Raw genomic sequence first — 54,191 nt, forward strand, 5'->3', positions numbered from 1 at the left:
CACGTCATGAAATTATCCACAAAAGACTGTATCGAGCAAAACGCCATGATCCTGTACCCCGCCATCGACCTGAAAGACGGCAAGGCCGTGCGCCTGCTTCGTGGCGACATGGACAAAGCCACCGTGTTCAACGACGACCCCGCCGCGCAGGCGCTGGAATTCGTCGCCGCCGGCTGTGAATGGCTGCATCTGGTGGATCTCAACGGCGCCTTCGCCGGCGAGCCGGTGAACGCGGCGGCGGTCGAAGCGATCCTGAAGACCACCAACACCCCCGCCCAGCTCGGCGGCGGCATCCGCGACATGGCCACCATCGAGCGCTGGCTGGAGAAGGGCCTCGCGCGGGTCATCCTCGGCACCGTGGCGGTGGAGAACCCGGCGCTGGTGCGCGAAGCGGCCGCCGCCTTCCCCGGCAAGATCGCCGTGGGCATCGACGCCAAGGACGGGCGCGTTGCCACCAAGGGCTGGGCCGAGGTCACCGATGTGGACGCGGTGGAGCTCGCCAAGAGCTTCGAGGACGCCGGCGTCGCGGCGATCATCTACACCGACATCAACCGCGACGGCGCCATGCAGGGCCCGAATACCGAGGCCACGGCGGCGCTCGCACGCGCGGTGACGATCCCGGTCATCGCCTCGGGCGGGGTCTCGTCGCTGAAGGATCTGCGCGCCTTGCGCGATTGCGGCGCCTCGCTGAACGGCGCGATCTCGGGCCGCGCACTCTATGACGGCGCCATCGACCTCAAGGAAGCGCTGGCGCTGCTGCGCGACTGAGCGCCCTCCCGTGCGGTGGGTTGGAAATCCACCCTACGGTTAAGCGTTGTCCCGGCGTGGAACGAGGCCGCAGGTGACCGCAGGGTAGACAATCCTGCCCACCGCCCCGCCTCTCAGATGTCGATATCCAGCGTCACCGGGAAATGGTCCGACGCGGTCAGCAGTGCCTGGCGCAGCTCCGGCGTTTCCCAGCAGACCGGGTCGTCGAACGGGTGCCAGATATGCCATTTCGGCCCCCGCGCCACAAGATCGGGCGAGACCATGATGTAATCCAGCATCGCCTGCAAATAGCGCTGCTCGCCCGAAATATAAAACCGCGCCGTCGTGGGCTGCGCCCCCAGCTTCGCATTCAGCGCCTGGATCGCATGCGGATCGAAGAGGCGCGGCCCGCCATCGCCCAGCACGATCTCGACCGAGCTGCGCCCGAAGAGATGCTCGTATTCGTCGAGCCCCGGCCCGTCGTTCAGATCGCCCATCACGATCACGCTGTCGCCCGCCTCCAGATGCGCCGCCACCCGCCGCCGCAGCCAGATCGCCTGGGCGAGCTGTTTGCGCCGGTTGGCGATGCCCAGCCGCATGATCTGGTCGCGGGTCTGCGCCCCATGCGGCGCCTTGGATTTCAGATGCGCCCCGATCAGCCGCAACACATTGCCCTTCGCGGTCACCGCCTCCACCTCCAGCGGCGGTTTCGAGAACACCACCTTGTCCTCGGTGGCGTCGATATCGAGGTCGATGCGGAACACCCCGTCGAAACGCGGCGCACCGCCATCGCCCTGCGCCGGGCCACGCTCGCCCGCCGGATCGTGGCGCGCGCTCAGCACCGCGGGATCGTAGAGCAGCGCGATCTCCTGCTGGGTGTCGTTGACGAAACCGGTCAGCACCTCGCGGGTGCGCAGGTCGAAGACCGCAGCAAAGCTCTTCAGAGAGCGCGTGGTGTCGCGGCGGGAATTGCCGTCCGGCGCTTCGATGATCATCACCGCATCGGCATCCATCGCGGTAAAGACGATACCCAGCGCCTCGATCTGCTGCGCCCGGGTGATGTCGTGCCGCGCCGACCAGCCATCATCGACAAGCAGCGCGCCGCTCTCGTCGAAAAGCGAATCGAACCACTCGACATTGTAGGTGGCGAGCCGCATCCGCGCTCAGGCCTCCTGACGCTCTTCGCGGGCCGAAATCTCGCTCCAGGCGCGGTTGATGTCGATGAGCCGCTTTTCCGAGAGCTTCACCGCCTCCTCGGGCACGCCGCGCGCCTGCATCACGTCGGGGTGGCTGTCGCGCACGAGCTGGCGCCAGTGGCGGCGAATCTCGGGCATGGGCGTATCGGGCGTCACCCCCAGCACCGCATAGGGGTCGGGCGCCGCATCGGGCACGAAGCGGGCACGCAGGGCGCGGAAATCGGGCTGCGGCACGCCGAAGATCTCGGCCACGCGTTCAAGGAACTGATCCTCGCCGGGGTGGTAATGCCCGTCGGCCACGGCGATGTGAAAGAGCCCCTCCATCAGGTCGCAGACCGGCCCCGTGGAGCTGCCGAACATGCGGCGGATGCGGCGGGCATATTCCTCGAACCCGGCCACGTCCTGCCGGGCGAGGTTGAAAACCCGCGCCGCCGCCTTCTCGTCCTCGGGCGCGATATAGAACACCTCGCGGAAGGCGGCGACCTCGTTGCGGGTCACCTGCCCGTCGGCCTTGGCCATCTTGGCCGACAGCGCGATCACCGCGATGGTAAAGGCCACACTGCGTTCGGGAGGCTGGCGCAGACGGTCAAAGACCGCGCCCAGCCCCTCGCCCTTGGCCAGCGCGGAAAGCGCCTCGGAAATGCGGGTCCAGATCGACATGGGAGGATATTACGCTGTCCGCGCGGAACTGTCAGGGCGGCTCAGAGAAATTTCTGCATCAGCACAAGGTCCATCCAGCGACCGAACTTGTAGCCGACCTGCGGCAGCCGTGCCGTCTCGCGGAAACCGATGGCGGTATGAAAGGCCACGCCCTCGGGGTTTTCCGCCGAAACGCCGGCAAAGAGCGAATGCACCCCCTGCCCCCGCGCCACCTCTTCGAGCGTGCTCATCAGCGCGCGGCCCGCACCGCGCCCGCGCGCGGCGGGCGACAGGATGATCGTGTGCTCCTTGGTGCGCGCATAGCCGGGGCCGGCGCGGAAGGGAAAGAAGGTGGCAAGGCCCAGCAGCGCGCCCTCCGCCTCCGCCACCTGAAAGGCCGGGCCGCGCGTGGCGATATCGGCGGCGAGGCCGGTTTCGGTCTTGAGTTCGGTGCTGAAGGTGATGGCGGTGTTTTCGATCCACGGGTTCCAGAGCGCCACCAGCGCCGCTGCATCCTCCGCCCGCGCCGGGCGGACGATCATTGCAGGATCCTCACCTGACCCTGCGCATTGCGCAGCTCGGCCCGCAGCCCCGGCGCGTCGCCCGTCGCGAAGCGCACCAGCGGTGCGTCGAGATACGGCACCAGCAGCGCCTCCAGCGCTTCGGCCTCGGGATGGGTGACGACCAGCCGGGCCAGCGTGGTGCCGGAGGCCGAGAGCATAGCGCCGGCGGGCACCGGGCTGCGCCACTCGATCAGCGCCGGGAACATCCCGTCAAAGGGCAGCATGCCGTCCTCGGGCACCGACATGACCCAGCGCAACCGCCCGCGCGACAGCTCGACCGGGCGCCCGGCCATGGGCAGCGCCGCGAGCGCGGCGTCCATATCCGTCACCCGGCAGATCCACTTGTCCAGACGCGCCGGCCCCTCGAACCGGTCGAGCCCGAACCAGCGCGGCTCCTCCGGCGGGGGGGCCGCAGGGTCGATGGACATGGCTTCGAGATAGAGCCCGTGCCCCAGCCCCAGAAGCTGGTTATGGGTGCCGTAGCGCGGGTGTTCCCCGCCCGGCAAAAGCGGCATGCCAACCGCCGCCTCGGAATGCGCGACCGCCTCTTCCAGGCTCTCGCCCAGCACCGCGATGTGATCCAGCTGAAGCTTCATCCGCCATCCGCTCGTCCTGACCCGTTCGACCCAAGATAGGGCGCGGAAATCATTAAGGAAATGGCAAAAATGCACAAGCGACCCAAACGCATGCGCCGGACCGTGTGGATTTTGTGTCTCTCCGGAGGTCGGACGGGCCGGTTTCGGCCCGTCCGGGAGAGGTTTACGTAACGCCTTTACGCGGCGATCAGCCCCGCGCCTCGCGGATCAGCTTGAGGATATCCTGCGCCGCGTCGGGGATATTGGTGCCCGGGCCGAAGATCGCCTTCACCCCGGCATCGTAGAGGAACTGGTAATCCTGATGCGGGATCACCCCACCGCAGATCACGATGATATCCTCGGCCCCCTGCGCCTTCAGCGCGGCGATGAGCTGCGGTGCCAGCGTCTTGTGGCCGGCTGCCTGCGACGAGATCCCGACGATATGCACGTCGTTGTCGATGGCGTCCTGCGCCGCCTCTTCGGGGGTCTGGAAGAGCGGGCCCACATCGACGTCAAAGCCGATATCGGCAAAGGCCGTGGCGATCACCTTGGCGCCCCGGTCATGGCCGTCCTGCCCCATCTTGACCACCAGCATACGCGGGCGGCGGCCTTCTTCCTCGGCGAAATCGTCCACCGCCTTCTGGATCGCGGCAAAGCCCTCGTCGCCCTCGTAGGCGGCGCCATAGACGCCCGCGAGCGTCTTTACCTCGGCCCGGTGACGGCCGAACACCTTTTCCATCGCCATGCTGATTTCCCCAACGGAGGCCCGGGCACGGGCCGCTTCCACCGCGGCTTCCAGCAGGTTGCCGCCCTCTTTCGCGCGCCGTTCCAGCTCGGCCAGCGCGGCGTCGCAGGCGGGCTGGTCCCTCTCGCTGCGGATACGCTCCAGCGCCTTCACCTGACCGTCACGCACCTTGGCGTTGTCGATATCGAGAATGTCGAGATCGTCTTCTTTCTCGAGCCGGTACTTGTTGACGCCGACGATCACGTCGTCGCCCCGGTCGATATCGGCCTGACGCCGCGCCGCCGTCTCCTCGATGCGCAGCTTGGGCATGCCGGAGGCCACCGCCTTGGTCATGCCGCCCATCTCGTCGACCTCCTCGATCAGCTTCCACGCCGCCTCGGCCAAATCGGCGGTGAGCTTTTCGACATAGTAGGAGCCCGCCATCGGATCGACGACCTTGGTCACGCCGGTCTCTTCCTGGAGGATGAGCTGGGTGTTGCGCGCGATCCGCGCCGAGAATTCGGTCGGCAGCGCGATCGCCTCGTCGAGCGCGTTGGTGTGCAGCGACTGGGTGCCGCCCAGAACCGCGCTCATCGCCTCATAGGCGGTGCGGATGACGTTGTTATACGGGTCCTGCTCGGCCAGCGACACGCCAGAGGTCTGGCAGTGGGTACGCAGCATCTTGGAGCGGGCGGATTGCGCCCCCAGCTCGGTCATGATGCGCGCCCAGAGCATGCGCGCGGCGCGCAGCTTGGCGATCTCCATGAAGAAGTTCTTACCGATGGCAAAGAAGAACGACAGCCGCCCGGCGAACTTGTCGATATCCATGCCGGCATCCATTGCCGTCTTCACGTATTCCTTGCCGTCCGCCAGCGTATAGGCCAGCTCCTGCACCAGGTTCGCGCCGGCCTCCTGCATGTGATAGCCGGAGATCGAGATCGAGTTGAATTTCGGCATCTCGTTCGAGGTATATTCGATGATGTCCGAGATGATCCGCATCGAGGGTTCGGGCGGATAGATATAGGTGTTCCGCACCATGAACTCTTTGAGGATGTCGTTCTGGATCGTGCCCGAGAGCAGCGCGCGGTCGTGGCCCTGCTCCTCGCCGGTGACGATGAAGTTGGCCAGCACCGGGATCACCGCGCCGTTCATGGTCATCGAGACCGAGACCTTGTCGAGCGGGATGCCGTCGAAGAGGATCTTCATGTCCTCGACGCTGTCGATGGCGACGCCCGCCTTGCCGACATCGCCCACCACGCGCGGGTGGTCGCTGTCATAGCCCCGGTGGGTGGCAAGGTCGAAGGCCACGGACACGCCCTGCTGCCCGGCGGCCAGCGCCTTGCGGTAGAAGGCGTTTGATTCCTCCGCCGTCGAAAAGCCGGCATATTGCCGGATCGTCCAGGGGCGCCCGGCATACATCGTCGCCTTGACGCCGCGGGTGAAGGGCTCGAACCCCGGCAGCTCGCCGATCTGCGGCAGCCCTTCCACGTCCTCGGCGGTATAGAGCGGCTTGACCTCGATGCCTTCCAGCGTGTCCCAGGTCAGATCCTCCAGCGGGCGGCCCCGCAGCTCCTTTTCAGCGAGATTGCGCCAATCGTCCGTCTTGGCTGTCATCGTCTTGTCCTCTCTCTCTGGGAGCCGGCGGCCAGTTGATCCTGTCCTGTCCGGGCTCCGGGTCTTCCGTCAGTCGGGCCAGACCATCCGCCCCGGCGCGCAGCCAGAACAGATCGTCCGCATAGGTTTCGCGCAGGCGGGCGGCCTGCCCGGGCGAGAACGGCATCCAGCGCCCCTCGCCCTCGGGCAACGCAGCGGCGGCCGCGCCGCGTTCGGCCAGCAGCACCCGCAGCCGTGCCAGATCGGGCCCGCGATGTTCCCAGATCCCGCCGGACGGCAGCGGCGGCGCAAAGCGCAGCCCCGCCGCATGCATCAGCAGCCGGTCGGGGCGCGACGCAAAGCGTTCGAAGGGCGTGACCAGCAGCTCCGTTCCCGGCAGTGCCGCGGCGATATCGGCGATCACCGGGCGCCAGCTCTGCTCGCGCGCCGCCAGCGCGTCGATCTGCGCCACATCCGGCGGCGGCAGGCCGCGCCCGACGAGAAAGGCCAGCGCCGAGGCCCACCACATCTCGGGCGAGCGGATCTGCAACACCGTGCGGCGCACCGGGCCAAACGCCTCCGCCACCCGCGCCAGCCGCTGGCCGGCCTGCGGATAGGGTCGCCGCGCGCGCAGGCAGGCGCGCGGACTGCCCAGCATATCCTCGTCCGTGACCAGCAGCAGCGGCAGCTCGCGCCGCGCCGAGGCCGCGACCGCAAGCCGGACCCTCCCCGTGGCGCGCCGCGCCGAGGCCGCGACCGCAAGCCGGACCCTCCCCGTGGCGCGCCGCGCCGCCACCGGATCGGCAGACGGCGCCATCAGCCCGTGAAACAGCCCGTTGCGGGTGCGCCACGGCCCCCAGAAGCCGACGCCCTGCCCCGCCAGAGGCGCGTCGGCGCCGCGCAGATAGGTCTGAAACGTGGTCGAGCCCGCGCGATGGGCCCCGAGATGCAGGACGATGTCCATTCCGGTCCGTCTCCATATGGGAAATCCGCGCCATCATGCGCCCCTCCCCATGAGAAACCGGTTAAGTCCGGAAAAATTCGCGCGCGCCGCTGCGAAACGCTGTGCAGAGCCGGCGCGCGCGCCTATATCTGAGGGTATGAAGCGCTGCATCACCCTTGTGTCGATTGGATTTTTCACCCTCACCGCCGGGCTCGGCGCGGCGCAGGGCGCCGAACCGACCGAGGCCGAGACGATCCGCCCCGCCGATGAGGCCACGCTGGAGGAGTTCCTCTGGATCAAGCGCCCGCTGGTGGTCTTTGCCGACAACCCCGCCGATCCGCGATATGTGCAGCAGATGCAGCTCATCACCGAGCGGCTCGATGCGCTGGAAGAGCGCGATGTGATCGTGATCACCGACACCGATCCCTCGGCGCGCTCGCCGATCCGGCGCAAGCTGCGCCCGCGCGGCTTCATGTTCACGCTGATCGCCAAGGACGGCACGGTCATCATCCGCAAGCCCGCGCCCTGGGACGTGCGCGAGATCTCGCGCTCCATCGACAAGCAGCCGCTGCGCCAGCAGGAGGTGCGCGACCAGCACGGGACATTGCAACAATAACTCCGCCCGCGCCGACCGCCGCGCCAGGACACCAGCCCGCCCTCCGCCGCCGTGATGGCGACGGGCAGACCGGCATCGTGTCTCAGCGCGGCGTGCATGGGATCACTCGAACTCCATGATCACATCGTCGACGGCGAGGCTGTCGCCCGGACCGGCGTTGATCTTCTTCACGGTGCCCTTGCGTTCGGCGCGCAGGATGTTCTCCATCTTCATCGCCTCGACGGTGCAGAGCGCCTGGCCCTCCTGCACCTCGTCGCCCTCGGCCACGTTCATCTTCACGATGAGGCCGGGCATCGGGCAGAGCAGCATCTTGGAGGTATCCGGCGGCAGCTTTTCGGGCATCAGCCGGGCGAGCTCGGCCTGGCGCGGGCTGCGCACATGCACCTTGAGATCGGCGCCGCGCGAGCGGATGCGGAACCCGCCCGAGATCTTGCCGACCTTGAGCACCAGCGGCGCGCCGTTCACCGTCATATGCGCCAGCGACTGACCCGGGGTCCAGTCGCCGTCGACGCGGATCTCAGCCCCGTCGGCGAAGCGCACGGTCGCGCCCTGCTTGTCCGCCGCGATGGAAACCGCGAATTCCTGGCCCTGCAACGCGATGTTCCACTCGTCGCCGACCTTGCGCTCGTGATTGTCGAGCGTGCCCGAGATGCGCGCGCGGCGGATCTCGGCGACGCGGTTCATCGCCGCCGCCGCCGCCGCGATGTCGCGCAGCTTGTCCTCGGAAAGCGTGACGCCCTCGAAGCCCTCGGGATATTCCTCGGCGATGAAGGCGGTGGAAATATTGCCGGTGATGAAACGCTCGTGATCCATCACCGCCGCGACGAAGGGCAGATTGTGACCGATGCCCTCGACCTCGAAACTGTCGAGCGCGTTGCGCATGGTCTCGATCGCCTCGGCGCGGGTGTGGCCCCAGGTGCAGAGCTTGGCGATCATCGGGTCGTAATACATCGAGATCTCGCCGCCCTCGTAGACGCCGGTATCGTTGCGCACGAGCCCCTCGCCCAGCTTGCCCTCTGCCGGCGGACGGTAGCGGGTCAGACGGCCGATGGAGGGCAGGAAGTTGCGATACGGGTCTTCGGCATACAGCCGGTTCTCGATGGCCCAGCCGTTGATCTTGACGTCGTCCTGGGTGATGCTCAGCGCTTCGCCATTGGCGACGCGGATCATCTGCTCCACCAGGTCGATGCCGGTGATCAGCTCGGTCACCGGGTGTTCCACCTGAAGGCGGGTGTTCATTTCCAGGAAGTAGAAATTCTTGTCGCCGTCGACGATGAATTCCACCGTACCGGCGCTGGTGTAATCCACCGCGTTGGCCAGTGCCACCGCCTGCTCGCCCATCGCCTTGCGGGTCTCGGGGTCGAGGAACGGGCTCGGCGCCTCTTCGACCACCTTCTGGTTGCGGCGCTGGATCGAGCATTCGCGCTCGTTCAGCCACAGCCCGTTGCCATGCGCGTCGCAGAGCACCTGAATCTCGATATGGCGCGGCTGGGTGACGAATTTCTCGATGAAGATCCGGTCATCGCCAAAGGAGCTCGCCGCCTCGTTCTTGGACGACTGGAAGCCCTCGCGCGCCTCCTCGTCGTTCCAGGCGATGCGCATGCCCTTGCCGCCACCGCCGGCGGAGGCCTTGATCATCACCGGATAGCCAATCTCCTGGCTGATCTTCACCGCCTCGTCGGCATCCTCGATGAGCCCCATATAGCCCGGCACGGTGCTGACGCCGGCTTCCTGGGCCAGCTTCTTGGAGGTGATCTTGTCGCCCATCGCCTCGATGGCGCCCTTGGGCGGTCCGATGAAGGCGACGCCGGCGGCTTCGAGCGCATCGGCGAATTTCGGGTTCTCGGACAGGAAGCCATAGCCCGGATGCACCGCCTGCGCGCCGGTCTGCTTGATGGCGTCCATGATCTTGTCGATGATGATGTAGGACTGGTTCGCCGGCGGCGGGCCGATATGCACCGCCTCGTCGGCCATCTCCACATGCAGCGCATGCTTGTCGGCATCGGAATAGACGGCCACCGTCTTGATGCCCATCTTCTGCGCCGACTTGATGACCCGGCAGGCGATCTCGCCGCGGTTGGCGATCAGGATCTTCTCGAACATATCTGTCCCTTTCCTACATATTCTTCAGGCCGCGCGGTGCACCCGCGTCTCCGGCCACGAAAAAGCCACCGGTGCCGGTGGCACCGATGGCTTGCATAAACTCTACCGTTTCAGCGCCGAAACCGGCGCCGGTCTGGTGATCAGTTACAGTATTGCGGCGTGACGTCGTCACAGACGGTGCCTGCTGCGGCACCCACTGCCGCGCCGACCATCCCGTCGCCACCGAGCGCGCGGTCTGCCAGATAGCCGCCGCCGGCGCCAAGGCCCGCGCGACCGATATCCGAGGTCTCGCAGGCTGCGACGGTGAAGAGGCCGAGAACGGCGACGATGCGAAGAGCGGTTTTGGCCATGAGACAAACTCCCTGTGATGGTTGCGATCTGCGTATCTCACGCTCACAACGACACGTTCCGTCGGGAGGTTCCAAGAAATTCGTGCAGTGCGGTGGAAACCGGCGGCGCGGCGCCTGCTGCCGGCGGAAAACCGCACGCGAGATGCAGGGAAAAGAAAGGCGGACGGACGGCCAGGGGATGCGCCGTGCCGCCCGCCAGGGGAAGGGTAACGGTGAATGAGCTGCGTCCTACGGAGACGCGGAACCACTCGCAACACCCCCAGCGTGCACGACTCGCCGCGCACCGCATAGCGGTATCTGCCGCACAACTTAAACTCGGCGCCCTTCCGCGCATACTCTCCCATGGGTGGCAAAATCACGCTCATTCCGTCCCCTCCTCGAAGGCTTCGGGAAAGGCCGCGCGCGCCGCCTGCTCGTCGATGACCAGCATCGCCTCGTAGCTTTCAGGATCGAACGGGTCGTCATAGGGCAGCACTTCGCGCCCGAAGAGCCACGAGAGCCGCCCGGCGTCGAGATTGCCGCGTTCGAAAGGCTCGGTGCCAAAATGCGCCCAGAGCGATGCCATGAAGGCCAGATCGGCGCGCTTGTCGGGGCTGCGCCGGTCGCGGTAGCGCTCGCGCCGCACGATCGGTGTCACACCCTTGGGGTTGGCACGCCGGATTGTGAACTGGAAATCTGTGCCGGGCAGACGGCCCGGAAAGCCGCGGTGTTTCAGCATCGCCCGCCCTCCTGACCGAAGGGCACCGCGCGGGGCGAAAGGGGGACGGGCCCGCAGGCCCGCCCCGGAATCTTACTTGTACTTGCCGGTGTAGACGGGCTCGGTGCTGATCGGCTCGGGGTCGACCACAACGAACTCTTCTTCCTGCTGGCCACCGCAAGCGGCAAGGCCGAACAGACCCAGCATGGCGAGAACTTTGATGCTCTTGGACATCTCTTACTCCTGTCAGGTTCAACGAAACCGACAGGACCTGTTGGCCCTGCCTGTCCTCGTTCCGAGGTAACGATTGCTTGGGTGCAATCCGAGTCGACCATATCCGAATTCCAAACCGAAAGATATCGGGGCCGCGCGCATGCGGCCACCTGTGGCGGCAAAGCCGCAGTCCCCTGCCCACATGAGAATTGCCCCGCAAGATATTGTGGACGCATCAGAAAGCCTCCCAGATGCAGCGACCGTCCCGCAGGCTGTAGGCCTCGAAATACTGCCGTATTCCCGGCGAAGGATCGCCGAATTCCACCGGCTCCGCCATGAGCGAGATCACGATGCGCGCCGGCACCGGTTCGGCGCCGGAAAGCTCCCCCGCCGCCACGTCCTGGCAGAGGAAATCCATGTCGCCGGAGACCTCCTCATAGGGGCGCGGACTGTCGCCGCCGATCTCGGGCGCGACGAATCGGAAGCGATAGATCGCCCCCTCGCCCGGCGCATCCATGCGCATGTCGTGAAACGCCACCGGCATGCCCGAGGGCACTGCCACCGGCGCGTCCTCCGCCAGCGCCAACGCAGGACCGGCGAGGCACAGTGCCAGAAGCAGCCCCCGTCCCGGCCCCCGCGCCGGGACCTCCCGGCCGGCCATGAGGCCCCGGATCGGGTCCGGGGCGCGTCGCAGCCCGTGAATGCCTTTCATGACGACCACCTCACCCAGCGCGCGCGATTGCCCGCATCCTCCAGAACCCCCGCGATACAGGCCTCGGCCTGCGCCCTTGGCGCCCGGCCCTCGACACGGCCACCGGCGCGCAGAACCGTGCCCTCCGGCCCGTCGCTGACCCAGACGCAGGGCGAAAAGCCGCGCAGATGCTGGAGCGCGCGCCAGAGATCCTGGCGCACCTGATGCGCCAGCCGCGCCCTGCGCGCGACCGGCGGCAGCCGCGTCTCGACGCTCAGATCGAAACGCGCCGGCCAGCGGCGGGCGAGGATCAGCGCCCCGTCCTGCTGCTGCATGTACCAGCCCCTGCGGCCCATGACTCCTCCCAGAACCGGCTCAGAGCGGGATATTGTCGTGCTTCTTCCACGGATTGCTGAGCTTCTTGTTGCGCAGCATGGCAAAGGCACGGCTGACCCGGCGGCGGGTGGAGCGGGGCTGGATCACCTCGTCGATAAAGCCGCGTTCCGCTGCCACGAAGGGATTGGCGAAGCGGTCTTCGTAATCGGCGGTGTGCTTGGCGATCTTCTCCGCATCGCCGAGATCGGCGCGGTGGATGATCTCGGTCGCGCCCTTGGCACCCATCACCGCGATCTCGGCGGTGGGCCAGGCATAGTTGACGTCGCCGCGCAGATGCTTGGAGCTCATCACGTCATAGGCGCCGCCATAGGCCTTGCGGGTGATGACGGTCACCTTCGGCACCGTCGCCTCGCCATAGGCAAAGAGCAGCTTCGCGCCGTGCTTGATGACGCCGCCATATTCCTGACCGGTGCCCGGCAGGAAGCCCGGCACGTCGACGAAGGTCAGCAGCGGGATCTCGAAACAGTCGCAGAAGCGCACGAAACGCGCGGCCTTCTTCGAGCTGTCGATGTCGAGACAGCCGGCCAGCACCATCGGCTGGTTGGCCACCACGCCCACGGTCTGGCCTTCGAGACGGATGAAGCCGGTGACGATGTTCTTGGCGTGCTCTTCCTGGATCTCGTAGAAATCGCCCTCATCCGCGACCTTCAGGATCAGTTCCTTCATGTCATAGGGCTGGTTGGCGTTTTCCGGAATGATCGTGTCGAGCGAGCTTTCCACCCGGTCGACATCGTCGAAGAACGGCCGCACCGGCGGTTTCTCGCGGTTGTTGAGCGGCAGGAAGTCGACCAGCCGCCGCACCTCGGCCAGCGCCTCGACATCGTTCTCGAAGGCGCCGTCGGCGACGGAGGATTTCTTGGTATGGGTGGAGGCCCCGCCCAGCTCCTCGGCGGTCACCACCTCGTTGGTCACGGTCTTCACCACATCGGGGCCGGTGACGAACATGTAGGAGGTGTCTTTCACCATGAAGATGAAATCGGTCATGGCGGGGGAATAGACCGCGCCGCCGGCGCAGGGCCCCATGATGACCGAGATCTGCGGGATCACGCCCGAGGCCTCGATATTGCGCTGGAAGATCTCGGCATAGCCGGCCAGCGAATCGACGCCTTCCTGAATCCGCGCGCCGCCCGAATCGTTGAGCCCGATCACCGGCGCGCCGTTCTGCATCGCCATATCCATGATCTTGCAGATCTTCATCGCATGGGTGGCCGAGACGGAGCCGCCCAGAACGGTGAAGTCCTGACTGAAGACATAGACCATGCGGCCGTTGATCGTCCCCCAGCCGGTGACCACGCCGTCACCGTAGGGGCGGTTCTTTTCCATGCCGAAATCGGTGCAGCGATGGGCGACGAACATGTCGTATTCTTCGAAACTGCCCTCGTCGAGCAGGACCTCGATCCGTTCGCGCGCGGTCAGCTTGCCCTTGGCGTGCTGCGCATCAATCCGCTTCTGGCCCCCTCCGAGCCGCGCCCCGCTGCGGCGCTCTTCCAGTTCATGCAGAATGTCTTTCATGGCCGTCCCTTTCGTTTGTCAGGACCATACAGAGGCGGCTTATCCACTCAAGTCAAATTCGGCAAATTTGCAAAGACGGAAAATACTTCTGATCGCAAAATGCAAATCCGCAAATAGCGCGCAATTCTCGTATCGCGCGTCAAGCCGAATGGACATTCCCGCGTTTCGGTCCTACCCCTTGCTCATGCAAACCGCGCCGAAGGTCCGTTTTCTGGACCGCACGACTCCGCCTCATATTGTCACACTTATCCTGCTCGCGGGCGTGTCGGCGCTTGCGATGAACGTGTTTTTGCCCTCGTTGCCCAACATGGCGGCGCATTTCAACACCGAATACCGGCTCATGCAGCTCTCGGTGGCGATCTACCTGGGGGTGAACGCGGTGCTGCAAATCCTTGTCGGGCCGATTTCCGACAAGGTCGGGCGGCGACCGGTGATTCTCTGGGGCATGGGGCTGTTTCTCGTGGCCACGCTTGGCTGCATCTTCGCGCCCAATATCGCTGTCTTCCTCATCTTCCGGATGTGCCAGGCCGTGGTGGTCGTTTCCATGGTGCTGAGCCGCGCCGTGGTGCGCGACATGGTCCCGCAGGATCAGGCCGCCTCGATGATCGGCTACGTGACCATGGGGGTCGCCGTGGTGCCGATGGTCGGGCCGGTCTTTGGCGGCATGCTGGATCAGGCCTTTGGCTGGCAGGCCTCTTTCTGGCTGCTCTTTCTCGTCGGGCTGGCCATCCTGTGGCTGAGCTGGCGCGATCTGGGCGAGACCTCCGTCTCCAGCGGCCTGTCGCTGGCGCAGCAGTTCAGCGAATACCCCGAGCTGTTCCGCAGCCCGCGCTTCTGGGGCTATGCGCTGACCTGCGCGCTGTCCTCGGGGGCGTTCTTTGCCTATCTCGGCGGCGCGCCCTTCGTTGGATCACAGGTCTTCGGTCTCGACCCGGCGACGCTGGGCTTCTTCTTCGGCGCCCCGGCGGTGGGGTACTTCTTTGGCAACGGACTCTCGGGCCGCTATTCCGCCCGCTTCGGGATCAATCAGATGATCCTCTGGGGCTGCGCCATCGTCACGGCTGGCCTGGCGATGGCGCTGCTGCTGTTCTGGGCCGGCTTCCAGTCGCCGCTGACCTTCTTCGGCTTCATGACCTTTGTCGGTTTCGGCAATGGCATGACCATCCCCAACGCCACCGCCGGCGCGCTGTCGGTACGCCCGCATCTGGCGGGCACCGCCTCGGGCCTCAGCGGCGCGATCATGATCGGCGGCGGCGCGGCGCTCTCGGCGCTGGCCGGGGCGCTGCTGCAACCGGGCACCGGCGCCTGGCCGCTGCTCTGGCTGATGTTCGTCACCTGCGCCGCCTCCATCGTCTCGATCCTGCTGGTGATGCGCCGCGAAAAACGGCTGGCCGGGCTGCTCTGAGCCCCTCCCCGACCATCGCGGGGCTGGACCTGCCGCGCGAGATTTGCAAACTAGCGAACCATCCCGCGCAAATCCGCAAACGGGCGAGGAGGGGACGATGGCCACACGCAAGCTCTATGCGGGCGCCAAGCTGCGCGATCTGCGCGGACGGCTCGGGCTGACGCAAAAGGATTTCGCCGCCAAGCTCGGCATCTCGCTGCCCTATCTGAACCAGATGGAGAACAACAACCGCCCCGTCAGCACCACCGTGGTGCTGGCCCTGGCGCAGGAATTCGGCTTTGACGTCACCGAGCTCGGCCAGGGCGACAGCGAGCGGCTGGTCACCGACATGCGCGAGGCACTGGCCGATCCGGTCTTTGGCGAGACGCCGCCGCTGGCCGATCTGCGGCTCACCGCGTCGAACGCCCCCGCCCTCGCCCGCGCCTTTCTGGAACTGCACCGCGCCTATCGCCAGACCCATGAGCGGCTGGCCAGTCTCGACGAGGCGCTGGGGCGCGAGGGTGCGCAACTCCAGCCCTCCCCCTGGGAGGAGGTGCGCGATTTCTTCCATTATTGCGACAATTATATCGACGCGGTGGATCGCGCGGCGGAGCATTTCGCAAACGGGCTGAACGGCGAGATGCGCGGCGCGGTGATCGCGCGGCTGCGCGAACGCGGCATCGCGGTCGAGATGGCCCACAGCGTGACTCTGCGTGCCTACGACCCGGCGCGCAAGCAGCTCACCCTGTCGAGCCTGGTGCCGCCGGAGACGCAGAATTTCCAGCTGCTGGTGCAGGTGGCGCTGCTGCGGCAGAACGATCTGCTGGAGGCGACGCTGGATCTGGGCCGTTTCCAGTCCGACGCCGCCCGCGCCATCGCCAAGCTGGGGCTCGCGAATTACTTCGCCGGCGCCGCGCTGATGCCCTATGGCCGCTTCCTCGCCGCGGCGCAGGAGACGCGCCACGATCTGGAACTGCTCGCCGCCCGCTTCGGCGCCTCGATCGAACAGGTGGCGCATAGGCTCTCGACGCTGCAACGGCCCGGCGCAAAGGGCATCCCGTTCTTCTTCGCCCGGGTCGATCAGGCCGGCACCATCACCAAGCGGCACTCGGCCACGCGGCTGCAATTCGCCCGTTTCGGCGGCGCCTGCCCGCTTTGGAATGTGCACCGCGCCTTCGAGACCCCGGGCCGCTTCCTGCGCCAGCTTGCCGAGACGCCGGACGGGGTGCGCTATGTGCTGCTCGCCCGCGACGTCACCAAGCGCGGCGGCCATTTCGGCGCGCCGGTGCGGCGCTATGCCATGGCGCTGGGATGCGAGGTCAAACATGCCGGCGCGCTGGTCTATGCGGACGGGCTCGATCTGGGACGCGACGGCGCGTTCGAGCCCATCGGCATCTCCTGCCGGATCTGCGAGCGCACCGATTGCCACCAGCGCTCGGTGCCACCGCTGGAAAAGCGGCTCTCGATCCACCCCGAGCGTCGCGAAGTGCTGCCCTATTCGCTGGAATGAGCCCGGCCCGCGGTGCGGTGGGCAAATTGCCCACCCTACCCCGCCCGGCATGACAGACCCCGTGCATGCGAACGCCTTCGGCGGGCGTATTTGCAAAGAGAAGAAACGCAAGAGAGCGCCCCTGCCCTCTTCTTCTCTTCTACAAATACGCACAACCTGCCCTGGACGCCTGCTCGGCCTCGCCGGCTCTGCACCCGTAGGGTGGGCAATTCTGCCCACCACCCACTCAAGCCGCCGCTGCCCAAACCCGACCGCTTGCGACCGCAGACGCGGCGGAGTAAAGCGGGCAGGACAAATTCAGGACAACGGAGATCCCCGATGTCGATCGACACCGATACCGCCGCGCGTGTGGCGAAGCTCGCCCGGATCCGGGTGGAAGACGACCAGCTCCCCGCGCTGGCGCAGGAATTCTCCAATATCCTCGATTTCATCGAACAGCTGAACGAGGTGGATGTGGAGGGCGTCGAGCCCATGGTCTCGGTCACGCCGATGCGGCTCAAGCGCCGTCAGGACGGCGTCACCGATGGCGGCATGCAGGACAAGATCCTCTCCAACGCCCCCGATGCCCGCGAGGGCTTTTTTGCCGTGCCGAAGGTGGTCGAATGAGCGATCTGACAAAGATGAAACTGGCCGAGGCGCGCGACGCGCTGCGCGCCGGCGATGTGACGAGCGTGGAACTGACCGAGGCCTGCCTCTCGGCCATCGAGGGCGCGGGCGCGCTCAATGCCTTTGTGCACAAGACCCCGGAGCTCGCCCGCGAACAGGCGCAGGCCGCCGATGCCCGCATCAAAACCGGCGACGCGCCGGCGATGTGCGGCATCCCGATGGGGATCAAGGATCTCTTCTGCACGCGCGGCGTGGCCAGCCAGGCCGCCAGCCGCATTCTCGAAGGCTTCAAGCCGGAATACGAATCCACCGTCACCACGCAGCTTTTCGACGCCGGCGCGGTGATGCTGGGCAAGCTCAACATGGACGAGTTCGCCATGGGGAGCAGCAACGAGACCTCGTGCTACGGCAACACGGTGAACCCGTGGCGGCGCGGCAATGACGATACCGCCCTCACCCCCGGCGGCTCCTCCGGCGGCTCGGCGGCAGCCGTGGCGGCGGATCTCTGCCTTGCGGCCACCGGCACCGATACCGGCGGCTCGATCCGCCAGCCCGCGGCCTTCACCGGCATCACCGGCATCAAGCCCACCTACGGGCGCTGCTCGCGCTGGGGCATCGTGGCCTTTGCCAGCTCGCTCGATCAGGCCGGCCCGATGACCAAGGATGTGCGCGACAGCGCCATCCTGCTCAACGCCATGTGCGGCCACGACCCCAAGGACAGCACCTCCGCCGATCTGCCGGTGCCGGATTTCGAGGCGATGCTCACCGGCGACATCAAGGGCAAGACCATCGGCATCCCGCGCGAATACCGCATGGAGGGCATGCCCGAGGAGATCGAGGCGCTCTGGACCAGGGGCCGCGAGATGCTGGCCGATGCCGGCGCGAAGATCGTCGATATCTCGCTGCCGCATACGAAATACGCCCTGCCGGCCTATTACGTGATCGCCCCCGCCGAGGCCTCGTCGAACCTCGCGCGTTATGACGGGGTGCGCTACGGCCACCGCGCCACGCTCTCGCAGGGCGAAGGCATCAACGACATGTACGAGAAAACCCGCGCCGAGGGCTTCGGCCACGAGGTCCAGCGCCGCGTGATGGTCGGCACCTATGTGCTCTCGGCGGGCTTCTACGACGCCTATTACAACCGCGCTCGCAAGGTCCGCACGCTGATCAAGAAAGACTTCGAGGATGTCTTTGCCCAGGGCGTCGACGCGATCCTGACCCCGGCCACCCCCTCCGCCGCCTTCGGGCTCGGCGAGATGAAGGAGGCCGACCCGGTGCAGATGTATCTCAACGACGTTTTCACGGTGACGGTGAACCTTGCCGGGCTTCCGGGCGTTAGCGTCCCGGCGGGCATGGACAAGCAGGGCCTGCCGCTGGGGCTGCAACTGATCGGGCGGCCCTGGGAGGAAGGCGATCTGCTGAATACCGCCTACGCGCTGGAGCGCGCGGCCGGGTTTGTGGAAAAACCCGCCAAATGGTGGTACGAACGCGCAAAACAGGGGTGACGGGCAGTCAGATGAGAACGGTTTTCCTTTGCGGTGTGGCAGCGCTGGCGCTGTCGGCTTGTGCCACGACAACGGTTCCCGACAGCGGCGCCGGCGTGGGCTTCGGCGATTACCAGACCTATGCGCAGCGCCAAATGGCCGAGCAGGCGCAGGGCGGCGGCCAGAGCACCGTGCAGCCACCCACCGCCGTGGAAAGCCAGACGCTCGACAGCGCCGACGCGCAGGCGGCGGCAGAGGCCGCAGCCCAGAATTCCGGCGTCGCCCCTCTCGATGCGTCGCCCTCCAATCCGCCGCCGCAGGTCGTGACCAACGCCGCCGGCATCTCCAACGAGAACAATTTCGAGGCCGTCTCGGCCGAACGTGATATCGAGGCCGACGCCGCGCTGATCGCGCAGAATCGCGCGCAGTATCAGCTCGTCACGCCCACCGACCTGCCGCCGCGCCCGGACAGCGACGCGCCCAATATCGTGGAATACGCCCTGCGCACCACCAACCCGGTGGGCGCGCAACTCTACGAACGCCGCGGGCGCTATGATGGCAACCGCATCGCGCGCGCCTGCGGATCGTACAACTCCTCCGATCTCGCGCAGGAGGCCTTCCTCGCCGCCGGCGGCCCCGAGCGCGACCGCCGCGGGCTCGATCCGGATGGCGACGGTTTTGCCTGCGCATGGGACCCCGCGCCGTTCCGCGCGGCGCGCGGCGGCTGACACCGCTCTGGCACCCGAGCGACAATTTCGGCCCGCGCCGGCTTGGCGTGCGGGCCGATATGGTGGTGCTGCACTACACCGCGATGGAGGGCGCCGAGGCCGCGCGCGACTGGCTCTGCGCCGCTGAATCGAGTGTCTCCGCCCATTACGTGATCGGCCGCCACGGCACCTGCTGGCAGCTTGTGCGCGAGGACATGCGCGCCTGGCACGCCGGGCTCGGCGCCTGGGGCAGCGTCGCGGAGGTCAATTCGCGCTCCATCGGCATCGAGATCGCCAATACCGGCGCCGAGCCCTTTCCCGAACCGCAGATGGCCACGCTGGAATCCCTGCTCGCCGGCATCCTCGCCCGCTGGAATATCCCGCCGGAGCGGGTGATCGGTCATTCCGACCTGGCGCTGGGGCGCAAGATCGACCCCGGCCCGCGCTTCGACTGGGCGCGGCTGGCGCGGCGCGGGCTGGCGATCCATCCCTCGCCCGCGACACCCGGCGATTTCCACGCCGAGGCCCGCCGCGCCGGTTATGTCTTCGACGACACCCAGCACGCGACCCTGCTCGCCGCCTTCCGCGACCGCTTCCGCCCCGGCGCCAGGGGCCCGCTCTGCGATGCCGACCGCGCGCTCATGGCCGGTCTCGCGGCGCGCTGGCCCGCAGACTGAGCCCTCCGCCTGAGCCCTCCGCCCGGGCGCAGCCCCGCCCTTTCATCTTTCTAAAAATACTCCCCTTTACCCCCTCTCCGAACACGCTACCGTCGGGCCAATCGCAATACCGGAGGATTCCCCCATGAAGATCATCTGGCTCGGCCATGGCTCTTTCCGCATCGAGATCGAGGATCAGGTGCTGCTGATCGACCCCTGGCTCAGCGGCAACCCCCTGCTGCCCGACGAGCGTGCCGACGAGGCCACTGCCGGGGCGACGCAGATCCTCATCACCCATGGCCATTTCGACCACACCCAGGATATCGTCGCGGTCTCGCAAAAGACCGGCCTGCCGGTCTCGGGCATCTTCGAGCTGGTCGGCCTGCTGGAATCTCAGGGCGCCACCGCTGGCCACGCCTTCAACAAGGGCGGCACGGTGCAGTTCGGCAATGTCTCGGTGAGCATGGTGCCCGCCTCGCATTCCTCCTCGATGCAGATCGACGACAAGCCGGTCTATACCGGCATGGAAACCGGCTTTGTCATCAAGGGCGAGGGCCGCACGATCTATTTCTCGGGCGATACCACGATCATGTCCGACATGGCGTGGATCGGCGAGTATTACAAACCCGATATCGGCATGCTCAGCGCCGGCGGCTATTACACCATGGACATGGAAATGGCGGCCTGGGCCGCGTCGAAATATTTCGACTTCAAGACCGTGATCCCGATGCATTACCGCACCTTCCCGGCGCTGGCGCAATCCGCCGAGAAACTGGCCGCCGGCCTGCCCGGCGTGCGGGTGATCGAGCCGGAGGTGCTGGAGCCGATCACCCCCGATCCGGTCTGATCCGCGCTTTCGGATGCGCGCCCGGCCCCTATAGTGCCCCGAAAACAAGCGGGGCACGGGCATGACGGGGCATACAGAGGCGCAGCCGTTCAATGTGATGATCGTCGGCCAGGGCGGGCGGCTGCAATACGAGGCCATCCTCTTTGCCCTCTCTCTGGCCGCCACGACACGCAGTGACGGCATTCGGCTCTATGTGGCCGAACCGCAGCCCGGCCCGCTCTGGCCCGAGGATCCGCGCATCACCGATCCCGAGGCGCGCGCCCTGCTCGACGCGCATGGCGCGCGCCTCCTGCCCTTCGAGAGCCGGCATTTCGGCGCCCGATACCCCTATGGCAACAAGATCGAGGCGCTGCTCGCCCTGCCCGAGGGTGAGCCCTTCGTGTTCTTCGACACCGACACGCTGGTGCTCGATGATCTGGCGAAGGTGCCCTTCGATTTCTCCCGCCCCACCGCCTCGATGAAGCGCGAAGGCACCTGGCCGCAGATCGAGCTTTACGGGCCGGGCTATACCGAGACCTGGAAGGCGCTCTATGACCGGTTCGGGCTGGATTTCGAAAGCTCTCTGGATCTGCGCTGGCCCGACGAATACTGGCAACGCTATCTCTATTTCAACGCCGGGTTCTTTTTCTACGACTGCCCGCGCCGCTTCGGGCAGCGCTTTCTCGACTACGCGCTGTCGATCCGCGACGACCCGCCGCCCGAGCTGATCTGCCAGAGCCTCGATCCCTGGCTCGACCAGATCGCCCTGCCGCTGGTGATCCACAGTTTCGGCGGCGGGCGCGACACCCTGCCCGCGGGGCTGCTCGACGGCGCGGTCACCTGCCACTACCGCACCCTGCCGCTGCTCTACGCCCGCGAGCCCGACGCGGTGGTGGGGTTCCTCGAAGAGATCACGGCACCCAACAAGATCAAGAAGGTGCTCAAGCAATACGAGCCGATCAAACGCATGGTCTATCAGGGCCGCGGCCAGAAGGCGCGGGCGCTTTTCGACCGCGACGACCTGCCCCGGCGCGAACAGGCGATCCGCAACAAGCTGAAACGCGAAGGCTTCTGGATGCGCTAGGCGCGCGCGCCGCCCTCGCAATATCCGGCGCGCCCATGTTGTGAGCCACCGCGCAATCGCTTATCCCTGAAGGCAATCGCAGGAACAGGGAGGTTTCCATGACACACGGCTTCGACACGCTGCAAATCCACGCAGGCGCCCGGCCCGATCCGGCCACCGGCGCCCGGCAGACGCCGATCTACCAGACCACGGCCTATGTGTTTCGCGACGCCGATCACGCCGCCGCGCTCTTCAACCTTCAGGAAGTGGGCTATATCTACTCCCGCCTGACCAACCCCACCGTCGCCGCGCTGCAAGAGCGCGTCGCGACGCTGGAGGGCGGCGCGGGCGCGATCTGCTGCTCCTCGGGGCACGCGGCACAGATCCTCGCGCTCTTTCCGCTGATGGCGCCGGGGCGCAATATCGTCGCCTCGACACGGCTTTACGGCGGCACGATCACCCAGTTCAGCCAGACCATCAAACGCTTTGGCTGGTCCTGCACCTTTGTCGATTTCGACGATCTCGACGCGGTCGAGGCGGCGATTGACGACGACACCCGCGCGGTGTTCTGCGAGAGCATCGCCAACCCGGGCGGCTATGTCACCGATCTCGACGCCATCGCGGCGATTTCCGACAAGGCCGGCATTCCGCTCATCGTCGACAACACCTCGGCCACGCCTTACCTCTGCAAACCCATCGAGCACGGCGCCACCCTGGTGGTGCATTCGCTGACCAAATACATGACCGGCAACGGCACGGTCACCGGCGGCTGCGTGGTGGATTCGGGCAAGTTCGACTGGTCGGCCTCCGACAAGTTCCCCTCGCTCTCGGCGCCGGAGCCGGCCTATCACGGGCTGAAATTCCACGAGACCTTTGGCTCGCTGGCCTTCACCTTCCACGGCATCGCCATCGGCCTGCGCGATCTCGGCATGACGATGAACCCGCAGGGCGCGCATTACACGCTGATGGGCATCGAGACGCTGAGCCTGCGCATGCAGAAACATGTGGAGAACGCCACCCGCGTCGCCTCCTGGCTGGAAAACCACCCGGCGGTGGAGCAGGTCACCTATGCCGGCCTGCCCTCCTCGCCCTATAACGACCGGGTGGCCAAGATCTGCCCCAACGGCGCGGGCGGGCTGTTCACCGTGGCGCTCAAGGGCGGCTACGAGAGCTGCGTGAAATTCGTCGGCGCGCTGGAGATCTTCAGCCATGTGGCCAATCTCGGCGATGCGCGCAGCCTGGTGATCCATTCCGCCTCGACCACCCACCGCCAGCTCTCCGAAGAGCAGCAGATCGCGGCGGGCGCGGCGCCCAACGTGGTGCGGATCTCCATCGGGATCGAAGACCCCGAGGATCTCATCGCGGATCTGGATCAGGCGCTGACCAAGGCCGGCTGAGCCTTTGTCGGGAACCGGGCAGCCGCCGCGTCAGGTGGCTGCCCTTTTTGCATGCGCGAGCGGCTCAGACCCGCTCCAGCGGCAGATGCGGCGCCTCGGGCAGATGCACGGTGATCGCGTCGCCCGGGCGCACAAGCCCGCCCCGCGTCACCACCGCCATGATCCCCGCCCGGCGGATCAGCCTGCCATCCGCCCCGCGCATCAGCACCTCCGACAGCAGCCCGGGGCGAAAGCCCGAGATCTGCGCGCAGGGGTTGCGCAGACCGGTCACCTCGATTGCCGCCTCGCCGATCTCCAGCACCGTGCCGCGCGGCAGGCCCAGAAGGTCGAGCCCGCGCGTCGCGATATTCTCGCCCAGATCACCGGGCTGCAGATCGTAACCCTTTGCCGCCAGCTCCTCGAAGAGCTCGACCGCCAGCAGATGCACCTGGCGCAGATTGGGCTGGCTCGGATCCTGCGTCACGCGCGAGCGGTGCTGCACCGTCACGCCGCGATGGGCATCGCCCTCCACCCCCTCGCCCGCGATCAGCCGGATCGCGGCGCAGACGGGCTTGCTGAAGCGATGCGCCGCATCCTTCGCGACGGCGGCAACCTCGGCCACCGGACTCACTCGCCCAGAGCGAAGACCACGCTCACCCGGGCGTTCAGCACCGACTCGCCCGCCGCCACCGGCGCGGCAGAGACCCGCGCCATCTCCATCATCGGCGCCGGCGCATAGCCGCCGCCCGCCTCCGAGATCGACAGCACCGGCCCAAGCGTCACCCCGGCGGCCTCGGCCAGCACCTGAGCGCGCGACATCGCATCCGCCACCGCGTCGCGGCGCGCCTCGTTCATCACCGGATCCGGCTCCTGCAAACCGAAGGTCAGCCCCGACAGGCGGTTGGCCCCGTCCTCGGTCACCGCGCCCAGCACCTCGCCGAGCTGGTCCAGATCGCGCACCCGCACGGTCAGCCGGTTGCTCGCCTGATACCCCTCGATCTCGCGCCCGCGCCCCTGGCCGTAATCGTTCCAGACCGGTTGCAGGCCGATATCCGAGGTCTGCCGGTCGCGCGGCGCGATCCCCAGCGTGTCGAGCCGGGCGAGAATCGCCGCCGCGACCTGGTTGGCCTCCTCCATCGCGGCGCCGGGCTCTTCGTTCTGCGCGGTCACGCCAAGCGTCACGGTGGCCATGTCGGGCACGGCGGCGGCCTGACCTTCGCCGGTCACGGTCATCCGGGGGCTGTCGTCCTGGGCCAGCGCCACGGCGGGCGGCATCATCAGAACGCAGAGCGCGGCAAGGGCAAAGCGGCGCATGGAATCCTCCTTTGGTCATGCGGATCTTTGCCTAACATCCTTCGCCCGCCCTCCGCCCGCAAGGGTCTGCGGCGAAAGCTTTCTTTCACTAAGCGGAGAGCTGCTGTAGACTGAGGCCCCACGCCTTGGGACTCCCCACGGCACACGAGCAGTGATAGAGACCGTGCATGGCACCGAATTTCGCGCTTTCCCTCTCTTTCGAAGGCATCGCCCTGCTGCGCCGTGCCGGCACCGGCTGGATCCGTCTGAGCGAGGTTGCGCTGGATCGCGACGATCTCGACGCGGCCCTGCGCGCGCTGCACGAAGAGGCCGAGACCGCCGCCCCGGACGGGGCAAAGGTCATCCTCGTGCTGCCCAACGAGCAGATCCGCTATCTCGACCTGCCCGATCCCGGCGGCGATGACGCGACGCGCGGTGCGACTGTGCGCGCGGCGCTCGACGGGGCCACGCCCTACGCGGTGGACGAGCTGGTGATCGACTGGTCGCGGCGCGGCGACACGCTGCTCGCCGCCGCCGTCGCGCGCGAGACGCTGGAGGAGGCCGACGGGTTCATCCGCGCCCACGGGTTCGATCCGGTGAGCTTCACCGCAATGCCCGAGGCCGGCAGCTTCGAGGGTCCGGCGTTTTTCGGCGCCGCGCCGGGCTGGAGCGGCACGCCGCCCGAGCGGTTGTCGCAACCGATCCGGATCGTCGCCGCGCCCGAACCGGAGCCCGCCCCTAAGCCAGAGCCCGTCCCTGAACCCCAACCGGAGGCCCCCGCCGAACAGACGGCGCCGGATATCCCCGCGGCGGCGCTGGCACCGCTGCCGGAGCCGGCCCCCACAAAGGCCGAGGAGCCTCCCGCGCCGGCGGAGCCCGAGATCGCCAGGAGCGAAACGACATCTCCGACGCCCCCCAAGACGGAGGCAGCAAAGGAGGCGGAAAAGGCCGCGCCCGCCGAAACGCCGCCGTCAGCGGACGACGTTCCCAAAGCAGAGCCAAAGGACGAGACAGAGACCCCCGGCCCCGCCAGCTTCGGACAAGGGGTCTTCGGCCCCGGCGGCAATGCCCGCGCCGACACGATCCCCGCGCCGGAGAACGAGGCGCCCCGGCTGCGCGCCGCGCCCGCGCCCGGCAAGACCCCGCCGCTGCCCGGCGCCGGCGCTGCGGCCTCCGGCCCCGCGCCGAGCTTTACCAGCATCCGCGCCACCCGCGATCTGCCGCCCGCCGCCCCCGCGCCCTCGGTACAGCCGGCAGCGGAGCCCGGCACGGGCGCGGCGAAAGGCAAGGCCAAGCTCCGCGCCCGTGAGGCGGATGGTGCGGCGCCCGTGCCGCCCGCGCCTGTGCCGCCAGCGGCAACGCCTGCAAAGGAAAAGGACGGGCTCGGCAAGCGCGCGCGCGCCGCGCTGAGCGGCCCGGCACGCGGCAAGGCCAAACCCGCCGAAACGAAACAGCCGCAAGCCCCGAAGAAACCCCGCAAAGCCGCCAAAGCCGCGCCCGCACCTGCGGCGCCCCCCGCCCCCGCACCTGCCGCTAAGAGCGCCCCGCCGGGGCCGCGCCCGGACGCGGTGCAAACCGCCGCGCTGCGCCGCAGCCGCAACGACGATCCCGGCCCTGCGACCGCGATGACCGCCGCCGCGACCTTCGATCTGGAAGAAGAGCGCCGCCGCATGACGGTGTTCGGCGCCCGCAATGGCGAGCCGATTGGCGGCAAGCCGCGCTATCTCGGGCTCATGCTGACCGCCGTGCTGCTGCTCTTCCTCGCCGGGGTAGCCGCCTGGGCGTCGGTCTTCCTCGACGAGGGGCTGTCGCGCTTCTTCGGCGGGTCGGATGTCACCGAAACCGCCGCCGTCGCGCCCCAGCCCGACGCCACACCGGCGCCGGTCGCGGCACCGGCCCCGGAGGCCGAAGACGAAACGGCCTTGACCGCGATCGAGCCTGCGCCCGTGGCACCACCACCACCGCCGCCCGCCCCGACCCCGATCCCGCCCGAGGGCGCGCAGGCCCCCACGCCCGAAGAGGCCGAGGCGCGCTATGCCGCCACCGGGATCTGGCAGCGCGCGCCCACCGCGCCGCTGGAGCCGGCGCCGGATCAGCTCGAAGATCTCTATGTCGCCTCGGTCGATCCCAAGGTCGGCCAGTTCGACGCGGTGGCCCTTCCCGAAGCGCCCGCCGCCGGCGACGATCTGCCGCTCGATCCGCAGCGGCTGCCGCCCGGCCCGGATGTCCGCTTCGATCTCGACGATCAGGGGCTGGTGCGCGCCACGCCCGAGGGCGCGATCTCGCCCGACGGGGTGCGGGTCTTTGCCGGGCAACCGCCGCAGGTGCCGCCAGCGCGCAGCATAGCCGAGACGCCCGACCCACCGGCATCAGACGCGGAGGCCGCGCCGCAGGAGGCCTCGGATCCGGCGCTTCAGCAGTTGCAGGAGCGCCGCCCGCAGGCCCGCCCCGGCGATCTCGTGGAGCAGACCGAGCGCGCCAATCTCGGCGGCATCTCGATTGCCGAGCTTTCCCGCAAGCGCCCGGCCCTGCGCCCGCTCAGCGCGCAGGAACAGGCGAGCGCGCAGGCGGAGGCCCAGCAGGCCGAGGATACCGCCGATCAGGCCGAGGACAGCGCCGAGCCCGACACGCCGCCCGCCACAGAGCTCGCCATCGCGAATTCGCTGGCGCCGCAGCCCCGCCCCGGCGACATGGCCGGCATCGTCCGCCGCGCCGAGCGCGAGACGGTGCAGACCGCCTCCACCGCCCCGGTGCGCATGCAGCCCGGCCCGCGCGTGCCGCAGAACACCAATGTGGCCAAGGAAGCGACGGTGCGGAACCAGATCAACCTGCGCCAGATGAATCTGATCGGGGTGTTCGGCAAGGCGTCGAGCCGCCGCGCGCTGGTGCGGCTGTCGAACGGGCGGCTGCAAAACGTCAAGGTGGGCGACCGGCTGGACGGCGGGCGCGTCGCCGCCATCGGGGAGTCCGAGCTGCAACTCACCAAGAGCGGGCGCAACATCGTGTTGCGGATGCCCAGCGGCTAAACCGGGCGCGCCGCAAATTCCTTCAAAGGAATTTGCAACTCTTTTCGAAAAGAGTTGCCGTCGCTCAGAACGGCACGTCGTCCTCCGCATGCACGAAGCGCGCGACCACCTTCTTCACCCCGGATTTCTCGAAGGCGATCTCCAGCTTGTCGCCCTCGATCCCGGTGATCTCGCCATAACCGAATTTCTGGTGAAACACCCGCTGGCCCATCTCGAAGGCCGAGACCGCCTGAAGGTCGATCACCGTATTGCGGCTTTCGCGCGGCTGGCTCACCGGGCGCTGCGACGAGCGTTCCTGCAAGCGCTTCCAGCCCGGGGAATTGTAGACATTGGCCTCCGCCGCCCGCGTTTCCAGCCCCGATCCGCCGCCATAGGCCGCCGCTGCGCCGTAGCCGCCGCCATAGAGCCCCGGCGGCGTCAGCACCTCCACATGCGCCTCGGGCAGCTCGTCGATGAAACGCGACGGCAGCGCCGATTGCCACTGGCCGAACACCCGGCGGTTGCCGGCGAAGGAGATCGTGCAGAGCTCCTCGGCCCGGGTGATCCCGACATAGGCCAGCCGCCGCTCCTCCTCGAGCCCCTTCAGCCCGCTCTCGTCCATGCTGCGCTGCGACGGGAACAGCCCGTCCTCCCAGCCCGGCAGGAAGACGCAGGGGAATTCCAGCCCCTTGGCCGCGTGCAGCGTCATGATCGAGACCTTGGCGCCGGCCTCCTCGCTCTCATTGTCCATGATCAGCGCGACGTGTTCGAGGAACCCCTGAAGGTTCTCGAACTGCTCCAGCGCCTTGACCAGCTCCTTGAGGTTCTCCAGCCGGCCCGGCGCCTCGGGCGTCTTGTCGTTCTGCCACATCGCCGTGTAGCCGGATTCGTCGAGAATGACCTCGGCCAGCTCCATATGGCTGAGCTCCGGCGTGCCGCGCCGGGTCTCGCCCACCAAAAAGGCGGGCTCGTCGTCGATCACATCGGCGCTGTCTTCGGCCTCGCCCGGGCGCAGCACCGGCCCCAGCATGGTCTCGCGCCAGCGCGCCAGATTTTCGCAGAGCATCCGCAGCTGGCCGGCGCCCTTGCCCCGGAGCCGCTCCTCCTCCACCGCGATGCGGGCGCCCTCGATCAGCGACACGCCGAATTCCCGCGCCGTCGCCTGAATGGTCTGCTGCGCCTTGTCGCCAAGGCCGCGCTTGGGGGTGTTGACGATGCGCTCGAAGGCGAGATCGTCATCGGGCGAGACCACCAGCCGGAAATAGGCCATGGCGTCGCGGATCTCCATCCGCTCGTAAAAGCGCGGGCCGCCGATGACGCGATAGGGCAGACCGATGGTGAGGAACCGGTCCTCGAAGGCGCGCATCTGATGCGAGGCACGCACCAGAATGGCGATGTCGTCGAGCGAATATTGCCGCAGCCCGCGCGTACCCTTTTGCAGCGACTCGATCTCCTCGCCGATCCAGCGCGCCTCTTCCTCGCCGTCCCAGTGGCCGATGAGGCGGACCTTCTCGCCCTCCTCGGCCTGGGTCCAGAGCTCCTTGCCCAGCCGACCCTCATTGCCGCGGATCACGCCGGACGCGGCAGCGAGGATATGCGGGGTCGAGCGGTAATTCTGTTCCAGCCGCACCACATGGGCGCCGGGGAAATCCTTTTCAAAGCGCAGGATGTTGCCGACCTCGGCACCGCGCCAGCCATAGATCGACTGGTCGTCATCGCCGACGCAGCAGATGTTCTTGTGTCCCCCGGCCAGCAGCCGCAGCCAGAGATACTGCGCAACGTTGGTATCCTGATACTCGTCCACGAGGATGTAGCGGAACCAGCGCTGATACTGCGCCAGCACATCCGGATGCGCCTGAAAGATCGTCACCACATGCAGCAGCAGGTCGCCGAAATCGCAGGCATTGAGTTCGCGCAGACGGGCTTGGTACTGCTCGTAAAGCTCGGTGCCGCGATGGTTGAAGGCGCCAGCCTCGGAGGCGGGCACCTTGGAGGGCGTCCAGGCGCGGTTCTTCCAGTGGTCGATGAGCGAGGCAAGCTGCCGCGCCGGCCAGCGCTTTTCGTCGATATTGTTGAGCGAGAGCAGCTGTTTCAGCAGGCGGATCTGATCGTCGGTATCGAGAATGGTGAAATTGCTCTTGAGCCCGGCCAGCTCCGCATGGCGGCGCAGCAGCTTGACGCAGATCGCATGGAAGGTGCCGAGCCAGGGCATGCCCTCGATCTGCTGGCCGAGCATCCGCCCCACCCGCTCCTTCATCTCGCGCGCGGCCTTGTTGGTGAAGGTCACCGCGAGGATCTCGTTCGCGCGCGCATTGCCGCTCATCAGAAGATGCACGATCCGCGCGGTCAGCGCCTTGGTCTTGCCGGTGCCCGCGCCGGCCAGCATCAGCACCGGCCCGTCCATCTGCAACACCGCCTCGCGCTGCGCCGGATTCAGGTCGTCGAGATAGGGCGCGGGCCGTGCCGCCATGGCGCGGGCCGACAGCGACGCGCCTTCGAAGGCGTCCATGTCATCGAAACTGCTCATGGGGCGAAAATAGCGCGACGGCCCGGCGGTGGGAAGGGCCGTTCTGCATTTGTTCATAACTTCGCGCAGGCGGCAAAAACACGGGCGCACAGCAAAAACGAATCGTTTCATAGCGCCAATTGCAATAGTGCGGACAAATCACAACCTAAAGGGAATCGAATAAATTCAGATTCAATTTTAAGGGAATCGGCCGCTTAGTATTTGGAAGAAAACTATCACCCAAAAAAATTATCAGAACAAAATACGGCAAAACTGAGGCCAACGGTTAAATTACTGAGATATTAATGCGACAGAATTGAATCACCCGCGGTGCATTTGCCGCATTTTCTTTAGTGGGGGTAGATATGGAACTTACTGATACTGGTGATACTTTCAACGGCGACCAAACCGGCGAAGTCATTGATGGCCTGAACGGTGCAGATTCGATCGCAGGCAATGCCGGCAACGACACCATCAGCGGCGGCGGTGGCCGCGATCTGCTGCTTGGCGGACAAGGGCAGGACACCGTGCTTGGCGGTGGCGGTAGCGATACCATCTATGGCGGCGCAGATGACGATTTCATCTATGGGAACGCAGGCGCTGACTTTCTTTCCGGCGACCTGGGTGCCGACACACTGAAAGGCGGCGGCGGAAACGACACCTTCATGTTCAAGGCGGCGACCGCAGACGCGACAGACACCATCGTCGATTACAACGCCGGTGAAACCCTTCTCTTTGAGGGCTTCGCGGTCGACTCTGTCGACTTCAACACAGTAAATGGTGACGACCTGCTGATCACAATCGACGGTGTCGACGTGGTCATCATCGAGGATTTCGACATTCTCGATATTGGCAGCCTCAATTTTGAGTTTGCCTGATACTTGAATATAAGAGCCGGGCGCGCCTTTTTCGGGCGCCCGGCTTTCTCGCCGGAAAAAACGCCGGAAACCAGGCCGCCCGCCCGGGCGGCCTGCCTTTGCAAACCCCCTGCTGAATTCGGCTAACTTTGCAAAACCGCCCTTGCGCTGCAACGCGGCATGACGTTCACTCTGCGCCACGGTTACTGGGATGGCCGAAAACGGAGGAATAACATGCCCGAGTTCCAGAAGATTCTCATCGCCAACCGCGGTGAGATCGCCATTCGCATCATGCGAGCGGCGAACGAGATGGGGAAGAAGACCGTCGCCGTCTTCGCGGAGGAAGACAAGCTTGGGCTCCACCGTTTCAAGGCCGACGAAGCCTATCGCATCGGCGAGGGGCTGGGGCCGGTCGCCGCCTACCTGTCGATCCCCGAGATCATCCGCGTGGCCAAGGAATCGGGCGCCGACGCGATCCATCCGGGCTATGGGCTGCTCTCAGAAAACCCCGATTTCGTCGATGCCTGTGTGGAGGCGGGCATCACCTTTATCGGGCCCAAGGCGGAAACCATGCGCGCGCTCGGCGACAAGGCCAGCGCCCGCAAGGTCGCCATCGAAGCGGGCGTTCCGGTCATCCCCGCCACCGAAGTGCTGGGCGACGATTTCAAAGCCATCGCCAAGGAGGCCGACGAGATCGGCTATCCGCTGATGCTCAAGGCCTCCTGGGGTGGCGGCGGGCGCGGCATGCGCCCCATCGAAGGCCCCAAGGAGCTGAAGGAAAAGGTGCTGGAGGGCCGCCGCGAGGCCGAAGCCGCCTTTGGCAATGGCGAGGGGTATCTGGAAAAGATGATCACCCGCGCCCGCCATGTCGAGGTGCAGATCCTCGGCGACAAGCAGGGCAATATCTACCACCTCTATGAGCGCGACTGCTCGGTGCAGCGCCGCAACCAGAAAGTGGTCGAGCGCGCCCCTGCCCCCTATCTCTCCGAGGCGCAGCGCGAAGAGCTTTGCGAGCTGGGCCGCAAGATCTGCGCGCATGTGCATTACGAATGCGCCGGCACGGTCGAGTTCCTGATGGATATGGACTCCGGCAATTTCTACTTCATCGAGGTCAACCCGCGCGTGCAGGTCGAGCATACGGTGACCGAAGAGGTCACCGGCATCGACATCGTGCAGGCGCAGATCATGATCGCCGAGGGCAAGAGCCTCGCCGAAGCAACCGGCAAGGCCAGCCAGTACGATATCAAACTGACCGGCCATGCGCTGCAAACCCGGATCACCACCGAGGATCCGACCAACAATTTCATCCCCGATTACGGCCGCATCACCGCCTATCGCTCGGCCACCGGCATGGGCATCCGTCTCGACGGCGGCACCGCCTATGCGGGCGGGGTGATCACCCGCTATTACGATTCGCTGCTGGTGAAGGTGACGGCCAAGGCGCCGACGCCGGAAAAGGCCATCAAGCGGATGGACCGGGCGCTGCGGGAATTCCGCATCCGGGGGGTGAGCACGAATATCGACTTCGTGATCAACCTGCTGAAGCACCCGGTGTTCCTCAACAACCAGTACACCACCAAGTTCATCGACACGACGCCCGAGCTCTTCGATTTCAAGAAGCGCCGCGACCGGGGCACCAAGGTGCTGACCTATCTCGCCGATATCACGGTGAACGGGCATCCGGAGGTGCAGGGCCGTCCCAAGCCGCATGCGGAGCTGAAGCCGGCCAAGCCGCCGGCACTGCGCACCGAGACGCCGCCCGCCGGCACCCGCACGCTGCTGGAGGAAAAGGGCGCGCAGGCGGTGGCCGACTGGATGGCGGCGCAGAAACAACTGCTGATCACCGACACCACCATGCGCGACGGTCACCAGTCGCTGCTGGCCACCCGCATGCGCTCGCTCGACATGATCAAGGTGGCCCCGGCATATGCGGCGAATCTCTCGGGTCTGTTCTCGGTGGAATGCTGGGGCGGCGCGACCTTCGACGTGGCCTATCGCTTCCTCCAGGAGTGCCCCTGGCAGCGGCTGCGCGACATCCGCGCCAAGATGCCCAACGTCATGACGCAGATGCTGCTGCGCGCCTCGAACGGGGTGGGCTATACCAACTATCCCGACAATGTTGTGCAGAGCTTCGTGGCGCAGGCGGCGGCCTCGGGCGTCGACGTGTTCCGCGTCTTCGACAGCCTGAACTGGGTCGAAAACATGCGCGTCGCCATGGATGCGGTGATCGAAAGCGGCAAGGTCTGCGAGGGCACGATCTGCTATACCGGCGATATCCTCGACCCGGCCCGCGCCAAGTACGACCTGAAATACTATGTCGCGATGGGCAAGGAGCTGAAGGCCGCCGGCGCGCATGTGCTGGGGCTGAAGGACATGGCCGGGCTGCTGAAACCCTCCGCCGCCGGTGCGCTGATCACCGCGCTGAAGGAAGAGGTGGGCCTGCCGATCCATTTCCACACCCATGACACCTCCGGCGCGGCTATCGCCACCATCATGGAGGCGTCGAAAGCGGGCGTCGACGCGGTGGATGCGGCGATGGACGCGCTTTCGGGCAACACCTCGCAGCCGACGCTGGGCTCCATCGTCGAGGCGCTGCGCCATACCGAGCGCGACACCGGGCTCGACATGGAGGTGATCCGCGAGACCTCGAACTACTGGGAAGCGGTGCGCGGGCAATACGCCGCCTTCGAGAGCGGCATGCAGGCGCCGGCCTCCGAGGTCTATCTGCACGAGATGCCGGGCGGCCAGTTCACCAACCTCAAGGCGCAGGCGCGTTCGCTGGGACTGGAAGAACGCTGGCACGAGGTCGCCAAGACCTATGCCGACGTGAACATGATGTTCGGCGATATCGTCAAGGTGACGCCGTCGTCGAAGGTCGTGGGCGACATGGCGCTGATGATGGTGAGCCAGGGCCTGACCCGCGCGCAGGTCGAGGATCCGAAAACCGAGGTGAGCTTCCCCGATTCGGTCATCGACATGATGCGCGGCAATCTCGGCCAGCCGCCGGGCGGCTTCCCCGACGGGATCGTCAAGAAGGTGCTGAAGAGCGAAAAGCCCAACACCGACCGCCCCGGCGCGCATCTGCCGCCCGCCGATTTCGACGCGCTGCGCAAGGAGCTGGAAGCGAAATTCGAGGATGTCGAATTCGACGACGAGGATTTCAACGGCTACCTGATGTATCCCAAGGTCTTCACCGATTACGTCGCCCGGCACGAGGATTACGGCCCCGTGCGGGTGCTGCCGACGCTGAGCTATTTCTACGGCATGCAGCCCGGCGAGGAGATCACCGCCGAGATCGACCCGGGCAAGACGCTGGAGATCCGGCTGATCGCGGTGGGTGAGACCCAGGACGATGGCGAGGTGCGGGTGTTCTTCGAGCTGAACGGCCAGCCGCGCACCATCCGCGTGGCCGACCGCAAGGCCAAGGCCTCCTCGGCGGCGCGGCCCAAGGCCGAGACCGGCAATCCCGACCATATCGGCGCGCCGATGCCCGGCGTGGTGGCAAGCGTCGCGGTCTCGGTCGGGCAGAAGGTCAAGGAGGGCGATCTGCTGCTGACCATCGAGGCGATGAAGATGGAAACCGGTCTGCACGCCGAACGCGACGCCACCATCAAGGCGGTGCATGTGATGCCGGGCGGCCAGATCGACGCCAAGGATCTGCTGATCGAGCTGGAATAGACATGTTGCGGGGCGGGGATGCGCTATCCCTGCCCCGCGCCTGTTTTCAGGGTGTTTTTTGAGTATTTGAAGAAAGATGAAGGGGCCTGCGGGCCGCCGGGGAGGAGGACGCATGGCATTGAAGATCACCGCGGCGCAGCTTGTGGCCGAGGCGCGCACCCAGATTCCAGAGGTGGAGACTGCCGAGGCCATCGCGCAGCTTGGCGATCCGGATCTGGTGATCGTCGATATCCGCGATGTGCGCGAACGCCAGCGCACCGGCTGCATTCCCGGCTCGGTGCACGCGCCGCGCGGCATGATCGAATTCTGGGTCGATCCGGAAAGCCCTTATCACAAGGAGGTCTTCGACCAGGAGGGCAAGCGCTATCTCTTTCACTGCGCCAGCGGCTGGCGCTCGGCGTTGACCGTGGCGACGCTTCAGGAGATGGGATTCGAAGCCGCCCATCTGAAGGACGGCTTCAACGACTGGGTGAGCGCCGGCGGGCCCGTCGAGCCGGTCGCACCCAAGGGCTGAGGTCCGCCTCAGCGGGCGAGCACGGCGAAAAGATCGTTGCGCGCACGGCCCGAGGTGGCGGCGAGTTCGCTTAGGCTCTGGTCGGTATCGGCCACCGCAAAGCCCGCCGCCTCAAGCGTGGCGCTCAGTGTTGCGGGCGTTTCGCCGAGCACGGCGGCAACCTCGGCGACAGACCCATCCAGCATCTTTTGCGCCACGGCAAAGGCCGGCGGTCGGCCGCCGCCTGCGCCCTGCCCCATGCTCGGCACGATGAAGGCGGCGGCGGCCAGCGCCGAGACCGCAAGCGTGCCGGCAAAGAGCGGGCGGCGCAGATAGCCCAGCATCGGGCGCCAGTTTTTCCAGACATGCAGCACGAAGGGCAGGATCAGCAGCAGGCTCAGCCATTCGTGCATGCTGTGGAACCAGGCCGGATTCCAATGAAAGAACAGCGCCAGCCCGGAAAGCAGCGAGATCAGGAACAGGCCGGTGAGGAGCGGCGTGGCGATACGTTTGAGAAAGGGTGTCATGGCGGTCTCTTGGCTTTGACGGAACGAAAATCGGCGCGGCGGGTGCGGGGCGCCCTGGGCCGCGTCTTCTTTCACGCCGAAGCCCGGATCGCCCGTCGCGGATTTCCTGCGGGGCGGGCAAATTTCCTCTTGCAGAGCGGCGCGCAAGCCTCTACATCGCCTGCACCATCGGGAACGCGGGCGTAGCTCAGGGGTAGAGCATTACCTTGCCAAGGTAAGGGTCGTGAGTTCGAATCTCATCGCCCGCTCCAGATGGACCCTTCGACAGCAGGACTGTCGTAAACGGATGCGGGCGTAGCTCAGGGGTAGAGCATTACCTTGCCAAGGTAAGGGTCGTGAGTTCGAATCTCATCGCCCGCTCCAATTTTTCAACACCATCAGGCAACAGACGTGACCGGTCATCGTACCGTTTGCAGCCTGTTCCGCGCCCATGACGTTCTTCGACCATCTGTGCACGCCGCTCCTCCGGGCATCCCGGAGTCTGCTCAGAGCAGATCTTGGCACGCGAGGCATCGCGCCGGGAAAAGTTGATAAACTTAATAAGGTATTGAAATTTGCCGCCGCCTGTGGTGAATCTCCCTCCGATCACCAGAGCCAGCTTCCTGCCGAGACAGGCAACGCCAGCGGACCGTGTACCTGACCACGTTTCAAGGAGTTGCCGGTGTCCCGTGCCGTCCCCCCCGCCTTTCGCCGCGCGCTGATCGCATGCGCCGCCGCGCTGGTCCTGCCCGCAGCGCTTGCCGCGCAAGAGGCCGCCCCGACCGGCCTGTCGCTGGAACTGAACGCGCAGGAGCAGCTCGAAAAGGGCTGCAAACTCAGCTTCCTCGCCCGCAACAGCTTTGACGGCGACATTGCCAAGGCGGTGTTCGAAACCGTGCTGTTCGACAGCGACGGCCAGGTCGAGCGCCTGACGCTGTTCGATTTCGGCACCCTGCCCGCCGGCAAGCCCCGGCTGCGGCAATTCGTTGTGCCCGGGCTGCAATGCGATGCGCTGGGGCAGATTCTGATCAATGGCGCCAGCACCTGCGAGGCGGGCGCGCTGGGGGCCGAGGCCTGCGGCAACGGGCTGACACTGAGCAGCCGCACCGATGTGGAGATGATGGGATGATGAACTCTCTGTACCAATCCGTTGCCGACCTGGTGATCCGCATCGCCGAGCTCGGCGGGCCGGTCGTGCTGCTGCTGATCGTGCTGTCGGTGCTGACGCTGACCGTGATCCTCTACAAGCTCTGGCAGTTCCGCGCCGCCGGTGTCGGGCGCCACAAGGCGCTGCGCCTCGCCGTCTCCGCCTGGGACGCGGGCGATACCGGCACCGCGCGCAGCGAGCTGGCGCAGTCCAAGAGCTATCTCAAGCCGGTGATCGCCATGGCCTTTGCCGGGCGCTGCGATCAGGCGCGGCTCGATGCCGAGGCCGAGACCCGCTTCGCCCGGCTCGAAAGCGGCTTCCGCTTTCTCGATTCGGTGGCGCAGCTGTCGCCGCTGCTGGGGCTGTTCGGCACCGTTCTGGGGATGATCTCGGCATTCCAGGCGCTTCAGGAGGCCGGCGCGCAGGTCGACCCGTCGATCCTCGCCGGCGGCATCTGGGTGGCGCTGCTGACCACCGCCGTGGGGCTCGCCGTGGCGATGCCGACCTCGATCGTGCTGAGCTGGTTCGAGACCCGCATGGAGAAAGAGCGCGTGCTGGCCGAAAAGGCGCTGCGCAGCGTGCAGTCCCCCGCCGGCGGCATGCCGCCGCAGGAAACCGCCGTCCAAGCCCCGGCCGGAGCCCCCGCCCATGCGTAAGATGCGGCGCAGGCGCAAACTTTCGATGACGTCGCTGATCGACGTCATCTTCCTGCTGCTGCTCTTCTTCATGCTGACCTCGACCTTCACGCGCTTTGCCGAGGTCGAGCTGACCTCCGGCGGCACCGGTGCCGCACCCTCCGCCTCCGAGCGCCCGCTCTTCCTTCAGCTCGGGCCGGAGACCGCGCGGCTCAACAGCGCCGACGTGGCGCTGGAGGGTCTCGCCGAGGCGCTCGCCGAGCAGCGCGGCGAGGCCAGCGCAAGCGAGGCGCGGCGGCTTCTGGTCGCACTTCAGCCCGGCGTCACCGCGCAGCGCCTGACCGATCTGCTGGTGATCCTGCGCGGCATACCGGGCTTCACGCCCACCGTTCTGGGAGCGTCCTGATGCGTGCGCGCCGACCGAAAACCGAACGCGAGCCGACCATCGCCCTGATCAACATCGTCTTTCTGATGCTGATCTTCTTTCTCGTGGCCGGCACGCTGGCCCAGCCGCTCGACCCTGAGCTGAAGCTGGTGAGCACCGCCGATCTGGAAGGCAGCCCGCCGCCGCCCGATGCGCTGGTGGTGCATCCCGACGGCGCGCTCAGCCTGCGCGGCGAGGTGCAGGACTCGCCCGAGACCTATCTCGCGGCGCTGGATCCCGAGGCCCGTGCGCTGGTGCGGCTGGTGCCCGACCGCGATCTGCCCGCCGCCGATCTGGTGGAGGTGGCGCGGGCGCTGCGTGCCGGCGGTGCGGAAAAGGTCATGATCGTGAGTGAAAGGGGGCTGCAATGATTGCCAAATCCCGCGTTCTCAAAGGCGTTGCGCTGCTTCTGGCATGCAGCGCCCATGGCGCGCTCGCGCTGGCGCTGCTGCCCGGCAGCGAGGCCATCGAGATCGAGGGCTCGGACGGCGCCGCCGAGGCGCGGCTCGGATCGAGCTTCGCCGATATGGCGGCGGGCACGATTTCCGCCACACCGCCCGAAGAGCCCACCGAGGCCGAGCCGGTGGAAGAGGCGGCGCTGACCCCGGAACCGCCCACCGAAACCGAGCCCGCGCCGACACCGCCGGAGGCGGAAGCGCCGGCGCCCGCTGAAAGCGAACAGGCCAGCCCCAGCCCGGCGCCGCAGGCCGAGCCAGTGCCCGACACGGCGGTGGCAGACCCCGTACCCACTGCGCCCGCGCCCGATGCGGTCGCCGCGCTGCCGGCGGAGACGCCCGAACAGACCGAATCCGAGGCCCCAGCCGAACGTATCGAGGCCGAGGACGACACGCCTCCGAACGCGATGGCAAGCTCGCTGCGCCCGATGGAACGGCCTGAAACCCTGCGCAAGCCGGAGCCCGCCCCGAAACCTGCGGCAAAGCCCAAACCCAAGACCCAGACCGCCCGCAAGCAGCCCGAGCGCAAGCCCCAGGCCGCACCGCAGGGCAATGCCGACCGCAACGCCAAGGCCGGTCAGGAAGCGGGCAAGGAAACCGCCCGCGCCACCCGCAGCGGCTCGGGCGGCAAGACGAAACAGTCGGGCAACGCCGCAGCAAGCAACTATCCCGGCAAGGTCATGCGCAAGCTCTCGCGCGTGCCGCGCCCGCGGCTGAACGCCCGCGGCGCCACCGTCGTGGCCTTCCGGATCTCGGGAAGCGGCGGGCTGGCCGGTGTCTCGGTGGCGCGCAGCTCTGGTTCTTCGGCGCTCGACAGCGCGGCGCTGAGGGTGGTGCAACGCGCCGCCCCCTTCCCCGCGCCGCCCGCCGGGGCGCAGCGCAGCTTCTCGATCCAGATCAAAGGCCGCTAACGGCCTGGGCAGGCTCTCTTCCCGGAGATCGCGGCAAGGGCGGGCAGCAATGTCCGCCCTTTTTGCGTACCGCTCGCGACGAAGGCGACCCGTTGGCTCAAGCCCCCCGGGGGATCGTACCAGAACAGCCCGGCGTGTCGCGCTCTCCCCCGTACAGTCGTCGGCACCCGCCATCCTGACGGAATGCCGGTCACACGCCTGCCCAAGCAGCCGACCCCGTCCGCAAAGAGACATCCCCGAGCAAGCGTCACGCCGCTGAGACCGTCCCCCCTCGTCTCCAGCCTCCAAAACGAGAAACGCCCCCCGGGAGACCCGGGAGGCGTTTCCACCTTACTCCACCGCGAGGGAACAGCGGCGGGATCAGAAGACTTTCGACAGGCCCAGCTTGTAGGTTCGGCCCGGCGCATCGCGCGAGGACAGGTTGCCGGTATAGTCGAGGTCAAAGGCGTTTTCGATGCCGAAACGGATCTCGGTGCCTTCCAGCGCCCCGGTCTGCGGCCGGTAAGTGGCACGCAGGTTGTGCACCGTGTAATCGGGCAGATCCGCCTCAAGCGCGTCACGCGCATCGGTGGTGTGCCGCACCTCCCAGCTCATGTCCAGCCAGTCGCCCCATTTGTGGCCCAGCGTCAGGCCCACCGCATCGCCCGGCTTGTTGCGCCAGTCGGTATCGCTGAGCCCGTCAGCGTATTCCGTGCCCTCGGTCCAGCTGCCCTGGAAGTCGACATAGGTGCCGGAGGCAAACCCGTAAGAGGCTTCGAGCTCGAAGCCTTCGGTCTCGACGCGGTCGAGATTGGGGCTGGTCGAGCCGGTCGCGGAGTAGCTGGTGATGTCCCAGAGCTCGGTCTGATAGTAGCTGCCCCGCACCGAGAGGTTGTCGCCCGGCGAGAACACATCCACCGAAGCATAGGAGGCACCAAGCTCCCAGGTGTCGGATTTCTCGGTGGTGGTCATGCGCCATTCGTTGACCGCAGCCGGGCCGAGATCGTCGATGATCGGCAGGCCCTCGGTATAGGCGTAGCTGCCGAAGACCGACAGGCCGTTGCCGAACTCATATGCCAGCGCCACGCCGCCCATCAGCGCATCGTTCTCGAAATCGCCGTAGGTGGTGGCGCTCTCGACCTCGGATTTCTCCCAGCGCAGCGCCGGGGTCAGGGTAAAGCCGTTGAACCGCATCTCGTCGATGACAAAGACCGCAAGCCGGTTGTCCTCACCCCCGGGCGCGCTGGCGGCATCGTTATCGGCGCGCTCGCGCCGCGACAGCTCGACCCCGGCACGCAGGGTGTGATCCACGATCCCGGTCTGGAACATCGCGGCGTTCTTCACGGTCAGCTTGGTGGTCTCGTATTGCTGATCGGCATTCACCGTATCGCGCAGGAATGGCCAGGTCGGCGTGAATTCCAGCGGCGACGAGCCCGGCACATAGCTGTATTCGATCTGCTGGTCGGCATAGGAGAGCGTCGCGGTCAGGTCGATCAGGTCACTGACGGGATTGTAGCGGTATTCCAGGGTCGTCTGGCTGGTTTCGGTCAGCCGGTCGACATTGCCGAAACTGCCGCCGGTGGTGCCGAACGTGTCATAGGGCACATCCTTTTCATCCGCCGTGGTACGCGAATAGGACAGCGTCACGCTATGTTCGTCGTCCTGGCCGAAAGTGAACTTGCCCTTGAGCAGCCCCGAGGGCGTTTCGAACCCGCTGTTGCCGATCTCATGGCCGTCGCCGTCGACCTGATCGTCCTGCTGGCGCCAGGTGTAGTTGAGCAGGAATTCGGCGCGTTCGGTCGGCTGCCAGGCCAGCGTGGTCGAGCTGACCGCCCCGGCGGTGTTCGAGCTGAACTCGAAACTCTGCCCGACGCGGAAGCCCGGCACGCCGCCGGTGAAATCCGAGGCGTCCTTGGTTTCCAGCTTCACGACGCCGCCGACGATGCCGGAGCCGTATTCGAAGCTGCCGATAGTGCCGCGCAGCACCTCGACCTGGCGATAGAGCAGCGGGTCGGTAAAGAGCTGCGTGCCGATGCGGTAGAGTTCTTCCGAACCCACCGAGGCACCGTCGACCAGAATCGCGATTTTCTGGTCGTTGCCATAGGCCTCGTTGGCACCATAGCCGCGAATATTGATGCCCGAGCCCTGCGGCGTCGAACCGTTGATAAGCGTCACACCGGGCACCGAATCGATCAGCTCGGCGATGGTGCCGGCTTGCCGGTCCTCGATCTCCTCCGCGTCCACGGTGGTGACAGGCACCGCGCCGCCGAGACTCAGATCGCGTTTGCCCGGGGTCAGATAAAGCGTGCCGAGAAAGCCGCTGACCGTATTGATATCGGTCGCGACTTCCTGCGCGGCGACAGGGGTCGCGCAAAGGGAAACGAGAATAAGCGCGGTCGTGCCGCGCAATCTGCTGCGTGTCATGAGTTCAGCCTTGATCAGCGATGGGTCGGATGGGGTCGCTGGCACAGGGCTGGCTCTGCGGATCCGTGCAAATTTTCGTCACAAATCCGTTTGTTCCTTGCAGCGGTTAGCGTATCCAACTAAAACAGTCAACTAAGGACTTGCCAGCCTGAGCCGCTTATTCGCGTCGCGCCAGCCGAGTTGCCACCACTCTCGCCCCCGCAACGACCGGACAAGGACCAAGAATGGCCGATTCCCAGACTGCTTCGCAGCACCCGCCCAGCGCGCAGGAGATCCGCGACGCGCTCGCCGACAACCCCAAGACCCGCTCCCGCGATCTCGCCACCCAGCTCGGCATCACCGAGGCGCAGCTGCTGGCCGCGCAGACCGGTCACGGCGTGACCCGGATCGCCGCCCATCCCGACAAGGTAATGCCGGCGGTCGAGGCTCTGGGCGAGGTCATGGCGCTGACCCGTGTCGAGGCGGCGGTGCATGAGAAGGTCGGCACCTACGCCAATTACCACCCCGGCCCACATGCGGCGATGGTGCTGGCCGATGAGATCGACCTGCGGATCTTTCCCAAGCACTGGTGCCACGGCTTTCTCGTGGAACAGGAGAGCGACGCCGGCGTGAAGCGCAGCCTCCAGATCTTTGATGCGGCGGGCGACGCCATCCACAAGGTGCATCTGCGCGCCGGCTCCGACCTTGCCGGCTGGGAGGCCGCGAAAGCCGCCCTCGCCAGTGGCGAGACCGGCGACACGCTGGATCTGGAGCCGCGCCAGCCCACCGAGGCAGCGAAATCCGATCCCGCCAAGCTCGACGTGCTGCGCAAGGAATGGGCGCGGCTCACCGACACGCATCAGTTCCTGCGGCTCTGCGCCAAGCTCAAGATGAACCGGCTCGGCGCCTATCGCATCGCCGGCGCGCCCTTCGTGCGCCAGCTCGAGCCCAGCGCCGTCGACACCATGCTGGAGACCGTGCGCGACCGCGAGACCGAGATCATGCTCTTTGTCGGCAATCGCGGCTGCATCCAGATCCATTCCGGCCCGGTGCGCAATCTGCATCCGATGGGGCCGTGGCAGAACATCATGGATCCGGGCTTCAACCTGCATCTGCGCCGCGACAAGGTGGCCGAGCTCTGGGCGGTGGAGAAACCCACCCAGCGCGGCACGGCGATCTCGGTCGAGGCCTTCGATGCCGAGGGCGGGCTGATCTTCCAGTGTTTCGGCGTCGGCAAGGAGGGCAACGACCACCGCCCCGCCTGGAAAGAGATCGTCGAGGCACTGCCGAGCCGCGAGGAGGTCTCCGCATGAAACGCCGCTCCTTCCACGCGCTCGCACTGTCCACTGCCGCCTATCTCGCGCTCGGCGGGCTCGGTGCCGCGCTCCTGCCCGCGGAAGCGGCGCGGGGCGAGGCCGATACGCTGGCGATCGGCGGCTCGCTCACCGAAATCGTCTATGCGCTCGGGCAGGAGCACCGGCTTCTCGCCCGCGACACCACCTCCACCTACCCGCCGGAGGCCGAGGCGCTGCCGGATGTGGGCTATATGCGCGCGCTCTCGCCCGAGGGCGTGCTGTCGGTGAACCCCGACCTGATCCTGTCGGAAGAGGGCGCCGGCCCGCCGGAAACGCTCGAGGTGCTGGAAGAGGCGGCGATCCCCTTCATCACCGTGCCGGGCGGCTTCGATGCCGACGCCGTCGCCGCCAAGATCCGCGCGGTGGGCGAGGCGCTCGACGTGCCCGAGGCCGCCTCCACCCTGGCCGAAGAGGTCAGCGCCGAGATCGAGACCGCCAGCGCCGAGGCGCAGGCGGCCGCCGACACGCCCAAGCGCGTGCTCTTCGTGCTCTCCGCCCAGGGCGGCAGGCTGATGGGCGGCGGCGACAATACCGGCGCAGGGGCGATCATCGAAATGGCGGGCGGCATCAATGCGCTGGCAGGCGTCGAGGGCTACAAGCCGCTTTCCGACGAGGCGGTCACCGCCGCCGCGCCCGACGTGATCCTGATGATGGACCGCGAGGGCGATCACGCCGCCAGTGCAGAAGAGCTCTTCGCCCTGCCCGCCCTGGCCGTCACCCCCGCTGCCGAGACCGGCGCGCTGATCAAGATGGACGGGCTGAAACTGCTGGGCTTCGGCCCGCGCACCGGCGCGGCGGTGGCCGAGCTGGCGCAGGCGCTTTACGGGGGCTGAACCATGGTCGCGCTCACCGACCCCGCAGGCGAGCTGACCGAGGCCGAGGCGCCGCGCAGCCGCCTCGCCCGCGCCCGGCGGCTGCATCTGTGGCTGGCGCTGCTGCTGATCGCGGTGGCGCTGGCCAGCCTCACCGTCGGCGCGACGGGCGTGCAGCTCTGGGATGTGGCGAGGAGCCTCGCAAGAGGCGAGGAGCTCTCGCGCATGGAGCGCGTGGTGCTGATGGATATCCGCCTGCCGCGCCTCGTCATGGGGCTGGCGGTGGGCGCGGCGCTTGCCGTCTCCGGCGCGGTGATGCAGGGGCTGTTCCGCAACCCGCTGGCCGATCCCGGCATCGTCGGCGTCAGCGCCGGCGCCGGCCTCGGCGCCATCCTCGCCATCGTTCTGGGCACGCTGCTGCCGCCGGCGCTGCTGGGCTTCGCCGGCGCGCATCTGGTGCCGCTTGCCGCCTTCCTCGGCGGCTGGGTCAGCACGATCCTGCTCTACCGCGTCGCCACGCGCCGGGGCCACACCTCGGTCGCCACAATGCTGCTCGCCGGCATCGCACTCGGCGCGCTTGCGGGTGCGGTCTCCGGCGTGCTGGTCTACATGGCCGATGACAGCCAGCTGCGCGACCTGACCTTCTGGGGGCTGGGCTCGCTCGCCGGCGCCAGCTGGACCAAGCTCGCCGCGGCGCTGCCGATCATCCTCGTCACCGTGGCCGGCGCGAGCTTTCTGGGCCGCAGCCTCAACGCGCTGGCGCTCGGCGAGGCGACCGCCGCGCATATCGGCATTCCCGTGCAGCGCATGAAGCGCCTCGCCATCCTCTGTGTCGCGGGCGCCACCGGCGCCGCCGTGGCGGTGTCGGGCGGCATCGGCTTTGTCGGCATCGTGGTGCCGCATCTGCTGCGCCTCGCCTCCGGTCCCGATCACCGGGCGCTGCTGATCAATTCCGCGCTGCTGGGCGCCGCTCTTCTGGTGGTGGCCGACATGATCAGCCGGGTGATCGTCGCCCCCGCAGAGCTGCCCATCGGCATCGTCACCGCCGTGCTCGGCGCGCCGGTCTTCCTGTGGATCCTGCTGCGGCAGCGTGGCGTGGTGGATCTCTGACATGGTCACAGCAACCGATCTCACCGTCACGCTGGGCCGCAACACCGTGCTGGAGGGCGTCGATTTCCACGCCGCTCCCGGCCAGCTCACCGCGATCTGCGGCCCCAACGGCTCCGGCAAGACCACGCTGCTGCGCGCACTCACCGGCGATCTGCCCTTTCGCGGCACGGTCGAGCTCAACAGGCAGGATATCGCCACCCTGCCCGCCTGGGCGCTGGCCTCGATCCGGGGCGTGCTGCCGCAGGCCAGCGCGCTGGCCTTTCCCTTCACCGCTCTGGAGGTGGTCGAGATCGGCCTTGCCCGGGGCCGCGCCGGCGGCGACACGCGCGCCGCGCTCCAGGCGCTCGCGCGGGTCGATCTGGCGCATTACGCCAGCCGCCCCTACCAGTCGCTCTCGGGCGGCGAACAGCAACGCGTCCAGCTCGCCCGCGTGCTGGCACAGGTCGCCGAGCCCATCGCCGAGGACGGCCCGCGCTGGCTGTTTCTCGACGAGCCGGTCTCGGCGCTCGACATCGCGCATCAGCTCGAAGTCATGCAGATCGCCCGCGATTTCGCCGATGCCGGCGGCGGCGTGGTGGCGGTGATGCACGATCTCAACCTCACCGCCATGTTTGCCGACCGCATCGCCCTGCTGAGCCGGGGCCATGTGCTGGCGGCGGGGCCGGTCGCAGAGGTGATGACGACGGACACGCTGTCCCGCGCCTATGGCTGCCGCCTGCGTGTCGGTGCCGCACCCGCGCCCGGCACGCCCTTTATCCTACCCCATGCCGCCACGCTTGCGGCAGAATGATCCCGACAGGAGGACTCATCCCATGTATCTCGCCATGAACCGCTTTACCGTGCCGCTGGAGAACGCGGCGGATTTCGAGGAGCTCTGGCTCTCGCGCGAAAGCAAGCTGCACGAAAACCCCGGCTTCGTGGAATTCCACATGCTGAAAGGGCCGGAGGAGGACGGGCATATCCTCTACGCTTCGCACACGGTCTGGGAGACCGAGGAAGCGTTCCGCGACTGGACCCGCAGCGACAGCTTCCGCGCCGCCCACGCGCGCGCCGGCGACAGCCGCAAGCTGCATTCCGGCGCGCCGAAATTCGAGGGCTTCAAGACGATCCAGCACATCGCGCAGCCGGCCTGAGCGCCGCGCCTTACTCCGAGCCACATCGCCCGCCGAAAGCAAAGGACGCCTTCGGCGGGCGTATTTTTCAAAGAGAAGAAGACCAGGGGTTTGCGCGCCCCTGGTCTTCTTCTCTTTCCAAATACGCAAAACTGTCGGGCCATCTCCGCCCGCACAAGTGCCGGCCAGAGCGCTCAGCCCGCCAGCAGCGCCGCCACATGCGCCGGGCCGGTGGGGCGGATGCCCGTCGGGTTCAGCACCTTGATCGAATAATAGCCCCGCGTGATGTGATCCATATTCACCGTCTCGCGCACGCCCGGCAGTTTCAGGATCCGTTCCATATAGGCCGAGAGCCGCGGGTAATCGGCGATCTGGCGGCGGTTGGTCTTGAAGATCCCGTGATAGGCCGCGTCGAACCGGATTAGCGTCACGAAGGTGCGGATATCGGTCTCGGTGAACCGCTCGCCGAAGAGGAAATCGCCGGTCAGCCGCACCTCCAGTTCGTCGAGCATCGCAAAGACGCCCTCCACCGCCTCGTCATAGGCCTCCTGCGTCGAGGCAAAGCCCGCCTTGTAGACGCCGTTGTTGAGCAGATCGTAGATGCGCGGGTTGAGCGCGTCGATATCGGCGGCCAGATCCCCGGGGTAGAGGCGCAGGTCGGAGGGCACGAGATGTTCGAAGGCGGTGTCGAACATACGCACGATATCGGCGCTTTCGTTGTTCACCATCACATTGCGCTTCATGTCCCAGAGCACCGGCACCGTGGCGCGCCCGGTAAAGCCGTCATCCGCCCGCGTGTAGAGCTCGTGCATATAGCCCGAGGCAAAGAGCGGATCCTCGTCGGCGCCGGGATAGCCGCCGAAGCGCCAGCCCTGATCGGTCATCACCGGGTTCACCACTGTGACCGGGATGAGATCGGAAAGCCCCTTGAGGCTGCGCGCCATCAGCGCGCGCGAGGCCCAGGGGCAGATATAGGCGACATAGAGCCGGTAGCGCCCGGCCCCCGCCTCGAACCCGCCCTCGCCGGTGGGGCCGGCGGAGCCGTCTGCGGTGATCCAGTTGCGGAAGGAGGAGACCTGCCGCACGAAGCGGCCCTTCTCGTCGGCCTTCTGCACCGGCTGCCAGTCGCTGGTCCATTTTCCGTTCACAAGCATGGCGAAGATCCTCAGTAATAGATGAAGCTGCGCATCGAGATCGACCCCAGATCAATGGAATCGTTCATGAAGAGCAGCGTGTCCTTTTCGTCCGCCGCCCCCGCGACGCTCAGCGCCGGCAAGTAGTGGTCGATAGAGGGGTGGGCGACACTCAGCAGTTTGCCGAGCTTGGCGCGGTCGGCCAGCGTGGCGATGTCGCCAGCGCCGAGCCGTTCGGCAAAGAGCGTGTCGAACTCCTCGGCCCAGTCATGCGCCCCGCCGCCGCCCCAGCGCACGGCACGCAGGTTGTGCACCACATTGCCCGAGCCCAGGATCAGCACGCCGCGATGGCGCAGCTCGGCCAGTACCCGACCGATCTCCACATGCTGCGGCAGGTCCGCCGCCATGTCGATGGAGAGCTGGAACACCGGCACGTCAGCGCCGGGATAGAGGAATTTCAGCACCGACCAGGCGCCGTGATCGAGCCCCCAGGTCTCGTCGCCCTCGGCGTGATGGCTGGCCAGCAGCGTGACCACCTCGCTCGCCAGTTCCGGCGCGCCGGGTGCGGGATATTGCTGTTCGAAGAGCTCCTGAGGGAAGCCGTAGAAATCGTGGATGGTGCCGGGGCGGGCCTGCACGTTCACAAGCGTCGAGCCGCGCGTCATCCAGTGCGCCGAGACCACCAGAATGGCCTGCGGGCGCGGCAGGGTGCGGCCCAGCGCCGCCCAGCTGCGGGAATAGGCGTTGTCCTCGATGGCGTTCATCGGGCTGCCATGGCCAAGGAAAACGACCGGCATCCGGTCGGAGGCCTTGAGCCCGTCTTTCAGCTTTTGCAGTTGTTGCGAGATGCTCATGGCACTCTCCTTGGATTATGCAGGTTTCGGGGGACCGCCGCGCCAGGCATGGCGGCGCGGCGGCGCGATGTCGGACGTCAGCGGCGCTTCAGCGGCCAGAGTGCATAGGCACCGTCGCCGAGCAGCGCGAGGGCGGCCATCACGGCGGCCCACATCACCGGGTATTCCCAGCCGCCGCCCTGATTGGACCAGCCGAACCCGTTGCCCCAATGCGCGGTGAAGGCCGCACCGAGCAGCACCGGCACGGAAAGCGCCGCGACGGCCCGCGTGGCCACGCCGAGGATCAGCGCCGCGCCGCCGCCGATCTCGAAGACCATGGTGGCGAGGCCAAGCCAGCCCGGCAGGCCGAGCGACTCGAAGAAGCCGGCGGTGCCCGCGGGGGTGAAGACCAGCAGCTTGGTCAGCCCGTGCGCCACAAAGAGCGCGCCGGTGGTGAGCCGCAGCAGCAGCGCGGCGTGGGGGGCGGTTTTCAGGTCGATCATCGGTGAGGTCTCCTCTGTATGTCTTGCGATCAGGCCGAGAGCCAGGCCGGTGCGATCCCGGTGCCCTGTCCCAGCAGATAGCCGAAGGCGATGTTCAGATAGCCCAGCGGTTCGAGATAGCGGGCATTCGACAGCCCGCCGGCGTCGCGCGCCTCAAAGCCTACGTCCTCGGCCAGAGCGATGACCTTGGCCTTGGCCTCGGCATCGTCGCCGGCGACGAAGGTCTGGATCTTGCGGCCACCCAGCGTCAGGTCGCCGGCGTAATGCTCGGCAAAGACGGTGTTGAAGGCCTTGACCACCGGCGCGCCCACCAGCTTGGCGATCTCTTCGGCAGCAGAGCTGTCATGGCCCAGTTGCAGCCCCGAGAAATCCTCGGTCACCGGGTTGGAGAGGTCGACGACGATCTTGCCGGAGAAGTCGTTTGCGCCGGCGATCTGGGTGCTGGCACCGTAGGGCGTGGCGAGGATGACGATCTCGGCCTCGGCGATGGCGGTGGCGGTATCGGCTGCCTGCACCCGCACGCCCTCGGCGGCGAGTTTCGCGGCGGCCTCGGTGCCGCCCTGCTGGTCAGAGACCACAACGCCGTGGGAGGTGCGCCCGATGACCCGGCCGAGGCCCGAGCCGATGTTTCCGGTGCCGATGATTGCGATATTCATGGATCTGGTCCTCTTCTCTGTCTCTGGCGTCGGGCCCCTTGGGTCTCGCCGGCGCTGGTGTTCGTTTCGATGAGGGGAAGATGCACCTTGCAGATGCGGAATGAAATGACGATGATATAGAATGACCTTCCACGTTTTGTTCGGAATTGAGCGATGGATCTGATCGACGGGCTGCGGGCCTTTGTCGCCACCGCCGAAAGCGGCTCCTTCACCGGCGCGGCAGAGCGGCTGGGCATCTCGAACCGGCTGACCTCGAAATACGTGGCCGAGCTGGAAGAGCGGCTTGGCGTGCGGCTCTTGCAGCGCACCACGCGGCGCGTTGGCATCACCGCCTCGGGCGAGGCGCTTCTGGCGCGCGCGCCGGCGCTGCTCGACGATCTCGACGAGATGCTGGCGGAGGTGAAAGAGGATGGCAGCGGTTTCAGCGGCACGCTGCGGATCTCGGCGCCGGTCACCTTCGGCGAGATCTATGTGAAGGATCTGCTCAGCCGTTTTGCCGCGCCGCATCCGGGGCTCACCATCGACCTGCGGCTGAGCGACGCCTATGTCGATCTCGCCGCCGAGGGGATCGACCTGGCGTTCCGCATCGGCGAGGCGTCGGTCTCGTCGCTGAAGCGGCGCAAGCTGGGCGGGATCCGCAGCACGCTGGTGGCGAGCCCGGACTATCTGGCCACGCATCCCGTACCGGCGACACCCGAGGATCTGGCCGCGCATGCCTGCATCGTCGACACCAACCGCGCCGATCCGGCGCGCTGGGTGTTCCTGAAGGACGGCAGCCCCGTCTCGGTACAGGTGCCGACGCGCTTCATGGTGAACAGCGCGCAGGTGGCGCGGGATCTGGCAGAGGCCGGCGACGGCATCGCCTTCTGCCCGGTCTTCGTGCTGGGCGACAGCCTGGAGCGCGGGCGGCTGGTGCCGCTGCTCGAAGATTACGACAACCCCGCCCATCCGATCACCGCCGTCTGGCTGGAGGGGCGCACCCTGCCCCGCAAGGTGCGCGCGCTGATCGACTTTGCCGTCGCGGATATGCGCCGCAGCGGCATGGGGTGAGACCCAAAGCGCAGCGGTGTGCAGATTGCCCACCCTACGGCGCCATGGCATTGCGGCGCGCGATCCGTTATGCACCCGACCGGACGGCGCACAAGCCTGTCCGACCGTTCCTTCCCCGTCCCGATGCGCAAGGCCCCTGCGCCCCGCATCGGCCCGTCAGCGAGGCCCCCGCAATGCTGTCCTACCAGCACGGCTATCACGCCGGAAATCTCGCCGATGTGCAGAAACACGCGCTGCTGGCCTGGATGCTCGCCTACCTGACGCGCAAGGACAAACCCGTCAGCTATATCGAGACCCATGCCGGGCGCGGGCTCTACGATCTGGGCAGCGCCGAGGCGCTCAGGACCGGCGAGGCCGAACAGGGCATCGGCGCGCTGGCGGGCGCCCTGCCCGCCGGGCACCCCTATGCCGAGGCGCTGGCCGAAATCCGCGCCGCGCACGGACCCGCCGCCTATCCCGGCTCGCCGCTCATCGCTGCCACGCTGCTGCGGCCTGAGGACAGGCTGCACCTCGCCGAGCTGCATCCGCAGGAACACACGGCGCTGAAAGCGGCAGTGAAAGCGCCCAATATCGCCATCCACCGGCAGGACGGGTTCGAACTGGCGCAAAGCCTCTGCCCGCCGGAGCCGCGCCGGGGCCTGCTGCTGGTCGATCCCTCCTATGAGGTAAAGCAGGATTACGACCGCATCCCGAAATTCCTCGGCAGCATCGCGCGGAAATGGAATGTCGGCGTGCTGGCGCTCTGGTATCCGATCCTGACCTCGGGGCTGCATACGCCGATGCTGCGGGCGCTGGAGCGCGACCACCCCGAAGCGCTGAAACACGAGATTCGCTTTCCGCCGATCCGCGACGGGCACCGCATGATCGGCTCGGGCTTTTTCGTGATCAACCCGCCCTGGGGGCTGGCGGAGGAGGCAAAACGGCTCGATTCCCTCTTCGCCAACGTCGGAAAGCGCTGAGCAGCCGCGTCAAAGCCGGGCCTCCGGGCAAAGACGGGTCGCGGATCGGCATGGGCGCGCCATGCGACCCCGGCGGGATTGCTCTTGGCGGCATCCTGCATCAGACTGACCCTACGACAGTCCGGACAGTCTAGAAAGGACCGCGATGCATCGACCGCCCTCCGCGCTGTGCCGCGCAGCGCCGCGACAGGATTGCCTGGCTTGGGCCGCAATCTGAGATTCTGGCTCGCCGCGCCGGACGCGGCGCCTTTCGATCCGGGCGACGCGCCGGTGGCGCTCGGGGCGCTGCTGGTGCGGCTGTCGCGGTCCGATCTGACCTGCGCGCTGGCGGCGCCGCCGGTGATCGACGCGATCCTCGCCCGGCGCTACGACCTGACCGCGCAGGAGGCCGCCGAGATGCGCGAGACCTGCGAACGTATCGAGCGTGCCGCACCGGACACCAGCCGCTTTGCCGCGATCCTGCACGCGGCGGTCGATTACCACGAGCGGCACGCCCTCGCCCTCAGCCTCTGGGAAGAAATATGTCGCGAGGCGCCCCTGACGGACGAAGCACGCCTGACGCTGCTGGCCCAGTCGGTTCTGGGCGTGCATCCCGCCGACCTCATCCCGCCCCGGCGCGCCGGCTGAGCGCACCGCAGCCCTATCCCCCAAAACAGTTTCCCGACCGGCGAAAGGAACCCCGGCCATGTTCGAGCGTCTGAAAGCATTCTTCCACAAGAGCGCCCCCGCCCCGCGCCCGCTGCCCGAGATGGACGCCGCGCATGCCATGGGCGCGCTGCTCGTCAAGGTAGCGATGGCCGACAACGCCTATCTCTTCGAGGAGGTCGAGCAGATCGACCGCATCCTCGCCGAGGGCTTCGGGCTGAAACCGCTCGCCGCCGCCAAGATGCGCGCGGAATGCGAGCGGCTGGCCTTCGAGAGCCCCGGCATCGAGGACATGGCCGAACGCATCCGCGAGGGCGTGGATTATGCCCACCGCCGCGCCGCCGCAGAGGCGCTGTGGAAGGTCGCCCGTGCCGACGGCGTCGGTGACGAGGTGGAAACCGCGCTGGTGACGCTGATCGAGGAGCGGCTGGGGCTCGACCGCGCGGATTCCGAGGCCGCCCAGGCCGCCGCCGCGATCCCCTGAACGCTCACGGCTGCGCGACGGGCGCTTTCCCCGCGCGCATCGCGGCGCTATATGAGCTCTCATGTTCGCAGATTTCCTCCAGCGGCTGGTGCAGCCGAACCCCGACCGTCTTCCCGATGCCGATGCACGGCTGGCGCTGACCGCGCTGCTGGTGCGGGTGGCGCGGGCCGACGAAACCTATGACGACAGCGAGCGTGCGCGCATCGACAAGATCGCCGCGGCGCGCTACGGGCTGTCGCCTTTCGAGGCCGCCAAGCTGCGCGGCGAGGCCGAGGCGCTGGAGGCCGAGGCGCCCGACACCGTGCGCTTTACCCGCGCCATCAAGGATGCGGTGGATTACGAGCACCGCATCGGCGTGATCGAGGCGCTCTGGCAGGTGGTGCTGGCCGACGGGGTGCGCGAGGCCGAGGAGGACGCGCTGCTGCGGCTGGTCTCGAACCTGCTCGGCATCAACGACCGCGATTCGGCGCTGGCCCGCCAGCGGGTCGAAGGCAAGGCCGGTTGAAGGGCCGCGCGGGCGATGAGGTAAACCGGCCCGGCTCCCTCCCGCCCCGGACTTGATCCGGGGCCTCCCGGCCAACGCGGCGGCGCCCGATCTCCCCCTCGTATCTGACAAAACGCGAGATCCATAGAACGGGCTCGCACCCCACGCGCCCGTTGTCCCGCGGGGCACGCGCCACAAAGCCCTTCTCTCCCCGCTTGTGCCGCCTTTTTCCCGTGCAAATGCCGCATGACGCGGCGCAACCCACGCCCGTGACGGCGATTTGCGCATTGCCAAGCCCGCGCCTTTCCGCCCATCCTCGGCAGGTCTGTCACCCGTACCGAGGTCGCGCTTGCCCGATCCCACACCCGTCATCGAGATCCGCAATCTCCACAAGGCCTATGGCTCGCTGGAGGTTCTGAAAGGCGTGCATGTCACCGCCCATCGCGGCGATGTGGTCTCGCTCATCGGCTCCTCGGGCTCCGGCAAATCCACCCTGCTGCGCTGCTGCAACCTGCTCGAAGACAGCCAGCAGGGCGAGATCCTCTTCAAAGGCGAGCCGGTTCAGTGGAGAGGCGAGAACCACGCCCGCCGCCCCGCCGATCCGAAACAGGTGCTGCGCATCCGCACCAACCTCTCGATGGTGTTCCAGCAGTTCAATCTCTGGGCTCATATGACCATCCTCCAGAACGTCATGGAGGCGCCGCTCACCGTTCTGGGCCGCGACCGCGCCACGGTCGAGGCGGCGGCGCGCGGCTATCTCGACAAGGTCGGCATCGGCGACAAATGCGACGCCTTCCCGGCGCAGCTTTCCGGCGGCCAGCAGCAGCGCGCGGCAATCGCGCGCGGGCTCTGCATGGAGCCCGAGGCGCTGCTCTTCGACGAGCCGACCTCGGCACTCGACCCGGAGCTGGAGCAGGAGGTAGTCAAGGTGATCAAGGATCTCGCCGCCGAAGGCCGCACCATGATCATCGTCACCCATGACATGAAAATGGCCCATGATGTCAGCGACCACGTGGTGTTCCTGCATCAGGGGCTGATCGAGGAAGAGGGCCCGCCGGAAACGCTGTTCGGCGCGCCGAAATCGGAACGCCTGCAAGGGTTCCTGAAATCCACGACCCACGCATAAAGCGGGGCAAAAAGACCAACCAAGGGAGCAATCACATGAAACAGATCCTTCTCGGCACCGCCGTCCTGGCCTTCAGCGCCGGCATGGCGCTCGCGCAGGATGTCGTCCGCATGGGCACCGAGGGCGCCTACCCTCCGTATAACTTCATCAACGATGCCGGCGAGGTCGACGGGTTCGAGCGCGATCTCGGCGACGAGCTTTGCGCCCGCGCCGAGCTGACCTGCGAATGGGTCACCAACGAGTGGGATTCGATCATCCCCAACCTGGTCTCGGGGAACTACGACACGATCATCGCCGGCATGTCGATCAACGACGAGCGCGAGGAGGTGATCGACTTCACCCAGGATTACATCCCGCCCGCCACCTCCTCCTATGTGGCGCTGAGCGAGGACGCGCCGCTCGACGGCGTCGTCGCCGCGCAGACCTCGACCCTGCAATCGGGCTATATCTCGGAATCCGGTGCCACC

The 54,191-nt window shown here is 67.0% G+C and carries 54 protein-coding genes and 2 tRNA genes (1 of these 56 running past the window's edge); 34 read left to right on the forward strand and 22 right to left on the reverse strand.

What is annotated here, in order from left to right; genetic code table 11:
* Positions 1-45 precede the first annotated feature (45 nt).
* Entirely contained in the window at positions 46-768 is a 723-nt protein-coding gene (hisA, locus tag Ga0080574_RS06790; protein WP_076696367.1) for a 1-(5-phosphoribosyl)-5-[(5-phosphoribosylamino)methylideneamino]imidazole-4-carboxamide isomerase, read from the forward strand.
* 113 nt (positions 769-881) lie between these two features.
* On the opposite strand, the gene Ga0080574_RS06795 is transcribed toward hisA, so the two are convergent.
* From Ga0080574_RS06795 to Ga0080574_RS06820, 6 genes are all read right to left on the reverse strand, one after another.
* Positions 882-1,904 carry an endonuclease/exonuclease/phosphatase family protein gene (locus Ga0080574_RS06795; RefSeq protein WP_076696369.1) on the reverse strand — a complete coding sequence of 341 codons (1,023 nt, stop codon included), beginning with the start codon at positions 1,902-1,904 and terminating at the stop codon, positions 882-884.
* A 6-nt stretch (positions 1,905-1,910) separates the two neighbouring features.
* Positions 1,911-2,603, reverse strand: a complete 693-nt coding sequence (locus tag Ga0080574_RS06800; RefSeq protein ID WP_076696371.1) for a molecular chaperone DjiA — start codon at positions 2,601-2,603, stop codon at positions 1,911-1,913.
* A 41-nt stretch (positions 2,604-2,644) separates the two neighbouring features.
* Positions 2,645-3,124, reverse strand: coding sequence for a GNAT family N-acetyltransferase (locus Ga0080574_RS06805; protein WP_156876321.1), 480 nt, complete (start codon positions 3,122-3,124; stop codon positions 2,645-2,647).
* The gene (locus tag Ga0080574_RS06810; RefSeq protein WP_076696373.1) at positions 3,121-3,741 is read right to left on the reverse strand and encodes a VOC family protein; all 621 of its coding nucleotides are present in this window, start codon (positions 3,739-3,741) and stop codon (positions 3,121-3,123) included. The genes Ga0080574_RS06805 and Ga0080574_RS06810 overlap by 4 nt, the downstream gene beginning before the upstream one ends.
* A 187-nt stretch (positions 3,742-3,928) precedes the next feature.
* On the reverse strand, positions 3,929-6,058 hold the full coding sequence (scpA, locus tag Ga0080574_RS06815) for a methylmalonyl-CoA mutase (protein ID WP_076696375.1): 2,130 nt from the start codon (positions 6,056-6,058) through the stop codon (positions 3,929-3,931).
* Positions 6,021-7,001: a hypothetical protein gene (locus Ga0080574_RS06820; RefSeq protein ID WP_076696378.1), complete on the reverse strand. Its 981-nt coding sequence runs from the start codon at positions 6,999-7,001 to the stop codon at positions 6,021-6,023. The genes scpA and Ga0080574_RS06820 overlap by 38 nt, the downstream gene beginning before the upstream one ends.
* A 136-nt stretch (positions 7,002-7,137) precedes the next feature.
* Here Ga0080574_RS06820 and Ga0080574_RS06825 point away from each other — a divergent pair, with 136 nt between their 5' ends.
* Positions 7,138-7,596 carry a DUF4174 domain-containing protein gene (locus tag Ga0080574_RS06825; RefSeq protein ID WP_076696380.1) on the forward strand — a complete coding sequence of 153 codons (459 nt, stop codon included), beginning with the start codon at positions 7,138-7,140 and terminating at the stop codon, positions 7,594-7,596.
* A 102-nt stretch (positions 7,597-7,698) separates the two neighbouring features.
* On the opposite strand, the gene Ga0080574_RS06830 is transcribed toward Ga0080574_RS06825, so the two are convergent.
* The 7 genes from Ga0080574_RS06830 to Ga0080574_RS06855 form a co-directional block, all read right to left on the reverse strand.
* Complete coding sequence (locus Ga0080574_RS06830) at positions 7,699-9,699, reverse strand: acetyl-CoA carboxylase biotin carboxylase subunit (RefSeq protein WP_076696382.1); 2,001 nt, start codon at positions 9,697-9,699, stop codon at positions 7,699-7,701.
* A gap of 140 nt (positions 9,700-9,839) precedes the next feature.
* Positions 9,840-10,049, reverse strand: coding sequence for a hypothetical protein (locus Ga0080574_RS06835; RefSeq protein ID WP_076696385.1), 210 nt, complete (start codon positions 10,047-10,049; stop codon positions 9,840-9,842).
* Positions 10,050-10,410: 361 nt separating this feature from the next.
* Positions 10,411-10,767, reverse strand: coding sequence for a hypothetical protein (locus Ga0080574_RS06840; protein ID WP_076696387.1), 357 nt, complete (start codon positions 10,765-10,767; stop codon positions 10,411-10,413).
* A gap of 72 nt (positions 10,768-10,839) precedes the next feature.
* A complete protein-coding gene (locus tag Ga0080574_RS26190; protein WP_017467604.1) occupies positions 10,840-10,980 on the reverse strand; it encodes a hypothetical protein in 141 nt (46 codons plus the stop codon).
* Positions 10,981-11,194: 214 nt separating this feature from the next.
* Positions 11,195-11,671, reverse strand: coding sequence for a DUF6497 family protein (locus Ga0080574_RS06845; protein WP_237219332.1), 477 nt, complete (start codon positions 11,669-11,671; stop codon positions 11,195-11,197).
* Positions 11,668-12,006, reverse strand: coding sequence for a hypothetical protein (locus Ga0080574_RS06850; protein ID WP_076696389.1), 339 nt, complete (start codon positions 12,004-12,006; stop codon positions 11,668-11,670). Before Ga0080574_RS06850 ends, Ga0080574_RS06845 begins: the two co-directional genes overlap by 4 nt.
* 19 nt (positions 12,007-12,025) lie before the next feature.
* On the reverse strand, positions 12,026-13,558 hold the full coding sequence (locus Ga0080574_RS06855) for an acyl-CoA carboxylase subunit beta (RefSeq protein WP_076696391.1): 1,533 nt from the start codon (positions 13,556-13,558) through the stop codon (positions 12,026-12,028).
* A gap of 184 nt (positions 13,559-13,742) precedes the next feature.
* On the opposite strand from Ga0080574_RS06855, the gene Ga0080574_RS06860 reads away from it, so the two are divergent.
* From Ga0080574_RS06860 to Ga0080574_RS06900, 9 genes are all read left to right on the forward strand, one after another.
* Positions 13,743-14,963, forward strand: coding sequence for a multidrug effflux MFS transporter (locus Ga0080574_RS06860; protein ID WP_076696393.1), 1,221 nt, complete (start codon positions 13,743-13,745; stop codon positions 14,961-14,963).
* A gap of 97 nt (positions 14,964-15,060) precedes the next feature.
* Complete coding sequence (locus Ga0080574_RS06865; protein ID WP_076696395.1) at positions 15,061-16,452, forward strand: helix-turn-helix domain-containing protein; 1,392 nt, start codon at positions 15,061-15,063, stop codon at positions 16,450-16,452.
* Between the two features lie 318 nt (positions 16,453-16,770).
* Complete coding sequence (gene gatC, locus Ga0080574_RS06870; RefSeq protein WP_076696397.1) at positions 16,771-17,058, forward strand: Asp-tRNA(Asn)/Glu-tRNA(Gln) amidotransferase subunit GatC; 288 nt, start codon at positions 16,771-16,773, stop codon at positions 17,056-17,058.
* Positions 17,055-18,563 (forward strand): Asp-tRNA(Asn)/Glu-tRNA(Gln) amidotransferase subunit GatA, encoded by a 1,509-nt coding sequence (gene gatA, locus Ga0080574_RS06875; protein ID WP_076696400.1) that lies wholly within the window; start codon positions 17,055-17,057, stop codon positions 18,561-18,563. Before gatC ends, gatA begins: the two co-directional genes overlap by 4 nt.
* A gap of 11 nt (positions 18,564-18,574) precedes the next feature.
* Positions 18,575-19,270, forward strand: coding sequence for a hypothetical protein (locus Ga0080574_RS06880; RefSeq protein ID WP_076696402.1), 696 nt, complete (start codon positions 18,575-18,577; stop codon positions 19,268-19,270).
* A complete protein-coding gene (locus tag Ga0080574_RS06885) occupies positions 19,231-19,926 on the forward strand; it encodes an N-acetylmuramoyl-L-alanine amidase (protein ID WP_076696404.1) in 696 nt (231 codons plus the stop codon). Before Ga0080574_RS06880 ends, Ga0080574_RS06885 begins: the two co-directional genes overlap by 40 nt.
* A gap of 124 nt (positions 19,927-20,050) precedes the next feature.
* Positions 20,051-20,752, forward strand: a complete 702-nt coding sequence (locus tag Ga0080574_RS06890; protein WP_076696406.1) for a metal-dependent hydrolase — start codon at positions 20,051-20,053, stop codon at positions 20,750-20,752.
* Positions 20,753-20,813: 61 nt separating this feature from the next.
* Positions 20,814-21,815: a GT-B fold glycosyltransferase domain-containing protein gene (locus Ga0080574_RS06895; protein ID WP_076696408.1), complete on the forward strand. Its 1,002-nt coding sequence runs from the start codon at positions 20,814-20,816 to the stop codon at positions 21,813-21,815.
* Between the two features lie 98 nt (positions 21,816-21,913).
* Positions 21,914-23,191 carry an O-acetylhomoserine aminocarboxypropyltransferase/cysteine synthase family protein gene (locus tag Ga0080574_RS06900; RefSeq protein ID WP_076696410.1) on the forward strand — a complete coding sequence of 426 codons (1,278 nt, stop codon included), beginning with the start codon at positions 21,914-21,916 and terminating at the stop codon, positions 23,189-23,191.
* A gap of 64 nt (positions 23,192-23,255) precedes the next feature.
* Here the strand turns inward: Ga0080574_RS06900 and Ga0080574_RS06905 are convergent, their stop codons facing one another.
* The gene (locus Ga0080574_RS06905) at positions 23,256-23,792 is read right to left on the reverse strand and encodes an MOSC domain-containing protein (protein ID WP_083716786.1); all 537 of its coding nucleotides are present in this window, start codon (positions 23,790-23,792) and stop codon (positions 23,256-23,258) included.
* 5 nt (positions 23,793-23,797) lie between these two features.
* A complete protein-coding gene (locus Ga0080574_RS06910) occupies positions 23,798-24,484 on the reverse strand; it encodes an SIMPL domain-containing protein (RefSeq protein ID WP_076696415.1) in 687 nt (228 codons plus the stop codon).
* A 167-nt stretch (positions 24,485-24,651) separates the two neighbouring features.
* On the opposite strand from Ga0080574_RS06910, the gene Ga0080574_RS06915 reads away from it, so the two are divergent.
* Complete coding sequence (locus Ga0080574_RS06915; RefSeq protein ID WP_076696417.1) at positions 24,652-27,489, forward strand: hypothetical protein; 2,838 nt, start codon at positions 24,652-24,654, stop codon at positions 27,487-27,489.
* 64 nt (positions 27,490-27,553) lie between these two features.
* Here the strand turns inward: Ga0080574_RS06915 and Ga0080574_RS06920 are convergent, their stop codons facing one another.
* Positions 27,554-29,995, reverse strand: a complete 2,442-nt coding sequence (locus Ga0080574_RS06920) for an ATP-dependent helicase (protein WP_076696419.1) — start codon at positions 29,993-29,995, stop codon at positions 27,554-27,556.
* 344 nt (positions 29,996-30,339) lie between these two features.
* Between Ga0080574_RS06920 and Ga0080574_RS06925 the strand changes: the two genes are divergently transcribed.
* The 3 genes from Ga0080574_RS06925 to Ga0080574_RS06935 all read left to right on the forward strand — a co-directional run bounded on the left by Ga0080574_RS06925 (position 30,340) and on the right by Ga0080574_RS06935 (position 35,023).
* Positions 30,340-30,852 carry a calcium-binding protein gene (locus Ga0080574_RS06925; protein ID WP_076696421.1) on the forward strand — a complete coding sequence of 171 codons (513 nt, stop codon included), beginning with the start codon at positions 30,340-30,342 and terminating at the stop codon, positions 30,850-30,852.
* A gap of 213 nt (positions 30,853-31,065) precedes the next feature.
* Positions 31,066-34,509 (forward strand): pyruvate carboxylase, encoded by a 3,444-nt coding sequence (gene pyc / locus Ga0080574_RS06930; RefSeq protein ID WP_076696424.1) that lies wholly within the window; start codon positions 31,066-31,068, stop codon positions 34,507-34,509.
* Positions 34,510-34,621: 112 nt separating this feature from the next.
* A complete protein-coding gene (locus Ga0080574_RS06935) occupies positions 34,622-35,023 on the forward strand; it encodes a rhodanese-like domain-containing protein (protein ID WP_076696426.1) in 402 nt (133 codons plus the stop codon).
* 8 nt (positions 35,024-35,031) lie between these two features.
* Here the strand turns inward: Ga0080574_RS06935 and Ga0080574_RS06940 are convergent, their stop codons facing one another.
* Positions 35,032-35,529, reverse strand: a complete 498-nt coding sequence (locus Ga0080574_RS06940) for a DUF4405 domain-containing protein (protein ID WP_076696428.1) — start codon at positions 35,527-35,529, stop codon at positions 35,032-35,034.
* Positions 35,530-35,705: 176 nt separating this feature from the next.
* Here Ga0080574_RS06940 and Ga0080574_RS06945 point away from each other — a divergent pair.
* The 7 genes from Ga0080574_RS06945 (at position 35,706) to Ga0080574_RS06975 (ending at position 39,080) form a co-directional block, all read left to right on the forward strand.
* Positions 35,706-35,780: transfer RNA gene (locus Ga0080574_RS06945), tRNA-Gly, on the forward strand.
* Between the two features lie 37 nt (positions 35,781-35,817).
* Positions 35,818-35,892 (forward strand) — tRNA-Gly (locus tag Ga0080574_RS06950).
* Positions 35,893-36,190: 298 nt separating this feature from the next.
* The gene (locus Ga0080574_RS06955; protein WP_237219333.1) at positions 36,191-36,637 is read left to right on the forward strand and encodes a hypothetical protein; all 447 of its coding nucleotides are present in this window, start codon (positions 36,191-36,193) and stop codon (positions 36,635-36,637) included.
* Positions 36,634-37,311, forward strand: a complete 678-nt coding sequence (locus tag Ga0080574_RS06960) for a MotA/TolQ/ExbB proton channel family protein (RefSeq protein ID WP_076696430.1) — start codon at positions 36,634-36,636, stop codon at positions 37,309-37,311. The genes Ga0080574_RS06955 and Ga0080574_RS06960 overlap by 4 nt, the downstream gene beginning before the upstream one ends.
* Complete coding sequence (locus Ga0080574_RS06965) at positions 37,304-37,696, forward strand: biopolymer transporter ExbD (protein WP_237219334.1); 393 nt, start codon at positions 37,304-37,306, stop codon at positions 37,694-37,696. The genes Ga0080574_RS06960 and Ga0080574_RS06965 overlap by 8 nt, the downstream gene beginning before the upstream one ends.
* Complete coding sequence (locus Ga0080574_RS06970) at positions 37,696-38,085, forward strand: ExbD/TolR family protein (protein WP_198039781.1); 390 nt, start codon at positions 37,696-37,698, stop codon at positions 38,083-38,085. The genes Ga0080574_RS06965 and Ga0080574_RS06970 overlap by 1 nt, the downstream gene beginning before the upstream one ends.
* On the forward strand, positions 38,082-39,080 hold the full coding sequence (locus Ga0080574_RS06975) for an energy transducer TonB family protein (protein ID WP_076696435.1): 999 nt from the start codon (positions 38,082-38,084) through the stop codon (positions 39,078-39,080). The genes Ga0080574_RS06970 and Ga0080574_RS06975 overlap by 4 nt, the downstream gene beginning before the upstream one ends.
* A gap of 360 nt (positions 39,081-39,440) precedes the next feature.
* On the opposite strand, the gene Ga0080574_RS06980 is transcribed toward Ga0080574_RS06975, so the two are convergent.
* Positions 39,441-41,483 carry a TonB-dependent receptor plug domain-containing protein gene (locus tag Ga0080574_RS06980; RefSeq protein WP_076696437.1) on the reverse strand — a complete coding sequence of 681 codons (2,043 nt, stop codon included), beginning with the start codon at positions 41,481-41,483 and terminating at the stop codon, positions 39,441-39,443.
* A 224-nt stretch (positions 41,484-41,707) separates the two neighbouring features.
* On the opposite strand from Ga0080574_RS06980, the gene Ga0080574_RS06985 reads away from it, so the two are divergent.
* From Ga0080574_RS06985 to hmuQ, 5 genes are read left to right on the forward strand one after another with little or no spacing between them, the layout of a single operon-like run.
* Positions 41,708-42,775 (forward strand): hemin-degrading factor, encoded by a 1,068-nt coding sequence (locus Ga0080574_RS06985; protein ID WP_076696439.1) that lies wholly within the window; start codon positions 41,708-41,710, stop codon positions 42,773-42,775.
* The gene (locus Ga0080574_RS06990) at positions 42,772-43,650 is read left to right on the forward strand and encodes a heme/hemin ABC transporter substrate-binding protein (protein WP_076696441.1); all 879 of its coding nucleotides are present in this window, start codon (positions 42,772-42,774) and stop codon (positions 43,648-43,650) included. The genes Ga0080574_RS06985 and Ga0080574_RS06990 overlap by 4 nt, the downstream gene beginning before the upstream one ends.
* Before the next feature lie 3 nt (positions 43,651-43,653).
* Positions 43,654-44,739, forward strand: coding sequence for a FecCD family ABC transporter permease (locus Ga0080574_RS06995; RefSeq protein ID WP_076696443.1), 1,086 nt, complete (start codon positions 43,654-43,656; stop codon positions 44,737-44,739).
* Position 44,740: 1 nt separating this feature from the next.
* The gene (locus tag Ga0080574_RS07000; RefSeq protein WP_076696445.1) at positions 44,741-45,529 is read left to right on the forward strand and encodes a heme ABC transporter ATP-binding protein; all 789 of its coding nucleotides are present in this window, start codon (positions 44,741-44,743) and stop codon (positions 45,527-45,529) included.
* Positions 45,530-45,551: 22 nt separating this feature from the next.
* Positions 45,552-45,872: a heme-degrading protein HmuQ gene (hmuQ, locus tag Ga0080574_RS07005; RefSeq protein ID WP_076696446.1), complete on the forward strand. Its 321-nt coding sequence runs from the start codon at positions 45,552-45,554 to the stop codon at positions 45,870-45,872.
* Between the two features lie 173 nt (positions 45,873-46,045).
* Here hmuQ and Ga0080574_RS07010 read toward each other — a convergent pair whose 3' ends face one another.
* The 4 genes from Ga0080574_RS07010 to Ga0080574_RS07025 form a co-directional block, all read right to left on the reverse strand.
* Positions 46,046-47,005: a glutathione S-transferase family protein gene (locus tag Ga0080574_RS07010; RefSeq protein WP_076696448.1), complete on the reverse strand. Its 960-nt coding sequence runs from the start codon at positions 47,003-47,005 to the stop codon at positions 46,046-46,048.
* A gap of 11 nt (positions 47,006-47,016) precedes the next feature.
* Entirely contained in the window at positions 47,017-47,838 is an 822-nt protein-coding gene (ygiD, locus tag Ga0080574_RS07015; protein ID WP_076696450.1) for a 4,5-DOPA-extradiol-dioxygenase, read from the reverse strand.
* A gap of 77 nt (positions 47,839-47,915) precedes the next feature.
* Positions 47,916-48,320: a DoxX family protein gene (locus Ga0080574_RS07020; protein ID WP_076696452.1), complete on the reverse strand. Its 405-nt coding sequence runs from the start codon at positions 48,318-48,320 to the stop codon at positions 47,916-47,918.
* Positions 48,321-48,349: 29 nt separating this feature from the next.
* A complete protein-coding gene (locus tag Ga0080574_RS07025; RefSeq protein ID WP_076696454.1) occupies positions 48,350-48,976 on the reverse strand; it encodes an NADPH-dependent F420 reductase in 627 nt (208 codons plus the stop codon).
* Between the two features lie 153 nt (positions 48,977-49,129).
* On the opposite strand from Ga0080574_RS07025, the gene Ga0080574_RS07030 reads away from it, so the two are divergent.
* The 7 genes from Ga0080574_RS07030 to Ga0080574_RS07060 all read left to right on the forward strand — a co-directional run.
* Positions 49,130-50,026 (forward strand): LysR family transcriptional regulator, encoded by an 897-nt coding sequence (locus Ga0080574_RS07030; RefSeq protein WP_076696456.1) that lies wholly within the window; start codon positions 49,130-49,132, stop codon positions 50,024-50,026.
* 173 nt (positions 50,027-50,199) lie between these two features.
* Complete coding sequence (locus Ga0080574_RS07035; RefSeq protein ID WP_076696458.1) at positions 50,200-50,985, forward strand: 23S rRNA (adenine(2030)-N(6))-methyltransferase RlmJ; 786 nt, start codon at positions 50,200-50,202, stop codon at positions 50,983-50,985.
* Between the two features lie 201 nt (positions 50,986-51,186).
* Entirely contained in the window at positions 51,187-51,612 is a 426-nt protein-coding gene (locus Ga0080574_RS07040) for a tellurite resistance TerB family protein (protein ID WP_076696460.1), read from the forward strand.
* Between the two features lie 58 nt (positions 51,613-51,670).
* The gene (locus tag Ga0080574_RS07045; RefSeq protein WP_076696462.1) at positions 51,671-52,114 is read left to right on the forward strand and encodes a tellurite resistance TerB family protein; all 444 of its coding nucleotides are present in this window, start codon (positions 51,671-51,673) and stop codon (positions 52,112-52,114) included.
* Positions 52,115-52,175: 61 nt separating this feature from the next.
* Positions 52,176-52,619, forward strand: coding sequence for a tellurite resistance TerB family protein (locus tag Ga0080574_RS07050; protein ID WP_076696465.1), 444 nt, complete (start codon positions 52,176-52,178; stop codon positions 52,617-52,619).
* A gap of 328 nt (positions 52,620-52,947) precedes the next feature.
* Positions 52,948-53,724 (forward strand): ABC transporter ATP-binding protein, encoded by a 777-nt coding sequence (locus tag Ga0080574_RS07055; protein ID WP_076696467.1) that lies wholly within the window; start codon positions 52,948-52,950, stop codon positions 53,722-53,724.
* A 35-nt stretch (positions 53,725-53,759) separates the two neighbouring features.
* Positions 53,760-54,191: the 5' portion of a transporter substrate-binding domain-containing protein gene (locus Ga0080574_RS07060; protein ID WP_076696469.1), read on the forward strand. Its footprint extends 294 nt past the window's final position; only the first 432 of its 726 coding nucleotides appear in the window; the start codon lies at positions 53,760-53,762; its stop codon lies beyond the right edge, outside the window.

The sequence above is a fragment of the Salipiger abyssi genome (assembly GCF_001975705.1).
GTDB classification, from domain to species: Bacteria; Pseudomonadota; Alphaproteobacteria; order Rhodobacterales; family Rhodobacteraceae; genus Salipiger; species Salipiger abyssi.

What these genes read in the sequence shown, in the direction of transcription:
- Ga0080574_RS06935 (WP_076696426.1), top strand. Translation starts at nt 34,622, where the DNA reads ATGGCATTGAAGATCACCGCGGCGCAGCTTGTGGCCGAGGCGCGCACC.
- Ga0080574_RS06910 (WP_076696415.1), bottom strand. Translation starts at nt 24,484, where the DNA reads ATGCGCCGCTTTGCCCTTGCCGCGCTCTGCGTTCTGATGATGCCGCCC.
- Ga0080574_RS06825 (WP_076696380.1), top strand. Translation starts at nt 7,138, where the DNA reads ATGAAGCGCTGCATCACCCTTGTGTCGATTGGATTTTTCACCCTCACC.
- Ga0080574_RS06980 (WP_076696437.1), bottom strand. Translation starts at nt 41,483, where the DNA reads ATGACACGCAGCAGATTGCGCGGCACGACCGCGCTTATTCTCGTTTCC.
- Ga0080574_RS06820 (WP_076696378.1), bottom strand. Translation starts at nt 7,001, where the DNA reads ATGGACATCGTCCTGCATCTCGGGGCCCATCGCGCGGGCTCGACCACG.
- Ga0080574_RS07050 (WP_076696465.1), top strand. Translation starts at nt 52,176, where the DNA reads ATGTTCGCAGATTTCCTCCAGCGGCTGGTGCAGCCGAACCCCGACCGT.
- Ga0080574_RS07010 (WP_076696448.1), bottom strand. Translation starts at nt 47,005, where the DNA reads ATGCTTGTGAACGGAAAATGGACCAGCGACTGGCAGCCGGTGCAGAAG.
- Ga0080574_RS06920 (WP_076696419.1), bottom strand. Translation starts at nt 29,995, where the DNA reads ATGAGCAGTTTCGATGACATGGACGCCTTCGAAGGCGCGTCGCTGTCG.
- Ga0080574_RS06880 (WP_076696402.1), top strand. Translation starts at nt 18,575, where the DNA reads ATGAGAACGGTTTTCCTTTGCGGTGTGGCAGCGCTGGCGCTGTCGGCT.
- Ga0080574_RS07035 (WP_076696458.1), top strand. Translation starts at nt 50,200, where the DNA reads ATGCTGTCCTACCAGCACGGCTATCACGCCGGAAATCTCGCCGATGTG.
- Ga0080574_RS06835 (WP_076696385.1), bottom strand. Translation starts at nt 10,049, where the DNA reads ATGGCCAAAACCGCTCTTCGCATCGTCGCCGTTCTCGGCCTCTTCACC.
- Ga0080574_RS06845 (WP_237219332.1), bottom strand. Translation starts at nt 11,671, where the DNA reads ATGAAAGGCATTCACGGGCTGCGACGCGCCCCGGACCCGATCCGGGGC.
- Ga0080574_RS06860 (WP_076696393.1), top strand. Translation starts at nt 13,743, where the DNA reads ATGCAAACCGCGCCGAAGGTCCGTTTTCTGGACCGCACGACTCCGCCT.
- Ga0080574_RS07020 (WP_076696452.1), bottom strand. Translation starts at nt 48,320, where the DNA reads ATGATCGACCTGAAAACCGCCCCCCACGCCGCGCTGCTGCTGCGGCTC.
- pyc (WP_076696424.1), top strand. Translation starts at nt 31,066, where the DNA reads ATGCCCGAGTTCCAGAAGATTCTCATCGCCAACCGCGGTGAGATCGCC.
- Ga0080574_RS06975 (WP_076696435.1), top strand. Translation starts at nt 38,082, where the DNA reads ATGATTGCCAAATCCCGCGTTCTCAAAGGCGTTGCGCTGCTTCTGGCA.
- gatC (WP_076696397.1), top strand. Translation starts at nt 16,771, where the DNA reads ATGTCGATCGACACCGATACCGCCGCGCGTGTGGCGAAGCTCGCCCGG.
- Ga0080574_RS06965 (WP_237219334.1), top strand. Translation starts at nt 37,304, where the DNA reads ATGCGTAAGATGCGGCGCAGGCGCAAACTTTCGATGACGTCGCTGATC.
- Ga0080574_RS06960 (WP_076696430.1), top strand. Translation starts at nt 36,634, where the DNA reads ATGATGAACTCTCTGTACCAATCCGTTGCCGACCTGGTGATCCGCATC.
- ygiD (WP_076696450.1), bottom strand. Translation starts at nt 47,838, where the DNA reads ATGAGCATCTCGCAACAACTGCAAAAGCTGAAAGACGGGCTCAAGGCC.
- Ga0080574_RS06895 (WP_076696408.1), top strand. Translation starts at nt 20,814, where the DNA reads ATGACGGGGCATACAGAGGCGCAGCCGTTCAATGTGATGATCGTCGGC.
- Ga0080574_RS06885 (WP_076696404.1), top strand. Translation starts at nt 19,231, where the DNA reads ATGGGACCCCGCGCCGTTCCGCGCGGCGCGCGGCGGCTGACACCGCTC.
- Ga0080574_RS06795 (WP_076696369.1), bottom strand. Translation starts at nt 1,904, where the DNA reads ATGCGGCTCGCCACCTACAATGTCGAGTGGTTCGATTCGCTTTTCGAC.
- Ga0080574_RS06840 (WP_076696387.1), bottom strand. Translation starts at nt 10,767, where the DNA reads ATGCTGAAACACCGCGGCTTTCCGGGCCGTCTGCCCGGCACAGATTTC.
- Ga0080574_RS06985 (WP_076696439.1), top strand. Translation starts at nt 41,708, where the DNA reads ATGGCCGATTCCCAGACTGCTTCGCAGCACCCGCCCAGCGCGCAGGAG.
- Ga0080574_RS06805 (WP_156876321.1), bottom strand. Translation starts at nt 3,124, where the DNA reads ATGATCGTCCGCCCGGCGCGGGCGGAGGATGCAGCGGCGCTGGTGGCG.
- Ga0080574_RS06855 (WP_076696391.1), bottom strand. Translation starts at nt 13,558, where the DNA reads ATGAAAGACATTCTGCATGAACTGGAAGAGCGCCGCAGCGGGGCGCGG.
- Ga0080574_RS26190 (WP_017467604.1), bottom strand. Translation starts at nt 10,980, where the DNA reads ATGTCCAAGAGCATCAAAGTTCTCGCCATGCTGGGTCTGTTCGGCCTT.
- Ga0080574_RS06850 (WP_076696389.1), bottom strand. Translation starts at nt 12,006, where the DNA reads ATGGGCCGCAGGGGCTGGTACATGCAGCAGCAGGACGGGGCGCTGATC.
- Ga0080574_RS06810 (WP_076696373.1), bottom strand. Translation starts at nt 3,741, where the DNA reads ATGAAGCTTCAGCTGGATCACATCGCGGTGCTGGGCGAGAGCCTGGAA.
- Ga0080574_RS06940 (WP_076696428.1), bottom strand. Translation starts at nt 35,529, where the DNA reads ATGACACCCTTTCTCAAACGTATCGCCACGCCGCTCCTCACCGGCCTG.
- Ga0080574_RS06970 (WP_198039781.1), top strand. Translation starts at nt 37,696, where the DNA reads ATGCGTGCGCGCCGACCGAAAACCGAACGCGAGCCGACCATCGCCCTG.
- Ga0080574_RS06800 (WP_076696371.1), bottom strand. Translation starts at nt 2,603, where the DNA reads ATGTCGATCTGGACCCGCATTTCCGAGGCGCTTTCCGCGCTGGCCAAG.
- hisA (WP_076696367.1), top strand. Translation starts at nt 46, where the DNA reads ATGATCCTGTACCCCGCCATCGACCTGAAAGACGGCAAGGCCGTGCGC.
- Ga0080574_RS06995 (WP_076696443.1), top strand. Translation starts at nt 43,654, where the DNA reads ATGGTCGCGCTCACCGACCCCGCAGGCGAGCTGACCGAGGCCGAGGCG.
- hmuQ (WP_076696446.1), top strand. Translation starts at nt 45,552, where the DNA reads ATGTATCTCGCCATGAACCGCTTTACCGTGCCGCTGGAGAACGCGGCG.
- Ga0080574_RS07000 (WP_076696445.1), top strand. Translation starts at nt 44,741, where the DNA reads ATGGTCACAGCAACCGATCTCACCGTCACGCTGGGCCGCAACACCGTG.
- Ga0080574_RS07045 (WP_076696462.1), top strand. Translation starts at nt 51,671, where the DNA reads ATGTTCGAGCGTCTGAAAGCATTCTTCCACAAGAGCGCCCCCGCCCCG.
- scpA (WP_076696375.1), bottom strand. Translation starts at nt 6,058, where the DNA reads ATGACAGCCAAGACGGACGATTGGCGCAATCTCGCTGAAAAGGAGCTG.
- Ga0080574_RS06890 (WP_076696406.1), top strand. Translation starts at nt 20,051, where the DNA reads ATGAAGATCATCTGGCTCGGCCATGGCTCTTTCCGCATCGAGATCGAG.
- Ga0080574_RS07025 (WP_076696454.1), bottom strand. Translation starts at nt 48,976, where the DNA reads ATGAATATCGCAATCATCGGCACCGGAAACATCGGCTCGGGCCTCGGC.
- Ga0080574_RS06990 (WP_076696441.1), top strand. Translation starts at nt 42,772, where the DNA reads ATGAAACGCCGCTCCTTCCACGCGCTCGCACTGTCCACTGCCGCCTAT.
- Ga0080574_RS06830 (WP_076696382.1), bottom strand. Translation starts at nt 9,699, where the DNA reads ATGTTCGAGAAGATCCTGATCGCCAACCGCGGCGAGATCGCCTGCCGG.
- Ga0080574_RS06915 (WP_076696417.1), top strand. Translation starts at nt 24,652, where the DNA reads ATGGCACCGAATTTCGCGCTTTCCCTCTCTTTCGAAGGCATCGCCCTG.
- Ga0080574_RS06865 (WP_076696395.1), top strand. Translation starts at nt 15,061, where the DNA reads ATGGCCACACGCAAGCTCTATGCGGGCGCCAAGCTGCGCGATCTGCGC.
- Ga0080574_RS06925 (WP_076696421.1), top strand. Translation starts at nt 30,340, where the DNA reads ATGGAACTTACTGATACTGGTGATACTTTCAACGGCGACCAAACCGGC.
- Ga0080574_RS06900 (WP_076696410.1), top strand. Translation starts at nt 21,914, where the DNA reads ATGACACACGGCTTCGACACGCTGCAAATCCACGCAGGCGCCCGGCCC.
- Ga0080574_RS07030 (WP_076696456.1), top strand. Translation starts at nt 49,130, where the DNA reads ATGGATCTGATCGACGGGCTGCGGGCCTTTGTCGCCACCGCCGAAAGC.
- gatA (WP_076696400.1), top strand. Translation starts at nt 17,055, where the DNA reads ATGAGCGATCTGACAAAGATGAAACTGGCCGAGGCGCGCGACGCGCTG.